The organism is Pseudoxanthomonas sp. JC1303, from assembly GCF_058448525.1.
In genome coordinates this window covers 3230325-3285248 of sequence record NZ_CP185958.1, presented here as the reverse complement: position 1 = coordinate 3285248, position 54924 = coordinate 3230325, and the positions used below count along the sequence as shown (strand labels likewise).

Annotated in this window: 60 protein-coding genes (2 of these 60 running past the window's edge); 39 read left to right on the top strand and 21 right to left on the bottom strand. The window is 68.5% G+C overall.

The annotated features are described in order from the left end of the window. On the top strand, nt 1-192 hold the end of the coding sequence (murU, locus tag ACORQU_RS14810) for an N-acetylmuramate alpha-1-phosphate uridylyltransferase MurU (RefSeq protein WP_491641861.1). 552 nt of this gene lie to the left of the window's left edge; only the last 192 of its 744 coding nucleotides appear in the window; its start codon lies beyond the left edge, outside the window; its stop codon occupies nt 190-192. 50 nt (nt 193-242) lie between these two features. Here murU and hda read toward each other — a convergent pair whose 3' ends face one another. The 3 genes from hda to ACORQU_RS14795 are packed head-to-tail and all read right to left on the bottom strand — an operon-like array spanning nt 243 to nt 3188. Then, on the bottom strand, nt 243-938 hold the full coding sequence (hda, locus tag ACORQU_RS14805) for a DnaA regulatory inactivator Hda (RefSeq protein WP_491641859.1): 696 nt from the start codon (nt 936-938) through the stop codon (nt 243-245). Beyond that, a complete protein-coding gene (locus ACORQU_RS14800; protein ID WP_271648721.1) occupies nt 935-2086 on the bottom strand; it encodes an AI-2E family transporter in 1152 nt (383 codons plus the stop codon). Before ACORQU_RS14800 ends, hda begins: the two co-directional genes overlap by 4 nt. A gap of 31 nt (nt 2087-2117) precedes the next feature. After that, on the bottom strand, nt 2118-3188 hold the full coding sequence (locus tag ACORQU_RS14795; RefSeq protein WP_271646428.1) for a DUF2066 domain-containing protein: 1071 nt from the start codon (nt 3186-3188) through the stop codon (nt 2118-2120). Nucleotides 3189-3330: 142 nt separating this feature from the next. Here ACORQU_RS14795 and purM point away from each other — a divergent pair, with 142 nt between their 5' ends. The 4 genes from purM to ACORQU_RS14775 are packed head-to-tail and all read left to right on the top strand — an operon-like array spanning nt 3331 to nt 6596. Next, nucleotides 3331-4398, top strand: coding sequence for a phosphoribosylformylglycinamidine cyclo-ligase (gene purM / locus ACORQU_RS14790; RefSeq protein WP_491641858.1), 1068 nt, complete (start codon nt 3331-3333; stop codon nt 4396-4398). A 34-nt stretch (nt 4399-4432) separates the two neighbouring features. Beyond that, a complete protein-coding gene (gene purN, locus ACORQU_RS14785; protein WP_491641857.1) occupies nt 4433-5125 on the top strand; it encodes a phosphoribosylglycinamide formyltransferase in 693 nt (230 codons plus the stop codon). Further along, entirely contained in the window at nt 5125-5904 is a 780-nt protein-coding gene (locus ACORQU_RS14780; RefSeq protein WP_491641855.1) for a DUF3108 domain-containing protein, read from the top strand. Before purN ends, ACORQU_RS14780 begins: the two co-directional genes overlap by 1 nt. Nucleotides 5905-5906: 2 nt before the next feature. Continuing rightward, nucleotides 5907-6596 carry a DUF3108 domain-containing protein gene (locus ACORQU_RS14775; protein WP_491641853.1) on the top strand — a complete coding sequence of 230 codons (690 nt, stop codon included), beginning with the start codon at nt 5907-5909 and terminating at the stop codon, nt 6594-6596. A gap of 50 nt (nt 6597-6646) precedes the next feature. Here ACORQU_RS14775 and ACORQU_RS14770 read toward each other — a convergent pair whose 3' ends face one another. From ACORQU_RS14770 to ACORQU_RS14755, 4 genes are all read right to left on the bottom strand, one after another. After that, nucleotides 6647-6973 carry a hypothetical protein gene (locus tag ACORQU_RS14770; RefSeq protein WP_271646433.1) on the bottom strand — a complete coding sequence of 109 codons (327 nt, stop codon included), beginning with the start codon at nt 6971-6973 and terminating at the stop codon, nt 6647-6649. A 151-nt stretch (nt 6974-7124) separates the two neighbouring features. Continuing rightward, nucleotides 7125-8546, bottom strand: a complete 1422-nt coding sequence (locus ACORQU_RS14765; protein WP_491641851.1) for a carbohydrate-binding protein — start codon at nt 8544-8546, stop codon at nt 7125-7127. A 205-nt stretch (nt 8547-8751) separates the two neighbouring features. Continuing rightward, a complete protein-coding gene (gene murA / locus ACORQU_RS14760; RefSeq protein ID WP_491641850.1) occupies nt 8752-10023 on the bottom strand; it encodes a UDP-N-acetylglucosamine 1-carboxyvinyltransferase in 1272 nt (423 codons plus the stop codon). A gap of 36 nt (nt 10024-10059) precedes the next feature. After that, complete coding sequence (locus ACORQU_RS14755) at nt 10060-10290, bottom strand: BolA family protein (RefSeq protein ID WP_271646436.1); 231 nt, start codon at nt 10288-10290, stop codon at nt 10060-10062. 53 nt (nt 10291-10343) lie between these two features. Between ACORQU_RS14755 and ACORQU_RS14750 the strand changes: the two genes are divergently transcribed. From ACORQU_RS14750 to ACORQU_RS14645, 22 genes are all read left to right on the top strand, one after another. Then, nucleotides 10344-11351 carry a KpsF/GutQ family sugar-phosphate isomerase gene (locus tag ACORQU_RS14750; RefSeq protein ID WP_491641849.1) on the top strand — a complete coding sequence of 336 codons (1008 nt, stop codon included), beginning with the start codon at nt 10344-10346 and terminating at the stop codon, nt 11349-11351. Nucleotides 11352-11400: 49 nt separating this feature from the next. Then, entirely contained in the window at nt 11401-11949 is a 549-nt protein-coding gene (locus ACORQU_RS14745) for a KdsC family phosphatase (RefSeq protein WP_491641848.1), read from the top strand. Beyond that, entirely contained in the window at nt 11946-12506 is a 561-nt protein-coding gene (gene lptC, locus ACORQU_RS14740; RefSeq protein ID WP_491641847.1) for an LPS export ABC transporter periplasmic protein LptC, read from the top strand. The genes ACORQU_RS14745 and lptC overlap by 4 nt, the downstream gene beginning before the upstream one ends. Before the next feature lie 13 nt (nt 12507-12519). Next, nucleotides 12520-13053 (top strand): lipopolysaccharide transport periplasmic protein LptA, encoded by a 534-nt coding sequence (gene lptA / locus ACORQU_RS14735; RefSeq protein ID WP_491645139.1) that lies wholly within the window; start codon nt 12520-12522, stop codon nt 13051-13053. Next, nucleotides 13053-13772: an LPS export ABC transporter ATP-binding protein gene (gene lptB, locus ACORQU_RS14730; protein ID WP_271646441.1), complete on the top strand. Its 720-nt coding sequence runs from the start codon at nt 13053-13055 to the stop codon at nt 13770-13772. The genes lptA and lptB overlap by 1 nt, the downstream gene beginning before the upstream one ends. 51 nt (nt 13773-13823) lie before the next feature. Then, the gene (locus tag ACORQU_RS14725) at nt 13824-15257 is read left to right on the top strand and encodes an RNA polymerase factor sigma-54 (protein ID WP_491641845.1); all 1434 of its coding nucleotides are present in this window, start codon (nt 13824-13826) and stop codon (nt 15255-15257) included. Between the two features lie 167 nt (nt 15258-15424). Continuing rightward, nucleotides 15425-15739 (top strand): ribosome hibernation-promoting factor, HPF/YfiA family, encoded by a 315-nt coding sequence (hpf, locus tag ACORQU_RS14720; RefSeq protein ID WP_271646443.1) that lies wholly within the window; start codon nt 15425-15427, stop codon nt 15737-15739. 138 nt (nt 15740-15877) lie between these two features. Beyond that, nucleotides 15878-16828, top strand: coding sequence for an HPr(Ser) kinase/phosphatase (hprK, locus tag ACORQU_RS14715; RefSeq protein ID WP_271646444.1), 951 nt, complete (start codon nt 15878-15880; stop codon nt 16826-16828). After that, complete coding sequence (gene rapZ, locus ACORQU_RS14710; RefSeq protein WP_491641842.1) at nt 16825-17736, top strand: RNase adapter RapZ; 912 nt, start codon at nt 16825-16827, stop codon at nt 17734-17736. The genes hprK and rapZ overlap by 4 nt, the downstream gene beginning before the upstream one ends. A gap of 180 nt (nt 17737-17916) precedes the next feature. Then, nucleotides 17917-18321, top strand: a complete 405-nt coding sequence (locus tag ACORQU_RS14705) for a hypothetical protein (RefSeq protein ID WP_491641841.1) — start codon at nt 17917-17919, stop codon at nt 18319-18321. A 10-nt stretch (nt 18322-18331) separates the two neighbouring features. Further along, entirely contained in the window at nt 18332-18724 is a 393-nt protein-coding gene (locus ACORQU_RS14700; protein WP_271646447.1) for a PTS sugar transporter subunit IIA, read from the top strand. Continuing rightward, entirely contained in the window at nt 18717-18986 is a 270-nt protein-coding gene (locus tag ACORQU_RS14695; protein WP_271646448.1) for an HPr family phosphocarrier protein, read from the top strand. The genes ACORQU_RS14700 and ACORQU_RS14695 overlap by 8 nt, the downstream gene beginning before the upstream one ends. Before the next feature lie 154 nt (nt 18987-19140). Beyond that, the gene (gene ptsP, locus ACORQU_RS14690) at nt 19141-20859 is read left to right on the top strand and encodes a phosphoenolpyruvate--protein phosphotransferase (protein WP_491641839.1); all 1719 of its coding nucleotides are present in this window, start codon (nt 19141-19143) and stop codon (nt 20857-20859) included. 172 nt (nt 20860-21031) lie between these two features. Next, nucleotides 21032-22393 carry a magnesium transporter gene (gene mgtE / locus ACORQU_RS14685; RefSeq protein WP_271646450.1) on the top strand — a complete coding sequence of 454 codons (1362 nt, stop codon included), beginning with the start codon at nt 21032-21034 and terminating at the stop codon, nt 22391-22393. A gap of 73 nt (nt 22394-22466) precedes the next feature. After that, entirely contained in the window at nt 22467-23255 is a 789-nt protein-coding gene (locus ACORQU_RS14680) for a carboxylesterase family protein (RefSeq protein WP_491641837.1), read from the top strand. An 82-nt stretch (nt 23256-23337) separates the two neighbouring features. Further along, nucleotides 23338-24072: a tetratricopeptide repeat protein gene (locus ACORQU_RS14675; protein WP_491641835.1), complete on the top strand. Its 735-nt coding sequence runs from the start codon at nt 23338-23340 to the stop codon at nt 24070-24072. A 75-nt stretch (nt 24073-24147) separates the two neighbouring features. Continuing rightward, a complete protein-coding gene (locus ACORQU_RS14670; protein WP_491641834.1) occupies nt 24148-24699 on the top strand; it encodes a peroxiredoxin in 552 nt (183 codons plus the stop codon). Nucleotides 24700-24747: 48 nt separating this feature from the next. Then, nucleotides 24748-25239, top strand: a complete 492-nt coding sequence (locus tag ACORQU_RS14665) for a M48 family metallopeptidase (RefSeq protein WP_271646454.1) — start codon at nt 24748-24750, stop codon at nt 25237-25239. A gap of 519 nt (nt 25240-25758) precedes the next feature. Next, entirely contained in the window at nt 25759-28779 is a 3021-nt protein-coding gene (locus tag ACORQU_RS14660; RefSeq protein WP_491641833.1) for a diguanylate cyclase domain-containing protein, read from the top strand. 67 nt (nt 28780-28846) lie between these two features. After that, complete coding sequence (locus tag ACORQU_RS14655; protein WP_491641832.1) at nt 28847-29326, top strand: low molecular weight protein-tyrosine-phosphatase; 480 nt, start codon at nt 28847-28849, stop codon at nt 29324-29326. Between the two features lie 3 nt (nt 29327-29329). Next, nucleotides 29330-30184, top strand: a complete 855-nt coding sequence (locus ACORQU_RS14650; protein WP_491641830.1) for a fructosamine kinase family protein — start codon at nt 29330-29332, stop codon at nt 30182-30184. Nucleotides 30185-30198: 14 nt separating this feature from the next. Continuing rightward, nucleotides 30199-30744, top strand: coding sequence for a hypothetical protein (locus ACORQU_RS14645; RefSeq protein ID WP_491641829.1), 546 nt, complete (start codon nt 30199-30201; stop codon nt 30742-30744). Nucleotides 30745-30763: 19 nt separating this feature from the next. Here the strand turns inward: ACORQU_RS14645 and ACORQU_RS14640 are convergent, their stop codons facing one another. After that, nucleotides 30764-31702, bottom strand: a complete 939-nt coding sequence (locus tag ACORQU_RS14640) for an NAD(P)/FAD-dependent oxidoreductase (protein ID WP_491641828.1) — start codon at nt 31700-31702, stop codon at nt 30764-30766. A 166-nt stretch (nt 31703-31868) separates the two neighbouring features. Then, entirely contained in the window at nt 31869-32333 is a 465-nt protein-coding gene (locus tag ACORQU_RS14635; RefSeq protein WP_271646460.1) for an Rrf2 family transcriptional regulator, read from the bottom strand. Between the two features lie 170 nt (nt 32334-32503). On the opposite strand from ACORQU_RS14635, the gene ACORQU_RS14630 reads away from it, so the two are divergent. The 5 genes from ACORQU_RS14630 (at nt 32504) to ACORQU_RS14610 (ending at nt 35989) form a co-directional block, all read left to right on the top strand. After that, the gene (locus ACORQU_RS14630) at nt 32504-32740 is read left to right on the top strand and encodes a hypothetical protein (protein WP_491641826.1); all 237 of its coding nucleotides are present in this window, start codon (nt 32504-32506) and stop codon (nt 32738-32740) included. 86 nt (nt 32741-32826) lie between these two features. Then, complete coding sequence (gene yghX, locus ACORQU_RS14625; protein ID WP_491641825.1) at nt 32827-33714, top strand: YghX family hydrolase; 888 nt, start codon at nt 32827-32829, stop codon at nt 33712-33714. A 123-nt stretch (nt 33715-33837) separates the two neighbouring features. After that, nucleotides 33838-34008: a hypothetical protein gene (locus ACORQU_RS14620; RefSeq protein WP_271646463.1), complete on the top strand. Its 171-nt coding sequence runs from the start codon at nt 33838-33840 to the stop codon at nt 34006-34008. Nucleotides 34009-34255: 247 nt separating this feature from the next. After that, nucleotides 34256-35185, top strand: a complete 930-nt coding sequence (locus ACORQU_RS14615) for a M14 family metallopeptidase (protein WP_491641824.1) — start codon at nt 34256-34258, stop codon at nt 35183-35185. Nucleotides 35186-35344: 159 nt separating this feature from the next. Beyond that, nucleotides 35345-35989: a hypothetical protein gene (locus ACORQU_RS14610; protein ID WP_491641823.1), complete on the top strand. Its 645-nt coding sequence runs from the start codon at nt 35345-35347 to the stop codon at nt 35987-35989. Nucleotides 35990-36055: 66 nt separating this feature from the next. Here ACORQU_RS14610 and ACORQU_RS14605 read toward each other — a convergent pair whose 3' ends face one another. From ACORQU_RS14605 to ACORQU_RS14590, 4 genes are all read right to left on the bottom strand, one after another. Continuing rightward, complete coding sequence (locus ACORQU_RS14605; RefSeq protein ID WP_491641822.1) at nt 36056-38071, bottom strand: M1 family metallopeptidase; 2016 nt, start codon at nt 38069-38071, stop codon at nt 36056-36058. A gap of 152 nt (nt 38072-38223) precedes the next feature. Further along, nucleotides 38224-39165 (bottom strand): aspartate carbamoyltransferase catalytic subunit, encoded by a 942-nt coding sequence (locus ACORQU_RS14600; RefSeq protein ID WP_271646467.1) that lies wholly within the window; start codon nt 39163-39165, stop codon nt 38224-38226. An 81-nt stretch (nt 39166-39246) separates the two neighbouring features. Continuing rightward, entirely contained in the window at nt 39247-39696 is a 450-nt protein-coding gene (gene ruvX, locus ACORQU_RS14595) for a Holliday junction resolvase RuvX (protein ID WP_271646468.1), read from the bottom strand. A gap of 91 nt (nt 39697-39787) precedes the next feature. Continuing rightward, nucleotides 39788-40354, bottom strand: a complete 567-nt coding sequence (locus tag ACORQU_RS14590; RefSeq protein ID WP_271646469.1) for a YqgE/AlgH family protein — start codon at nt 40352-40354, stop codon at nt 39788-39790. A gap of 135 nt (nt 40355-40489) precedes the next feature. Between ACORQU_RS14590 and ACORQU_RS14585 the strand changes: the two genes are divergently transcribed. Further along, complete coding sequence (locus tag ACORQU_RS14585) at nt 40490-41065, top strand: type 1 glutamine amidotransferase family protein (protein ID WP_491641821.1); 576 nt, start codon at nt 40490-40492, stop codon at nt 41063-41065. 13 nt (nt 41066-41078) lie between these two features. Here the strand turns inward: ACORQU_RS14585 and ACORQU_RS14580 are convergent, their stop codons facing one another. The 3 genes from ACORQU_RS14580 to ACORQU_RS14570 are packed head-to-tail and all read right to left on the bottom strand — an operon-like array spanning nt 41079 to nt 42561. Beyond that, the gene (locus ACORQU_RS14580; protein WP_491641820.1) at nt 41079-41594 is read right to left on the bottom strand and encodes a flavodoxin family protein; all 516 of its coding nucleotides are present in this window, start codon (nt 41592-41594) and stop codon (nt 41079-41081) included. Beyond that, nucleotides 41587-42258, bottom strand: coding sequence for a peptide-methionine (S)-S-oxide reductase MsrA (msrA, locus tag ACORQU_RS14575; RefSeq protein ID WP_491641819.1), 672 nt, complete (start codon nt 42256-42258; stop codon nt 41587-41589). Before msrA ends, ACORQU_RS14580 begins: the two co-directional genes overlap by 8 nt. Before the next feature lie 36 nt (nt 42259-42294). Then, nucleotides 42295-42561 (bottom strand): putative signal transducing protein, encoded by a 267-nt coding sequence (locus tag ACORQU_RS14570; protein ID WP_271646473.1) that lies wholly within the window; start codon nt 42559-42561, stop codon nt 42295-42297. A gap of 213 nt (nt 42562-42774) precedes the next feature. Here ACORQU_RS14570 and ACORQU_RS14565 point away from each other — a divergent pair, with 213 nt between their 5' ends. Genes ACORQU_RS14565 through rlmM form a run of 4 tightly spaced genes read left to right on the top strand, consistent with a single transcriptional unit; the run spans nt 42775 to nt 46578 of the window. After that, the gene (locus tag ACORQU_RS14565) at nt 42775-44520 is read left to right on the top strand and encodes a glutamine--tRNA ligase/YqeY domain fusion protein (protein WP_491641818.1); all 1746 of its coding nucleotides are present in this window, start codon (nt 42775-42777) and stop codon (nt 44518-44520) included. Next, the gene (locus tag ACORQU_RS14560) at nt 44520-44966 is read left to right on the top strand and encodes a hypothetical protein (RefSeq protein ID WP_491641816.1); all 447 of its coding nucleotides are present in this window, start codon (nt 44520-44522) and stop codon (nt 44964-44966) included. Before ACORQU_RS14565 ends, ACORQU_RS14560 begins: the two co-directional genes overlap by 1 nt. Then, on the top strand, nt 44966-45526 hold the full coding sequence (locus tag ACORQU_RS14555) for a nucleoside deaminase (protein ID WP_491641815.1): 561 nt from the start codon (nt 44966-44968) through the stop codon (nt 45524-45526). Before ACORQU_RS14560 ends, ACORQU_RS14555 begins: the two co-directional genes overlap by 1 nt. A 5-nt stretch (nt 45527-45531) precedes the next feature. Further along, nucleotides 45532-46578, top strand: coding sequence for a 23S rRNA (cytidine(2498)-2'-O)-methyltransferase RlmM (gene rlmM, locus ACORQU_RS14550; protein WP_491641814.1), 1047 nt, complete (start codon nt 45532-45534; stop codon nt 46576-46578). Nucleotides 46579-46927: 349 nt separating this feature from the next. On the opposite strand, the gene ACORQU_RS14545 is transcribed toward rlmM, so the two are convergent. Then, entirely contained in the window at nt 46928-48031 is a 1104-nt protein-coding gene (locus ACORQU_RS14545; protein WP_491641813.1) for a Gfo/Idh/MocA family protein, read from the bottom strand. 164 nt (nt 48032-48195) lie between these two features. Between ACORQU_RS14545 and ACORQU_RS14540 the strand changes: the two genes are divergently transcribed. Continuing rightward, nucleotides 48196-48915: a hypothetical protein gene (locus ACORQU_RS14540; RefSeq protein ID WP_491641812.1), complete on the top strand. Its 720-nt coding sequence runs from the start codon at nt 48196-48198 to the stop codon at nt 48913-48915. Between the two features lie 176 nt (nt 48916-49091). Here the strand turns inward: ACORQU_RS14540 and ACORQU_RS14535 are convergent, their stop codons facing one another. Beyond that, nucleotides 49092-49697 carry an HD domain-containing protein gene (locus ACORQU_RS14535; protein ID WP_491641811.1) on the bottom strand — a complete coding sequence of 202 codons (606 nt, stop codon included), beginning with the start codon at nt 49695-49697 and terminating at the stop codon, nt 49092-49094. 180 nt (nt 49698-49877) lie between these two features. Here ACORQU_RS14535 and ACORQU_RS14530 point away from each other — a divergent pair, with 180 nt between their 5' ends. Then, nucleotides 49878-50117 carry a hypothetical protein gene (locus tag ACORQU_RS14530; protein WP_491641810.1) on the top strand — a complete coding sequence of 80 codons (240 nt, stop codon included), beginning with the start codon at nt 49878-49880 and terminating at the stop codon, nt 50115-50117. Between the two features lie 94 nt (nt 50118-50211). Here ACORQU_RS14530 and thrC read toward each other — a convergent pair whose 3' ends face one another. From thrC to thrA, 3 genes are all read right to left on the bottom strand, one after another. After that, a complete protein-coding gene (gene thrC / locus ACORQU_RS14525) occupies nt 50212-51498 on the bottom strand; it encodes a threonine synthase (RefSeq protein WP_491641809.1) in 1287 nt (428 codons plus the stop codon). Between the two features lie 118 nt (nt 51499-51616). Next, nucleotides 51617-52537 carry a homoserine kinase gene (locus ACORQU_RS14520; RefSeq protein WP_491641808.1) on the bottom strand — a complete coding sequence of 307 codons (921 nt, stop codon included), beginning with the start codon at nt 52535-52537 and terminating at the stop codon, nt 51617-51619. Then, nucleotides 52534-54924, bottom strand: partial view of a bifunctional aspartate kinase/homoserine dehydrogenase I gene (gene thrA / locus ACORQU_RS14515; protein WP_491641807.1) — the 3' portion only. Its footprint extends 105 nt past the window's final position; 2391 of the gene's 2496 nt are visible here — the last part of the coding sequence; the start codon falls outside the window, past its right edge; it ends in the stop codon at nt 52534-52536. Before thrA ends, ACORQU_RS14520 begins: the two co-directional genes overlap by 4 nt.

Here is a 54924-nt window from a genome sequence, read left to right as displayed (position 1 = left end):
AGTCCAGGCCTGGACGGACAGCCGCCGCGCTTCCCCCTGGCCCCCCTGCTGCGCGCGGCCATGCAGCGCGGCGCGGTCAGCGGCCAGCATCACCGTGGACGCTGGACCGATGTCGGCACGCCACAGCGCCTGGCCGAACTCGACATGCAATTGGCTTCGGAGACCGGCGACAGGGTCACGCCGCCGGGCTGATCCTGACCGCTTCCCCGCCAGGACGACGAACACGCCGAGCCCTGAAGGGCTCAGCCCTCGGCGAGCACCTGGCGCAGGAACGGGACGGTGACCCGCCGCTGGGCGGCCAGCGAGGCACGATCCAGGCGTTGCACCAGGTCGACCAGCTGGGCGGCTTCGCGCGGGGTGCGGGTCAGCATCCAGTCGACTGCGGCGTCTTCCAGCACGAGCCCGCGACGCGATGCACGGTCGCGCAGGAGGGCCGCGCGGCCCGCATCGTCCAACGGGCGCAACACGATGCGCGCGCATTGGGACAGGCGCGAACGCAGGTCCGGCAGCAGCAGACCGATCGCATCGGGGAGGTCGGCAGCGGTGTAGAGCAGGCCGATCCCGGCACTCCGGGCACGATTGTGAAAATCGAACAGGGCGACCTCATCGGCGCGCTCACCGGCCACGGCTTCCAGGCCATCGAGCACCACCAGGGCGTTGCCTTCCAGTCCATCGAGCGCCTGTTGGAGACGACCGCGTGCCGCCTGCAGTGGCAGGTAGGCCGCCGCGCGCCCGACCTCGGCGGCTGCGGCGCAGGCCGCCAGCGCCAGATGGGTCTTGCCGGCACCGGCAGCCGCGGACAGATAGAGCCAGTCCGACTCCGGCGCCTGGGCCAGCGCCGCCACCTGCTCCAACGCGCCGGCCGGTGCGCCGATGAAACTGTCCAGGCGCTGGTCCGGCGGCGTGCGCAGGGCCAGGGGCAACTGTGGAACGGTCATGGCGTGTTCGCGTCGTCCACGGGTTCGGCCACGACCTGACCAGCATCGAGCAGGATCGTCGGCGTGCCGCCCGCGTAGAGCTGGCTGTGGGTATAGCGCTCGTGCGCATAGCGCAACAGCACGTTGACCACGGCGGCGATCGGCAGCGCCAGCAGCATGCCGAGGAAGCCGAACAGCTGCCCGCAGGCCAGCACCGCAAAGATCACGGCTACCGGATGCAGGCCAATGCGGTCGCCGACCAGCTTGGGCGTCAGCACATAGCTTTCGATTACCTGGCCAACGCCGAACACGATGGACACCAGCACCAGGTGCTTCCAGTCGCCGTACTGCATCAGCGCGGCGATCAGGCCCATGAGCACACCGCTGATCGGCCCCAGGTAGGGCACGAAGGTCAACAGGCCGGCGACGATGCCGATCAGGATGCCCAGATCCAGCCCCACCGCCCACAGGCCCGCGCCGTACAGCACGCCGAGGATGATCATCACCAGCAGCTGTCCGCGCAGGAAGCCGCTGAGCACCGCGCTGGACTCGGCCGCCAGCCGGCTGACCGTGCCGATGTGGTTACGCGGCACCATCGAGGCGACGCGGCCGACGATCAGGTCCCAGTCGCGCAGGAAGAAGAAGGCGATGACCGGGATCAGCACCAGGTTGGCCATCCAGCCAAACAGGGCGAAGCCCGAGCGCGAGACATAGCCCCACACCGTCTTGGCCACCCCGCCCGCGCGCTCCCAGTTGCTGCGCAGCAGCTCCCAGATGTGGCTGAAATCCAGGTAATCGGCGATGCGAACGCTGAACCTGTTCTCGATCCACGGCACGGCGGTGTCGTAGAACCACTGCTGGTAGCGCGGCAGCGAGCGGACCAGCGTTGCCACCTGGTCCTGGATGGTCGGCACCAGCAGCAGCATCACCACCACCACCGCCAGGGTCATCACGCAGAACACCACTACCACCGAGGTGTTGCGCGACCAGCCGCGTTCCTCGAGCCGGTCCACGAGCGGATCGCCCATCCAGCCCAGGATCGCCGCGCAGGCGAACGGGGTGAGCACCGGCGAGAGCAGCCACATCAGCCACACCACGGCCACGCCGAGCGCCACCCACTGCAGGCGGCGCAGGAACTGGGCGATTTCCTGCTGCGGGTCTTCGATGATCATCTGGGTACCGTCCTGGTCGCGCGAGGGCTTACTTGATGTAGAACACCGGTGGGTCGCCGTCGCCGCCGACCACCGGGCCGTCATCGCCCAGCATGCGCTTGAGCCCGTCGATGCCGCTCAGCAGGTCCAGGTCGACCTCCATCCGATCCCCATCCACGCGCACCGGCGCGATACGCCGCACCACCGGCGCCTGCTGCAGCGCAGCCGACAGCCGCAGGTAGTCCTCGGTGCTGCGGATGCCGGCGAACACCACCCGATAGGTACCCGCCTGTCCACCCACCGCCTGCTTGGCATAGCGCTTGACCAGCGCATCGGCGGCGCCGTCGGCACCGCTGGCCATCGCCTGCCGCGCATCGGCGTTGTCGGCCGACCAGGTCGCCAGGACCTTGCCGTTATCGACGAAATTCCAGTCGGCGACCCAGCCGGACTTGCCCCGGTAGAGCTTGCCGATCAGCTGCATCGGCGGCGCATAGCGCGCCGAGGCCCGCGCCACCGCCGCGGTATCCCCACGCCCGATGGCGCCGACCAGCGCCGTCTCGGCCGCCGTCCCCTGTGGCAGTCCCAGCCTGAAGCCACGATCCACGGCCCGATCCAGCAGCGAGCGCACCGCGGCCGACTCCTTGACCGTCACCAGGCGCGGGCCGCTGCCATCGTCGATGGACAGCCATACCACCGGCTTGGGCCGCGGCTGCGGCCACACCGACAGTCCCAGGACGCTGGCCAGCACATCGACCTTCTGCTGATCGAAGCGCACCACCAGGGTGGTCCGGAAGGTCGGCGCGCCGCTGGCCGAGGTGCCCTGGTCCTGGCGATAGTCGTAACTTTCGACGTAATCCTTCGCATCGCGCAGGCCGGCGGCCACGCCCGGGCGCGAGATGGCCCCGGCATCGCCACTGACCTTGGCCAGCACCTGGCCCAGGGCGCGGGAGAACCCGCCATTACGGTCCGCCTCGCCCTGGCTGGCGACCGTCGCCTCGGCCTCGTACAGGCCCTGGGCCTTGGCGACGTCGCCCTCGGTCCGCAGGCCGTCCTGCGCCGAGGCGGCAAACGCGCAGAAAAAGAGAAAAACGGCGGCGGCGAAAGCGGGGAGACGGCGCATCGAGCGTCCTGTAGTCGGCAAATCCGGGGGAATTGTTGCCCGAATGGCCCATCGCCGCCAGCACGGGACGTTCACGCGGGCAGCGAAGCGACCCACGCATCCCTTAAAATGCGCGCCCGACCTTCTTTCACCGGCCCGCCTCGTGACCCAGTCCAACCCGCCCGCCTCCACGCCCCTGACCTACCGCGACGCGGGAGTGGACATCGATGCCGGCAACGAAGTGGTCGAGCGCATCAAGCCCCTGGTCAAGCGCAGCTTCCGCCCGGAAGTGATGGGCGGCCTGGGCGGCTTCGGCGCGCTGTTCAACCTGTCGGGCAAGTACGCCGAGCCGGTGCTGGTCTCCGGCACCGACGGGGTGGGCACCAAGCTCAAGCTGGCCCAGCAGTTGGATCGCCACGACACGATCGGCATCGACCTGGTCGGCATGTGCGTGAACGACGTGCTGGTCCAGGGCGCCGAGCCACTGTTCTTCCTCGACTACTTCGCCACCGGCAAGCTGGACGTGGAGACCACCGTGGCCGTGGTCGGCGGCATCGCCAGAGGCTGCGAACTGTCCGGCTGCGCCCTGATCGGTGGCGAGACCGCCGAGATGCCCGACATGTACGCCCCGGGCGACTACGACCTGGCCGGCTTCACCGTGGGCGCGGTCGAAAAGGCCGACATGCTCGACGGCAGCGCGGTGAGCGAGGGAGACGTGCTGATCGGCCTGGCCTCTTCGGGCGCGCATTCCAACGGCTATTCGCTGATCCGCCGCATCTACGACCGCGCCGGCCGGCCGGGCACGCTGGACATCGGCGGGGTCAGCCTGGAAGACGCGCTGATGGCGCCCACCACCCTGTACGTCAAGCCGGTGCTGGAGTTGCTGCGCACGCACGGCGCCGGGACCGGCAAGCCGATCCACGCCATGGCCCACATCACCGGCGGCGGCCTGACCGAAAACATCATCCGCGTGGTCCCTGAAGGCCTGGGCCTGGACATCGATGCCTCTTCCTGGCCCCTGCCGCCGCTGTTCCAGTGGCTGCAGCGCGAAGGCGCGGTCGCCGATGCGGAAATGTGGCGCACCTTCAACTGTGGGATCGGCTTCGTCCTGATCGCCGATCCGTCGAGCGTGGCGGCGTTGGAGGCCAGCCTGCAGGCCGCCGGCATCGGGCACTGGCAGATCGGCAAGGTCGTCCAGGCCGGCACCGGCGAGCGCGTGCGGATCGGCTGAGTCGCTGCTTGCCTAACCGCTTCTTCCTCCAGGCATGGCAGGCCCTGCACACGTGAGCCATCCGCGCATCGCCGTGCTGGCCTCCGGCCGTGGCAGCAACCTGCAGGCGATCCTCGATGCGATCGCCTCCGGGGCGCTGCGGGCGCGACTGGCCGGGGTGTTTTCCGATCGCCCGCAGGCTGCGGCCCTGCACCGCGTGCCGGCGGCACTTCGCTGGAGCGCCAAGCCGGCCAGCTTCGAAAGCCGCGACGCTTACGAGCAGGCCCTCGGCGATGCCATCGCCGCCTCCGGCGCCGACTGGATCGTCTGCGCCGGCTACATGCGGATCCTGGGCGATGCCCTGATCCAGCGCTTCGCCGGACGCATGCTCAACATCCACCCTTCCCTTTTGCCGCGCCACCGGGGGCTGGGGACCCATGCCGCCGCGCTCGCCGCCGGCGATGACGAACACGGCTGCAGCGTGCATTTCGTCATCCCTGAACTGGATGCCGGTACGGTCATCGCGCAGGCGCGCCTGGCCATCGCGCCCGGGGAAACCCCCGAGCGCCTGGCGCAGCGTGTGCTGGCGCTGGAACATCTGCTGCTGCCGGCGACGCTGCAGCTGGCGGTTTCCGGACGCCTTGCTGAACGTGGCGGCACGGCCCTTGTCGATGGTCAGCCGATGTTTACGCCGCTGACACTAGATTCCACCAATGGGCTCGCGCCCCTTCCTCGACCGATTCCGTGATGACCAAGCTGTTGAGCGGCCTCGTGTTCCTTGCCTGCGCCGCACCCGCCTTTGCTCAGCAAGCCCCTGCCAGCCCTTCCCCGGCCACGCCTGTCGAGGTCGGGGCCACGCCATGGAAGCTGGAGCCGTTCACCGCGACCTATGAGGCCTGGTACAAGGGCAAGCGCGCCGGCGATGCAACGCTGCAGGTCGTCCATAAGGCCGGCAACCAGTGGCGCATGGACCTGGAGATTCATGGCGATCGTGGCGTGGCCAGTCTGCTGCGGCTCAACATCCAGCAAAGCACCGTCTTCGATGTCACCGAGCTGCCCACCACCACCGTGCTGCGCCCGCTCAGTCAGAGCACGGTGCGCAAGGCCATCTTCGGCGACAAGGAGATGACCGGTGCGTATGACTGGTGGAAGAATCAGGCGACCTGGACCGGCAAGATCGATCCGGACCGTCAGGCACCCGTACCGCTGCAGCAGGGCGACATGAGCTCGCTCCTGCTGGATCTGGCCATCATGCGTGACGCCCGCCCCGGCGCGGCGCTCGATTACCGCGTCGTCGACAATGGGCGCGCCAAGGAATACACCTACAAGGTCGCCGCAGACACCGAGATCGTGCCGGTGGGCGAACTGAGTTATGACGCTATGCGCGTCGAACGCACCAATGCCGGCGACCGCGAGCAGGTGTTCTGGGTTGCCAGCGGCGTGCCCACGCCGGTCCGCATGCTCCAACGCAATGATGGCGAGGATGCCATCGACCTTCGCCTCATCGACTACCAGGGAGTGCAATGACCATGAACCCCGCCATCTCGCGTCCACTCCAGGCCCTCGCCGCCACTACCGTGCTGGCGCTGACCGCCGTGCCCGCCTTTGCCATGGACGCCTTCACCGCGACCTACCAGGCCAGCGCCATGGGCATGCAGGGCAATGGACAGATGACCCTGGCGCCGCAGGGCGCCGGCAAGTGGAAGTACGACATGTCCGTGCGCAACCAGCTGGTCAACCTCAGCCAGTCCACCACGTTCGAGGAAAAGAATGGCCAGCTGCGCCCGCTGACGTCCAGCGATTCGTCGGTGGTCCTGGTCAAGAGCAAGTCGGTCAAGACCAACTACAACTGGGACAGCAAGCAGGCGACCTGGAGTGGCGACATCAAGGACAACCGCAAGGGACCGGTGCCGCTGCAACAGGGCGACATGGACGCCTTGCTGATCAACCTGGCCATCGTGCGCGATGTGCACGCGGGCAAGCCGCTGCGCTATCGCATGCTGGAGAACGGCAAGGCGCGCACGCTGAGCTACCAGATGGATGGCAAGGAAACCATCAACATCGCCGGCAAGCAGGTCACCGCCACCAAGGTCAGCCAGGCCGATGGCGACAAGCAGATGATCGTCTGGGTGGTGCCGGACATGCCCGTGCCGGCGCGTATCCTGCAACGCGAGGACGGTCGGGATTCCTACGAGCTGACCCTGACCTCGTTCAGATAGCGCGCGCGGCCGCCATTCAATGAAAAACGCCGGGCAATGCCCGGCGTTTTTCATTCCTTTTTTTCCGCCTCGGCCGGCTGCACCTCGGTCCGGCACTCGACCCGGATTTCCTTGCCGCTGCCGCGCCAACGGTAGGTGGTGCAGGTGCGGTTGCCGTCGACCTGCTTGTCGGCCACCACCGCGTAGTACGCCTGGGCAATCTCCATCCCGGTGACCTGGCCATCGCCATCCCAGTCCATATCCTTGGTCTGGATGCCGCTCAGGCCGGCCGCGCCGATCCAGCCCATCCACGTCACCGCCAGCAGCGCGATCACCAGCAGGACGATCAGCGCCCGCCGCCGGCGCGAGACATGCAGTCGCGAGCGCAGCGTGCTCATGCGCCTGCTCTGCGTGGTGACGATGGAATCGATGGGAAACGGACCAGTGACATGCGAAGCACTCCAGAAACAGAATCGGCCGGCGCCCAGGAAGCGCCGACCGATATTCTAGAGCCTGCGCCTTACCGCGCGCGGCAAGCGCCGCTGCGGCTCACAGCCGGGTGATGCGGATCCAGTTGAGATTCCAGCCGCCCTGGGCCGCGTAGACGCCCAGGCTGTAGGTGCCCGCGGCGACGTTGACCGTCTGCGAGATCGTGGTCCAGTTCTGCCAGCCTCCGGTGGCCGGTACCTGAGCCTGGCCCAGCAGGATGCCGCCGGCATTGAGATCCAGCGACACCGTGCCGCCGGATGGACTGGCCACGCGATACTCGACGAGATAGTTACCCGTGGCCGGGAAGGTCACATCCCCGTAGGCCATCCAGTCGCCCTGGTCGATCCAGCCCACATTCAGCCCGCCCTCACTGCAGGCTTCGGTCTGCACGCCCTGCTGGGCGGTGAAGTCCTCCGCCTCGATGCCCTTCGACCACGCCTGGGACACGGGCGCGACCACGAGGGAGGAGGCCTTGTCGTTGAACCCGTCGGCCACCAGACAGGCAGTGTCCGCCGTCTTGGTCAGGCTGGGGCCGCCGAAGTTGTCGTCCTGGTACAAGGTGACCTGGTAACCGGCATTGACCCGCAGCGAGGACAGGTCGTCATTGCGCACACCACGCGCCTGCAGCTGCGACAAGGAATAGCGACCTTCCGGCAGGGCGACGCCGCTGCCGGCGTAGTTGCAGTCGCGATAGACGGTGGCTACGCCAGCCGGCGCGTCGCCCGCCGAGTACACCCGCACGTAGTCCACCGACATGGTGGCCGGCAGCTTGCTCTCATCGACCTCGAAGCCCGGCCAGTTGCCGCCGATGGCGAAGTTCAGCAGCAGGAAGAACGGACGATGGAATTCGTCGGTGCCGTTGACCGAGTTCTGGATGTTGGCTTCGTGGTACTTGGTCCCATCCACGTACCAGCGGATCGCATTGGCGTCCCACTCCACCGCGTACACATGCCAGTCGCCCACCGTGGTGGCCAGATTGCCGCCGTACTGGGCGTAGGTGTTGTTGGCATCGCTCCAGTGGATCGTGCCGTAGACACGGTTCTCGTCGTTGACGTGCTCCATCACGTCGATCTCGCCCGAGGCGGGCCACCCCACCTGCGGCAGATTGGCACCCAGCATCCAGAACGCCGGCCAGGCACCCTTGAAGGCCGGGAGCTTCATCCTTGCCTCGATGCGTCCGTAGCGGAAGCTCGCCAGATCCTGGGTCTTCATCCGCGCCGAGGTGTAACGGAATCCCCCCACGTCCTCGCGACGCGCGGTGATCACCAACGCCCCGTTCTGCACGCTTGCGTTGGCGCGCTGGTAGTACTCCAGTTCGTTGTTGCCCCAGCCACCCGATCCATTGCCGGTCTCGAACGTCCAGTCCGGCCCGATCGTGCCGTTGAACTCGTCGTTCCACACCAGTTGCCAGTTCTGCGCGTGCGCATTGGCGGCCAACAGCGTGGCCGACGCCAGCAGAATCCTCCATCCCAGTGCCTTCATGGCATCTCTCCTTGTCCCGGGCCGGCAAGGCGACGTGTGCCACCTGGCCCTCCCCGGGAGCCAGGACATCCACGGATCACACGACGGCTCCGCGCAGGCGGCCCATTGCTGCATGCCGGAGCGCGCCGACCTTACCCGAGGTCATTGCACGGACTGTTGCGCGTCGCAGCATCGCCTGCAGCGCATGGCCGCAGGCGGCGTGGACTCAGGACACGCGCTTGATCTGGGCGCCAAGCGCGCCGAGCTTGGCTTCGATGTTCTCGTAGCCGCGATCCAGGTGGTAGATCCGGTCGATGGTGGTCTCGCCCTGCGCCACCAGACCGGCCAGGATCAGCGAGGCCGAAGCACGCAGGTCGGTGGCCATCACCGGCGCACCGCTGAGTTCAGCCGAACCGCGCACGATGGCGGTGTGGCCCTCGACGCGAATGTCCGCGCCCAGGCGCAGCAACTCGTTGACGTGCATGAAGCGGTTCTCGAAGATCGTCTCGTTGATCACGCCCACGCCCTCGGCCACGCAATTGAGCGCCATGAACTGCGCCTGCATGTCGGTCGGGAACGCCGGATACGGCGCGGTGGTCAGGTCCACCGCCTTGGGACGCCGGCCCTGCATGTCCACGGTGATGCTGTCCTCGGTGGTCTCGACCTGCGCGCCCGCTTCCCTGAGCTTGTCCAGCACGGCCTCGAGCGTGTCGGCGCGGGCGCGACGCGCGGTGACTCTGCCGCCGGTCATGGCCGCGGCGACCAGGAAGGTCCCGGTCTCGATGCGGTCAGGCACCACGGCATGGGTGCCGCCTTCCAGGCGCTCGACGCCGTGGATGACGATGCGCGAGGTCCCGGCGCCTTCGATCTTCGCGCCCAGTGCGTTGAGGCACTCGGCCAGATCGGTGACTTCCGGCTCCATGGCCGCGTTTTCCAGGACAGTGGTGCCCTCGGCCAGCACGGCGGCCGCCATGACGTTCTCGGTGCCGGTCACGGTCACCATGTCGAACACGAAGCGCGTGCCCTTCAGCCGCGCGGCGCGCGCCTTGATGTAGCCGTTTTCCACGGTGATGTGGGCACCGAGGGCCTGCAGCCCCTTGATGTGCTGGTCCACGGGGCGTGAGCCGATGGCGCAGCCTCCGGGCAGCGAGACCACCGCCGCGCCATGGCGGGCCACCAGAGGCCCAAGCACCAGGATCGAGGCGCGCATGACCTTGACCAGTTCGTAGGGCGCCACGAACCGGCTCACCGTGGTCGGATCGACCGTGACCACGCGGCCATCGGCGCCCTGGCCTTCCTCGACCTCCACGCCCGCCCCCAGTTCGCCCAGCAGCTTGGTGGTGGTGACCACGTCGTGCAGGTTGGGCACGTTGCGGATGCGCACCGGGCCGTCGGCCAGCAGGGTCGCGCACAGGATGGGGAGCACGGCGTTCTTGGCGCCGGAGATGGTGACGTCGCCCTTGAGCGAGGCGCCACCGGTGACGATGATCTTCTGCATGGAGCTTGGGGTTTCCCTTCGGGCAGGACGCAGCGCTTAAGCGGCTTCGTCGGGGGTGACGGTCTTGAGTTGGAGCGCGTGGATCGCCCCGCCCATCAGTTCGCCCAGCGTGGCGTAGACCATGCGATGGCGTGCCAGCGGCAGTTTGCCCTGGAAGACCTCGCTGACGACGGTGGCCTCGAAATGCACGCCGTCATCGCCCTGCACGCGCGCCTGGGCGCCAGGCAGGCCCTTCTCGATGAGTTCACGGATGGTTTCGGCGTCCAACGGCCTTTCCTCCTAAAATGGCCGACCATTCTACGCCCACGGCACCTGACCCGATGCCTTCCACCGCGCAGTCAAGCGTTCCAGTCGACGATGCCGCCCTGGCTGCCAGCGGCCGTCGCGCCGTGCAGATCGAGGCCGAGGCCCTGCACGCGCTGGCCCAGCGCATCGATGGTCCGTTCTCGGCGGCCTGTCGGCTGATCCTGGCCGGGACAGGCCGGGTGGTGGCGATGGGCATGGGCAAGTCGGGCCATATCGCGCGCAAGATCGCCGCAACCCTGGCTTCCACCGGCACCCCGGCCTTTTACGTGCACCCGGCCGAGGCCGGCCACGGCGACCTGGGCATGATCACCGACGCGGACATCGTGCTGGCGGTGTCCTATTCGGGCGAGTCCGACGAGATCCTGATGCTGCTGCCGGTGCTCAAGCGGCAGGGCAATGCGGTCGTGGCGATGACCGGACGCCCGGCGTCCACCCTGGCCCGCGAAGCGGATGTGCATCTGGACGTCAGCGTGCCGGCCGAGGCCTGTCCGCTGCACCTGGCCCCGACCTCCAGCACCACCGCCACCCTGGCCATGGGCGACGCGCTGGCCGTGGCCCTGCTGGAGGCGCGCGGCTTTACCTCGGAGGATTTCGCCCGTTCCCATCCCGCCGGCAGCCTCGGGCGCCAGTTGCTGCTGCACATCGGCGATGTGATGCACGTGGGCGAGGAGATCCCCTGCGTGCCGCAGGACGCCACCCTGGCCCAGGCGCTGGTGGAAATGAGCCGCAAGCGCCTGGGCATGACCGCCGTGGTCGATGCTGGCAACGTCCTGCGCGGGATCTTCACCGACGGTGACCTGCGCCGGGCGCTGGACACGGCCGGGCTGGATATCCATGCCACGCGCATCGATCAGGTCATGACCCGCAACCCGGTGACCATCGGCGCGCAGGCGCTGGCGACCGAAGCGGCGCGGCTGCTGGAGACGCGCAACATCGGCTCGGGCTTGATCGTCGTCGACGCACGGAATCATGTCATCGGCGCGCTTAACATTCACGACCTGTTGCGAGCCCGCGTGGTGTAAGACCGGTTGCGCCGCGTTCCATCCCCCTTTCTTTCGCAAGTCCCGCAGGATGCATCTGAGCCATCTCCACAACATCACCGACGAGCTGCTGGAACGAGCCGCACGCGTGCGCCTGGCCTGCTTCGATGTCGACGGCACGCTGACCGACGGCGGGCTGTTCCTCGACGCCGACGGCCGCGAAGCCAAGACCTTCCACGTGCAGGACGGACTCGGCCTGGTCCTGCTGCGCCGCCACGGGATCGAGGTGGCGCTGGTGACCGCCCGCAGCGGCCAGGTCGTCGAGCACCGGGCGCGCGAGCTGGGCATCGGCGTGCATCAGGGCGTCAAGGACAAGCTGACAAAACTGCAAGCCCTGTGCGCCGAACGTGGCCTCGGCCTGGACCAGGTGCTCTTCATGGGCGACGACCTGGCCGACCTGACCAGCCTGCGCAACGTCGGCCTGGCGGTGGCGCCGGCCAATGTCCATCCCTGGGTCGCGCCCGCCGCCCACTGGACTACCCGCGCCGCCGGTGGCCGCGGCGCTGCACGCGAAGTCTGTGACCTGGTGCTGGCGGCCCAGGGTCACGTGGACAAGCTGCTGCAGGATGGGGCCGCGTGAGCTGGCGCGCCGCCTTGGGCTGGTGCCTGCTTGCGGGCGTGCTGGTGTTTGGCTGGCTGGCCTGGAACAACCGGCACAAGCCCGAAGCGGTCGCGGTGGACCCCAACAAATACGACTACATCATGCACGACTTCACCATGGTCGCCCTGGACAAGGAGGGCCAGGAGTCGGTCACGCTGGAGGCGCCGGAGATGCGACGGCTGGCCAGTGACGAGACCTACACCATCACCGACCCGACCTTTCTGATGCCCGACAAGGAGGGCGCGCACTGGAAGATGGTCAGCAAGACCGGCTGGGTCGCGGCCAAGGGCGAGAAGCTGCGCATGGAAGGCGACGTGGTCGGCACCAGTCCACCCGGCACGGCCTCGTCCACGTTCAAGACCACGCTGCTGGATATCTATCCGGATCAGCACCTGGCCTCGACCGACCGCGAGGTGGTCCTGACCCAACCCGGCGCCACCATGAGCGGCACGGGTTTTGAAATCGATTCGCAGACCCAACAATACAAGTTCAAGTCCAAGGTGAGATCGCGCTATGTCCCCAAATCTGCGCAGTAATGCAGGCCCGCTGCTGCTGATGACCGGTCTGGCGATGGCCTTGCTGGCCGGTGGCGCGCTGGCCAAGACCTCCGATCGAAATCAGGAGATGAACCTGGATGCCGGTTACCAGGACGGCAACGTCACCCAGGATGGCGTGATCCACCTGGACCAGGGCGTGCACCTGACCCAGGGCACGCTGGACATCCAGGCCACCAAGGGCCAGATCGTGCGCAAGAACGGCGAGATCACCCAGGTCACCTTTACCGGAGGACCGGTGAAGCTGAAGCAGATCAACGACGACGGCACCCCGATGAACGCCCAGGCCGACCTGATCGTCTACGACCTGATGAAGGAAATCATCACCCTGACCGGCGATTACACCGTCACCTCGCCCAAGGGCTCCAACTCCGGCCAGAAGATGGTCTACAACACCAAGACCGGCAACATGCAGAGCGGCGGCGATGGCTCGCGCGTGCATACGGTGATCCAGCCCAAGAACAAGTCCCCCGGGGCCACGGTGGGCTCGCCCACCCAGGTGCCGCCGGCCAAGCCGGGGAACAAGTAATGCTGTCGGCACAGGGCCTGCGCAAGAGCTACAAGCAGCGCCAGGTGGTCGCCGATTTCGGCCTGACCCTGGAACCGGGCGAAGTGGTGGGCCTGCTCGGCCCCAACGGCGCCGGCAAGACCACCTGCTTCTACATGATCGTCGGTCTGGTGTCCTCCGACGCCGGCCAGATTACCCTCGACGGCAAGGACATCACGGGCGAGCCCATGTACCGCCGCGCCAAGCTCGGCGTGGGCTACCTGCCGCAGGAGCCCTCGGTGTTCCGCAAGCTCACCGTGGCCGACAACATCCGCCTGGTGCTGGAACTGCGTGAAGACCTGGACAGTGCATCGGCGGAGAAGGAACTGGCCTCGCTGCTGGATGAGCTGCAGATCACCCATGTGGCCGACCAGTTGGGCGCCAGCCTCTCCGGCGGCGAGCGCCGCCGGGTGGAAATCGCACGCGCCCTGGCCGCCAAGCCGCGCCTGATGCTGCTGGACGAGCCCTTCGCCGGCGTGGACCCGATCTCGGTCGGCGAGATCCAGCGCATCATCACCCACCTCAAGGATCGCGGGATCGGCGTGCTGATCACCGACCACAACGTGCGCGAAACCTTGGGAATCTGTGACCGGGCGTATATTCTCGCGGAAGGCAGCGTGCTGGCGCAGGGGGCACCAGACGCGCTACTGACCAATGCCGACGTCCGTCGCGTGTACCTGGGAGACACCTTCCGGCTCTGACGTGCAGCTGCGTGCGGGTGGCGGTCGCACCTGTCGTTCTCGGGCCCTCGGATGAAACCACGCCTCCAGACATCGTTGGGACAGCAACTGGTCATGACGCCCCAGTTGCGCCAGGCCATCCGGCTGCTGCAGATGTCCACCGCCGAACTGGAAGCCGAGATCGCCGAGGCGGTCGAGACCAACCCCCTGCTGGACTGGGAAGAGAACGCCCCTCCAGAAGCGCAGCCCGGCAGCGATGCGTCGGACCGGGCACCGGACGAACAGGCCGAGCGCAGTCCTGAGAGCGACGACTGGCAGCCGGATGAAGCGCCCTGGAGCAACGAGTCGGGAAGCGCATCCGGCGGATCGTTCGACGACGACGAACAGGGCAGCGCGGCCGAGCGCGTGGCCGAGTCCAACAGCCTGCAGGACCACCTGCTGTGGCAGCTGCATCTCTCCCATCTGTCCCCGCGCGACCGCCGCATCGGCGCGGCGGTGATCGATGCGATCGAGGACGATGGCTACCTGCGCACGCCGTTCTCGGAAATCGCACAGACCCTGCGCCCCGAGGTCACCGCCGGCGAGGACGAGATCCAGACCGTGCTGCGCCAGTTGCAGCGCTTCGACCCTGTGGGCGTGGGCGCGCGCTCGCTGGGCGAGTGCCTGTGCCTGCAGTTGGACGTGCTTTCGGAACAGACCGCCGGCCGCGACCTGGCCCTGCGTATCGCCGAAGGGCCGCTGCTGGAGAAGCTCCCGCGCAGCGGCGCGGCGGGCCTGGCCAGCGAGCTCAAGCGCAGCCTGGACGAAGTCGAGGAAGCCGTCGCCCTGCTGCGCTCGCTCGATCCCAAGCCCGGCGTGCAGATCGGCGAATTGACCCAGGACACCTATGTGGTCCCCGATTGCGTGGTCTGGCGCCAGAAGGGCGTCTGGCGCGCCGCGCTGGCCAGCCAGCACCTGCCGCGGGTGACCATCCACCGGGGGTACGAGTCGATGATCCGGCGCTGCAACGAGTCCGATGCCGGCTACCTGCGCGGGCACCTGCAGGAAGCCCGCTGGTTGCTCAAGAGCCTTGAGGCTCGCGGAGACACGCTGCTCAAGGTCACTCGCTGCCTGATCCACCAGCAGGCCGGCTTCCTGGAGTTTGGCGAGCAGGCCCTGCGCCCGCTGACCCTGCGCGAGGTCGCCGCCGAGGTGGGGCTGCACGAATCCACCGTCTCGCGCGCCATCGCCCGCAAGTACGTGCGCACGCCGCGCGGCACCCTGCCCCTGCGCGCGTTCTTCGCCTCGGGCGTCAGCACCGAGGGCGGCGGCGAGGCCTCCAGCACGGCCATCCAGTCGATGATCCGCAAGCTGATCGACGCGGAAAACCCGCGCAAGCCTCTGTCCGACGCCAAGCTCGCCGACCTGTTGAAATCGTCAGGCGTGCCAGTGGCGCGGCGTACGGTCGCCAAGTATCGTGAAGCCATGGACATCCTGTCCTCGCACGAACGCGTCAGGATGGGATGAACTGCCCGATTGGTGGTCGGTTCATCGTCCACCTGCCAGCTTGAAAGCCGGACCTTCCGGTGCGTTACTTGAACCCAACCCAGCCCATAGAGGAGTCGACGAGGAACCCCACGCAGCCCGGTTTGTCCGAACAACCGAAAGCAACAACAACTGCAGGAGACAACGCGATGCGAATTGAGACCTACGGCCAGTCGATGGAAGTCACCCCGGCACTGCGTGACTACGTCGAGACGAAACTCAAGCGCCTTGAACGACACTTCGACCAGCCGCTCGAATGCCGCACGCAACTGGGATTCTCCAAGCCCGACTACGTGGCCGAAGCCACGCTCAACCTCTCCGGTCGCACCCTGCACGCCGATGCCGGCGCCGAGACCATGTATGCGGCCATCGACATCCTGGCCGACAAGCTCGACCGCCTCGTGCTCAAGCACAAACGCAAGCAGATCGACCGGCAGCGTGGCCGCGGCGAGAACGCCGACTGACTCCTCGCCCGCCCAGGCAATCTCACTGCAACGGCGACCTGATCGGGTCGCCGTTCGCGCAAAGAGGCCGGGCATGACGGTTCGGCGATGGCGGCTCGCGTCGTATCATGCGGTGTCGACGCCGCCGATCAGGACGCCATGAACTCCAGCATCTCCGCCAGCGAGCTGTTCGACCAGATGAAGGACAAGCTCGGCCTGCGCTGGCTGGCCGGCCGCGCCGGCGCCAAGCGCCAGATCGATACCGCCGGCAAGGTGAAGCGCCGGCCGTCACTGGCGGGTTACCTCAACGCGATCTATCCCAACAAGGTGCAGATCCTGGGGACCGAGGAGTTGTCCTGGCTGGACGGCCTGGACTCGCGCCTGCGCTGGGAGACCATCGAGAAGATGGTCGCCGCGCGCCCGCTGGCCCTGGTCATCAGCAAGAACCAGTCCTGCCCGGAAGACCTGCGCGCGGCCGCGGAGGAGTCCGAAACCCCGCTGTGGTCCTCGCCCAGGCGTGGCCATGAACTGCTCAACTTCCTGTCCTACCATCTGGCCCGCACCCTGGCGCCGCGGGTCACCCTGCATGGCGTGTTCATGGAGATCTACTCCATCGGCGTGCTGATCACCGGCGAGGCGGGCTCGGGCAAGAGCGAGCTGGCCCTGGAACTGCTGACCCGCGGACACCGCCTGGTCGCCGACGATGCGCCCGAGTTCACCCAGATCGCCCCCGATGTCCTGGATGGCACCTGCCCGGAACTGTTGCAGGACCTGCTGGAAGTGCGCGGCCTGGGCGTGCTCAACGTGCGCGACATGTTCGGCGACACGGCGGTGAAGAAGAACAAGTACCTGCGCCTGATCGTGCACCTGACCCGGCCGATGACCGAGCCTGGGGTACATGGCTACGACCGGCTCACCGGCGACTCGGGCACGCGCCACGTGCTCGATCTCGATGTGCCCTTGATCACCCTGCCGGTCATGCCCGGACGCAACCTGGCGGTCCTCACCGAGGCGGCCACGCGCCTGCACATCCTGCGCACCAAGGGCATCGACCCGGCGGCGATGTTCATCGCCCGCCACAGCAACCTGCTGGAGCGCAGCACGCCATGAGCGAGGCGACGACCCCGGACGTGCCCGCGCCGGCTGCGGGCCCGCAGCCGCCCTTCGTGTTGATCGTCAGCGGCCTGTCCGGCTCGGGCAAGTCGGTGGCGCTCAAGACGCTGGAGGACCTGGACTACTACTGCGTGGACAACCTGCCCATCGAGCTGCTGCCGGAGTTCATCCGCAGCATGATGCGCGAGGATGTCCTGCGGCAGAAGGTGGCCGTCGGCATCGACGTGCGCAACCGGCACAGCGACCTGTCCAAGCTCGCACAGTGGCGTGCGGCGGTGGTGCGCCTGGGACTGACCGCCAAGCTGGTGTTCTTCGATTCGGACGACGAGGTGCTGCTGCGCCGCTATTCGGACACCCGCCGCCGCCACCCGCTCAGCTACCTGGGCCTGTCCCTGCCCGAGGCGATCGTCCAGGAACGGGCGATCACCCAGCCCCTGCGCGCCGAGGCCGATGTCCTGATCGATACCGGCCAGCTCAACGTGCACCAGTTGCGCAGGCGGATCGTCGGCGAGTTCGCCTTCGACAGCCGCGATGCGCCGTCGCTGCTGTTCGAATCCTTCGCCTACCGGCGTGGCGTGCCGGCCGATGCGGACTTCGTGTTCGACGCCCGCGTCCTGCCCAACCCACACTGGCAGCCGGAACTGCGCCCGCTGACCGGTCGCGACGGACCGGTGCGCGACTACCTGGACGCGCAGGACGACGTGGTGCGCTACGTCGAACAGGTCAGCTGGTTTCTGGACACCTGGCTGCCACGCCTGCGCGGCGAAACGCGCAGCTACGTCACCGTGGCCTTCGGCTGTACCGGCGGCAAGCATCGTTCGGTCTACCTGACCGAACGCCTGGCCGCGCACGCCCGCACACAAGGCTGGGACCAGGTGGCGACCTTCCATCGCGAACTGGACTGAGACCCGCTGCACATTGCCAGGGACCAGGCATGGCAGTACACGGATGACTGCACCCGCATCAGGCCACCACCTCCGCGGCACCGCACGCCCGCCGTCCCGCGCATCGATGCCGACCTGGCCAGCCGCTGGCAACCCCTGTTCAATGTGCTGATCGATGCGGCTGGGCATCTCGCGCACTACATGGCCTTCCTGTCGGGGTGCCGATCGAAAGCCCGCCATTGGCCTACCGCATCCAGCGCATGGGCCCTGATCGAACGCCATCTGACGAGCACGATCATCATGGGCATCTACGCCGCCTCCCGGGCGTCGCTGTCCCGGATGACGCTGGACAAGCCGATCACCGGCACCCCCGTGGTCGCCGAGCAGGGTGAGCGCCCGACGTTGGTCCAGATCAGCGTGCGTGCGCCATGCCATTTGATCCCGTTTAAGATTTTCTCGGTACTGTTCGGTGCACAGGAACGCGGATTCACGACGTCCCCTCGCAGACCCGGGTCATCTACCGCGACTGACCGGCAGGTAGCGCGCGGCGCGCGGGACAAAGAAACCCGCACGTTCTTCTCGATGCGTGCATGCCTGGCCTGTTAATGTTGCCGTCATGACCTGCGGCGTCCTGCTCATTACCCATCCCGGCATCGGTACGTCGCTCCTGACGGTGGCCCAGGGCCTGTTGCGCTCCTTGCCCCTGAAGGCCGAAGCCTTCGAAGTGCCGCTCGATGCGGACCTGCCTGCACTGCTGCCGCAGGCCTCTGCTGCGCTGCGGCGTGTGGACGACGGCGACGGCGTGCTTGTGTTGACCGATGTGTATGGCGCGTCTCCCAGCAATCTGGCCGCCCAGGTCGCGCGGCTCGGGACGCCCGTACGCCGGGTGTCGGCGCTGAGCCTGCCGATGTTGTTGCGGGTGATGAACTATCCGGAACAGGGACTGGACGAACTCCCGGCCACCGCGGCGGCCGGCACACGAAACGGAGCCATCCTCGACGATGCTTGAACGCGACCTCACCGTGACCAACAAACTGGGCCTGCATGCCCGCGCCACCGCCAAGCTGGTGCAAGTGGTCGCGCCCTTCCGCAGCAACGTGACCCTGGCCGCCAAGGGGCGTCAGGTGAACGCCAAGAGCATCATGGGCGTCATGCTGCTGGCCGCCGGCCAGGGCACGGCGGTGACGGTGCGGACCGAGGGCGAGGACGAGGGCGACTGCATGGAGGCGATCGTGGGCCTGTTCGAGCGCCGGTTCGACGAGGAAGGCTGACGCCTACTGCCCCGCCCAAACGCCAGGCGGCCACGGCCTGGCCCGGAGCAAGGAGCAAGCCGATGCACACCCGCGCCACCACCATGACACGGCCATCGATCCGCCAACGCCAAGCCGGGCGCGCGGCGCGCACGCCCATGGCAGGGTCGCGCTGATGCGCAAGCTGCTGCCAGGACATGGCGCCTCGCGCGGCAGCGCCCTGGGCCGTGCCCGCGTGCGCCTGCCCCATGCGCTGGACGTGGCCGAGCAGCGCATCCGCGCACGCGAGGTCGACGACGAACTCGCGCGCCTGCACCAGGCCGTGGACGCGGCCCGCGCCGAGATGCATGACCTGCGCGCGCGCCTGCACGGCGCACTCGCGCGCGAAGTCGGTGAATTCATCGACCTGCATGCCCTGCTGCTGGACGATCCGGAACTCCTGCAGGGCCTGGACGACCTGATCCGCAAGGGGCGCTACGGCGCCGACTATGCGCTGCGCCTGCAGCGCGACCGGCTTGCGGCAGTGTTCAAGGACATGGACGACGCCTACCTCAAGAGCCGCATGGACGATCTGGACCATGTGATCGGGCGCATCCATGCGCACCTGCACAGCCGCCCCAGCGACGCCGAGGGCTTGGCCGGCGAGATTCTTGTGAGCGACACGGTAGCCCCGTCCGAGCTGGCCCAACTGCAGGCCCAGGGCGTGGTCGCGGTGGTGACCGCGACCGGCAGCACGCTGTCGCACAGCGCGATCCTCGCCCGCAGCCTGCACATGCCGCTGGTGGTCGGCGCCAGCCAGGTGCTGGCCAAGGTCAACGACGGCGATGCCCTGATCGTCGACGGCGACAGCGGCGAGGTAATCGTCGATCCGTCGGCTGCGGACCTGCGCGCCTTCCGCCAGCGGCTCAAGGACGCCGCGCGCGAACAGCGCGAACTGGGCCGCCTGCGCACCAAGCCCACGCGGACGCGCGATGGTGTGGACGTGGCGCTGCATGCCAATGCCGAATCCCGCGAGGACGTGGCGCGCGCCCACGCCCTGGGCGCGGCAGGCATAGGCCTGTACCGCACCGAGTTCCTGTTCCTGCAGCGCCAGGAGCTACCGGACGAGGAAGAGCAGTTCCGTGCCTATCGCGATGTGGTGCTGGGCATGAGCGGACGACCGGTCACCATCCGCACCCTCGATCTGGGTGCCGACAAGGCCGACCGCACCGGCCTTGCGTTGCGTGGCGAGGACAATCCCGCGCTGGGGCTGCGCGGCGTGCGTTTGTCGCTGGCCAACGGCGCGGTGTTCGACACCCAGCTGCGCGCCATCCTGCGGGCCTCCGGATATGGCCCGGTGCGGGTCCTGGTGCCCATGGTCAGCGTGCGCGAGGAACTGGTCCTGGTCCGCCGCCGGCTCGCACGCCTGAAGGCGCAGCTGCGCAAGGCCGGTCACGAAATCGCCGCCGAGGTCCCCCTGGGCGCGATGATCGAGGTCCCGTCGGCGGCGATCTGCGTGGAGCACTTCATCGACCTGGTGGATTTCGTGTCGGTGGGAACCAATGATCTTGTGCAGTACCTGCTGGCGGCGGACCGCAACAACGATGCGCTGGGCGAACTCTATTCGCCGCTTCGGCCTTCGCTCTTGCGGCTGCTGGACCTGGTGCTGCGCACCGGGCGCGCACATGGCAAACAGGTGACCGTCTGCGGCGAGATCGCGGGCGATCCGGCCATGGCGCCGATCCTGCTGGCCCTCGGGCTGGCGCATTTCAGCCTGCATCCATCCAACATGCTCGAACTGCGGCGCGCGATCCGCGCCTACGACCAGGCCGAACTGCAGGCGGCCGCGGGAAAACTGCTTGGCGCACGCGACCGCGCCGGCATCGAACGCTGGCTCGCACGCGTCGCGCATTGACGTGTTCCCGGCGCAATGCCGCCGACTGGCGCCACGCCATGTGTTCCTGGGTGATGCATGAGGGTGTCCTTTCCCTGGATGCAGGGGGATAATGCGCGGATGAACATCTGACCTGCAGCGCATCGTCCAGTGGCGAAGCGGTGCGACCACCGACCGCACAGGGGCCAAGCGCATGGCTGAAGCCGTCCGCCACGACAAGACCGCGCGTCAGCTCCGGCTGCTGTCCGATGCACTGGACAGCGGGCGCCTCGGCCCGGTCCGCAGGCTGGTCAACACCCTCTCCCCGGCCGAGATCGGCAACCTGCTCGAGTCGCTGCCACCGGGCAAGCGCGAGGTGGTGTGGGGCCTGGTCGATCCGGAAGACGATGGCGAGGTGCTGGTCCACGTCGGCGACGAGGTGCGCGAAAGCCTGCTGGCCGAGATGGACCCCGACGAGATCATCGCGGCGGTCGAAGACCTGGATATCGACGACCTGGCCGACCTGGTCGAGGACCTGCCCGACACGGTCATCGACGAGGTCCTCAAGTCGATGGACCGCGAGAACCGCGAGCGTCTGGAGCAGGTGCTGTCCTATCCGGAGGACTCGGCCGGCCGCCTGATGAACCCGGACGTGGTCACGGTGCGGGCCGACGTCAACATCGAGGTCGTGCTGCGCTACCTGCGCCTGCGCGGCGAGTTGCCCGACCACACCGATTACCTGTTCGTGGTCAGCAAGAAACACCAGTACCTGGGCCGCGTGCCGTTGGCCGCGCTGGTCACCCATGAGCCGTCCACGCCGATCAACCGCCTGATCGACGACGAGCAGCCGGCCATCGACGTGGACGAGCACTCGGAGGGCGTCGCGCGCAAGTTCTCCGACCACGACTGGGTCTCGGCCCCGGTGGTGGACGACAACAACATCCTGCTCGGCCGCATCACCATCGACGACGTGGTGGACATCATCCGCGAACAGGCCGAACACCAAGCCTTGAGCGCCGCCGGCCTGGACGAGGACGAGGACCTATTCTCGCCGATCCGGCGTGCCTTCCGCCGGCGCATGCTGTGGCTGGGCATCAACCTGGGCACGGCCTTCATCGCCTCCAGCGTGGTCCAGCAGTTTGAAGGCACCATCGCCAAGCTGGTCGCACTGGCCGCGCTGATGCCCATCGTGGCCGGCATGGGCGGCAACGCTGGCACCCAGGTGCTGGCGCTGATGATCCGTGGCCTGGCCCTAGGCCAGATCGGCGGCTCCAACGTCTATGTCCTGCTGCGCAAGGAGCTGGGCGTGGCCCTGATCAACGGGCTGGGGCTGGGCACGCTGCTGGGCTTGATCGTGCTGGTCTGGTTCCGCCAGCCAGGGCTGTCGCTGGTGATCGGGATCGCGCTGACCCTCAACCTGCTGACCGCGGCGGCCGGCGGCGTGGGCGTGCCGCTGCTGCTCAAGCGCATGGGGTTCGACCCCGCCCTGGCCGGCAGCGTCATCCTGACCACACTGACTGACGTGATGGGCTTCATGAGTTTCCTCGGCCTGGCCACGCTGGTGCTGCTGCACTGATCGCTGCGCTGCGGCGTGTGCCAGCGGCCGCGGCGCACCATACTGGCGACCTAGCCTGTAAACGATTCCATCCATGTCCCCTCGCCTGTTGCTGCTCCTGCTCAGCGCCCTGATGCTCACGGCCTGCGCCCATGTCCGCCACGCCAGTGGCGGGCATTTCGTCGCGCGCCAGGTCCAGGTCGAAGGCACCTGGCATCGCTATCAGGTCTTCGTTCCGGCACGGTCGGCCTACCCCGGCAAGCCCGCGCTGGTGCTGTTCCTGCACGGCTCGGGCGAGCGCGGCAACGACAACGCCTCACAGCTCAAGGCCGGCCTTGGGCCTTACCTGAAACAGCACACAGCCGACTTCCCCGCCGTGGTGGTGATGCCGCAGGTGCCCGATGGCGAAGAATGGACCAGCACCAACGCGCGCGTGGCCCTGGCTGCGCAGGCCGCCGCCCTCGATGAGTTCGGCGCAGACCCGGACCGGGTCTACCTGACCGGCATGTCGATGGGGGGCTACGGGACGTGGGAGGTCGCGCTGATGGCCTCGGACCGCTTCGCCGCACTGGCGCCGGTCTGCGGCGCGGTGCATCCCAACCGTCCCGATCGCCCCAGCCTGCGTGTCACCGAGGTGGACGGCGTGGCCGACCCGTATGCGGACATCGCCCGGCGACTGGGCGGCAAACCGATCTGGATCTTCCACGGCGCGTTGGACGACGTGGTCCCGCTGGAAGACGACCACCGCCTGGTCGCCGCGTTCAAGGCCCAGGGCACGCCGGTGCGCTACACCGAACTGCCACAGGCCAACCACAACGCCTGGGATCCGACCTATGCCGACCCGGCCATGTGGTCCTGGCTGCTGGCCCAGCACCGCCACTGAGCAGCACGGAACGCCGCGGTGCCGCTTGCCATGGACCTGGTGATCGGCGACATTCGCCGCACATCGGCTGGGACGTCGAATCATGCACGCGTCGCGGAAGACCTGGCTGCTTGCGTTGTCCTGTGCATCGCCCGCCATCGCGCAAGCGCAGGTGGAGATGGTCGAGAGCCGCCTCTATTACCAAGCCGAACCCGCGACCGGGTTTGCCTACCGCGATGACGTCGGCAAGGCCACCAAAGCCATGCTCGCCGGCGACATGGCGACCGCCGCCCCGCTGCTCGAGCGAGCCATCAAGTACTGCGATGCCCAGCGCAACCAGCCAGGCCGCAAGAGCGTGAGCTTCTCCAGTCGCCGCGAATACGAGCAGTACATGGAGGGGCCCGGTAAGGGCCAGCCGACCGAATGGCTGGACATCGCCTGTGCCTCGGCCTACCAGCAGGCCGGTTATGCGCTGGCGGGCGCGCGCCGGCCAGCCGAGGCGCTGACCTATCTGGAAATCGCCACGCAGGTCGGACCGTACTATCCGGTCGCCTGGACCGAGAAAGGCTTCGTCCTCAACCAGTTGGGACAGCCTGCACAGGCGCTGGAGGCCTATACCACCGCCCTTGAAGTCGCCCGCGCGCATCCGGAGGCGGCCTACATCAGCGCCGTCGCCTGGCGCGGGATCGGCTACTCCAAGGTGGAGCTGAAGGACCTGGAAGGTGGACGCGAAGCCTACCAGCAGTCGCTGCAGCTCGAGCCGGGCAACGCCACCGCCGTGCGCGAACTGGACTACATCGCACAACAGCAAGCGACCAGGAACCCACCTGCGCCTTGAGACGGCCGACGCCGCGTACGGTGCGCAGGCAAACAGGCGTATAACGGTCGCCGTTCTCGTCTGGAGCCTATTGCCATGAAAACCCGCTTCAAGTTTGCCGCCGGCCTGATCGGCACGCTGGCCCTGGCCTGCACGGCGTCGGCCGCGCTGAAGGAAGGCGCCAAGGCCCCGGAATTCAGCCTGCCGGCCTATCTGGCGGGCAAGCCGTTCACCTTCGACCTGGATGGCGCGCTGAAGAAGGGCCCGGTGGTGGTGTACTTCTTTCCGGCCGCCAACACCTCTGGCTGCAACCTGGAGGCGCATCTGTTCTCTGAGGCGGTCGACAAGTTCAAGGCACACGGTGCGACGGTGATCGGCGTGACCGCGGGCAACACCGACCAGTTGGCCGAGTTCTCGAAGAACACCGAGACCTGCGGCGGCAAGTTCCCGGTCGCCGCCGATGACGGGGCGAAGATCGCCAAGGAATACGACGCCGTGCTGCCGATGAAGCCCGGCTGGTCCAACCGCACCTCGTATGTGATCGGCCAGAACGGCAACGTCGTCCATGTCTATTCGGACCTCAACCCGAAGCAGCACGTGACCGAAACCCTCAGCGCGGTCGAGTCGCTCGAGCACGCCGGGCATTGAACCGGCGCGCGCGATGGTCCCGCACGGAGGCGGGTGCGATCTGACGGCATGTCCTCGCTGAAATACCTCGCCGGCTATCCCACGCATCTGCAGGACCAGGTGCGTGCCCTGCTCGATGCCGGCAAGCTCGGCGACGTAATCGCCCGGCGCTACGGGCAAGCGCATGCCGTGCGCAACGACCGCCAGCTCTACGACTACACCCAGGCGCTCAAGGAGCGCCACCTGCGCTCGGCCCAGCCGCTGCACAAGGTGGTCTACGACGGCAAGCTGCAGGTCATCAAGCACGCCCTGGGCACGCACACCACGCTGTCGCGCGTGCAGGGCGCCCGTCTCAAGGCCAGCCGCGAGATCCGCATCGCCAGCGTCTTCCGCGATGCGCCGGCCGCCTTTCTGGAGATGATCGTGGTCCACGAGCTGGCCCACATGCGCGAGGCGGAGCACAACAAGGCCTTCTACCAGTTGTGCACGCACATGACCCCGGACTACCACCAGCGCGAGTTCGACCTGCGCCTGTATCTAACCGAGCTGGAGCATCGCTGAACCGGCTTGCCACGCGAGGCGTGGCAAGCAGCGACGGCGTTGTTCCGCCCTCGCTGCGACCATCCCGATCCGCCCTGGGCCGCCGCGTCCAGGTTTGATGGACGCGTCGCCTTGGCAGCGCCGGCCGGCTCCTGACGTCCACAGCGCCGGGACCGGCATTACCGCGACAGCGGCGGGAGGCACGGTACTGCGCGTGACAGGACAGAAGTGCTCCTGCTCGGCGCCCGATAGCGATCCCGATCACGCGACCTGGACGGACCAGTGCAAGGCCGTCGCCCATTTCCGGATCGACCTGACCCACGCAAGCCAGACACCGCGCCTCACGCGCAACGCCGGCGTCGCCTCGGCTCGAATGGAAACCGCCAAGCGGGCCGACCGTGCCGTGCCGCACTCAGCATGAAGGCCGTATCGGCGCGCCAGTCCACCTTCCTGAAAATGGGGGCCAGGCCTGAGCCCTCGCCTGGGCGATGCGGGCCGCTCGGGTTCCTGCATAATCGGTCCTTAGGGGAACCACACCAGATGAATCGACTCGGCGCAGTGCTTGTGGGCCTGCTGTGCTGTGCCATGGCCACCGCCCAGGCGGGGACCGGCACGGGCACCCCGGCCCGTGCGCTGGATCTGGCCGACCTGGAATCGCCAGCGTTCACCAATTTCACCACCACCGACGGGCTGCCCGACGCCGGCATGCTGTCCATCGCCGTGGACCGCGAAGGCTTTGTCTGGGGCGCCTCCGGCGCAGGCATCTACCGCTACGACGGGCGTCGCTGGTCCGCCAGCCCCGATCCTGCCGTCGCGCATCCGGCGACCAGCGTCTTCGTCGACCGAACCGGAAGGCTCTGGGCGGCCTTCCGCAACACCGGGCTGGCGTTCTACGACGGCCAGCAGTGGCATGCCAAGACCACGGCCAACGGCCTGCCGTCCAATCAGATCCACCGGTTCGCCGAGACCGTCGATGCGTCCGGTACGGTGACCCTGTGGGCGCTGACCTGGGACCGCGGCCTGATGCGTCTGGCCGGCGAGCATTGGGAACTGGACCCCGGCAACGCCTCGCTACCGGCCGATCCGCTGCGCTCCCTGGCCCAGACCCGGCAACTGGGCGCGGCCGGCCGACAGTGGCTGGGCACCAACGCGCGCGGGCTGTGGTACCGCGATTCCGGCCAAACCGATTGGCGACCGTGGGAAGGCCGCCAGCTGGATGCCAACCAGGTGGAGGACCTCCTACCGGTCATGCAAGACGGCCACGAAGCGCTGTGGATTTCCACCTACACCGGTGGCCTGTGGCGCATGCGTGCCGACGACATGCGCCACTGGAGCGTGAAGACCGGCGATTTCCCCAGCAAGATCGTCTACACGATCGCCAGCACGGCCATGTCCGACGGCAGCCGGGCGATCTGGGTGTCCAGCCGGGCCGGCCTGCTGCGCGTCCACGGGGACACCTTCCAGCTGTTCGATCGGCGCGACGGTCTGCGTTCCAACCTGGTCCGCGATGTCGTGGCCTGGCACACCCCCGACGGCCTGGACGTGCTGTGGATGGCGACCGATGACGGCGTGGCCCGCACCGTCCTGGGCGCAAACCCCTGGGCCGTGGCCTCGCGGATGGGCGCCGACGCGCTGGGCGTGTTCGGGTTTCTGGTCGAGCCGGACGGCCAGGGCGGCGAACGTCTGTGGGTGAGCTCGTCCGGCGAGGGCCTGGCCCTCTATCAGGACCAGCGCTGGCACCGCTTCACCAGCGAAGAGGGCGTGCCGCCGGACGCGAACATCGGCTCGGTCATGCGCACCGTCGATGCCGAGGGACGCAGCACCCACTGGGTCAGCCTGCGCGGCGGTGCACTGCTACGACGGGGCCCCGGGGATCCGCGCTTCGAGCCGATAACCACGCCCTGGCGCCAGACCACCGGCGAGATGGTGTACGACACGCTGGTGCGCCCGTTCGAGGGATCGCGTGAACAGTGGTTCGCCACGCGCGAGACCGGCCTGTACCGCCTGCGGGAGGGTCGCTGGACGCACTACCCCTCACCGGATCCGCGCGTGCCGTGGCGGGCCATGCGTATCCGCGAGGTCATCGATGCGCACGGACGGTCCTGGCTATGGGCGGCTACCAGCCAGGGGCTTGCCCGGTTCGACGGCAACCGCTGGACCATCATGTCCCACGATATCGGCATGCCGGAGACCAACACGATCGGGATGACCCTGATCCCCGACCGGCATGGACGCCAGATTCTCTGGGTCGGCACCAGCAGTGCCGGCGTCACCCGCGTGGATGTCAGCGTGCCGTTGGCACCGCGCGTCTTGCCCAACGACCTGCCGCCGCCGCCGGATCCGAGCATCTACAACCCGGCCCCGGACAGCGCCGGCCGCGTCTACCTGTGCACCAACAATGGCGTGCAACTGCTCACGCCCGATGGCGACAGCTACACGAGCCGCGTGTTCACCCGGCACGACGGCCTGCTCCACCAGGAATGCAACTACGTCCACACGGTCGATGCGCACGACCGCTTCTGGGCCGGCACCCTCGGCGGTCTTGAGGTCTACGACCCGCGGCGCGAACTGCACGACACCCAGCCCAAGCGCCTGAAACTGACCGGACTGGCGGTCGACGGCACCCCGGCCGAAGGACGTCCGCTGCGCGTCCCCGCCCAGGCCCGGGAGATCCGCGTGGACTTCGCGCTGCTGTCCTGGTTCCGCGAGGCGGACTCGCGCTTCAGGACCCAACTGCTGGGCTACGAGTCCGCGCCCACGACCTGGAGCGAACAGAATTTCCGCACGTTCAATGCGCTGCCGCCCGGCCGCTACCGCCTGCGGATCGAGGCCCACGATCATGCGGACAACCCCAGCGTGCCGGTGGAACTGCCCATCGTCATCGCCGCGGCCTGGTGGCAAACCCAATGGACGCTGGCCGCGGCGGCACTGCTCCTGGCGGCGCTGATCTACGCGCTGGTGCGGTGGCGCACCTATCACCTGCGCGCGCGCCAGTCGGTGCTGGAACAGCATGTGGCCGAACGCACCGCCGAACTGCATGCCGCCAACGCGCGCCTGCACGCCCTGTCCTATCGCGACGAACTGACCGGCCTGGATAACCGCCGACGTCTGCTCGAGGTGCTTGCACCGCCCGCCGAAGGCAGTCAGCCCAGCAGCCTGATCCTCTTGGACGTCGACCACTTCAAGGCCTTCAACGACCGCCACGGCCACCCCGCCGGCGACGAGGCCCTGCGCCGGGTCGCCGAGGCATTGCGCGCCTGCATTCCGAGCGACGCCCATGTGGCCCGCCACGGCGGCGAAGAATTTGCCTGCGTGCTCCCCGAGGCCAACCTGGCGCGCGCGCTCCAGGTGGCCGAGTGCATCCGCGTCGCCGTGGCCGCTTGCCCGATCCCGGTGTCAGGCCACAGCGCACCGCGCCACATCACCATTAGCGCAGGCGTGGCCGTCTCACAGATCGCGTCGCGCGAGGACATGCTGCGCCTGTTCAACGATGCCGACCTGGCGCTCTACCAGGCCAAGGCGCAGGGACGCGATCGCGTCCAGGCCTACGTGATGCCCTGAGCGCCATCCGCGGAACGCTCACCATCTGGCTGCTAGGCTCAAAGCTCTCCCCCAATCACCCACGCATATGCCCAGCCACATGCCGTCGGTGCTGTTCGTCTGCACCGGCAACATCTGCCGCTCCCCGACCGCCCAGGCGCTGCTGCAGCACAAGGCCGCCGCCCTTGGCCTGCAGGTCACCACCGACAGTGCGGCGGTCACCACCGAAGAAGTGGGCAATCCCCCAGATCGCCGCGCCCTGGCCGAACTGCGCCGGCGCGGCGTTCCGATGCCCGACCATCGCGCACGCCAGGTGCGCGACGAGGACTTCACTGCCTTCGACCTGGTGCTCGGCATGACCGCGAACCACGTGCATGCGCTTGAGCGCATGGCACCGGCGCACGCCACCGCGCGCATCGGGCTTTTGATGGATCACGCCGACGGACCACGGGCGCGCGATGTGCCCGATCCCTGGTACGGCGGCCAGCAGGAGTTCGTGGAGGCCTTCGACATGATCGAAGCCGGGGTCGAGGGCCTGCTGCACCAACACAAGGCGCGCGGTCGCTGAGCCGTGCACGACGCCGACCGCATCGAGGCGCTGCTCGGGCGGCGTCCCGACCGGCTGACGCCCTTGTCGGGCGGCGACATCGCACGCAGCCTGTGCGCGGAGCTGGACGACGGCACGCGGGTGATGGCCAAGTTCCCCCGTGCCGGCCAGCCCTCGCTGACCCTCGAAGCGCGCATGCTGGCCGATCTGCGCAAGGCGGGCCTGCCGGTCCCCGACACCCTGGCCGTCGCCGATGACCTGATGCTCCTGGCGTGGATCGATCCTGGCCCGCGCGGCTGGGATGCGCACGCCGAGCACGCCGCAGGCCGTGCCATCGCCACCCTGCACATGCAGCCGGCCGGGGCGTCCTTCGGCCATGACTACGACACCGTGATCGCCAGCCTGGCCCAGGACAATCCGTCGGTCGCGGACTGGAGCGTTTTCTATGGCGAGCAGCGCCTGCTGGCCAGGGCCCGCAGCGCGCATGCCATCGGGCGACTACCGTCGGCGCTGCTGACACGCATCGAGACACTCAGCGACCAACTGGCACGCTGGGTGCCTGCGCGTATCCGACCCAGCCTGCTGCATGGCGATCTGTGGGGCGGCAACATGCTGCCAACGGCCGGCGGTGAGGCCTGCTTCATCGACCCGGCGATCTATCACGGCCATGGCGAGGTCGACCTGGCCATGGCGCTGCTGTTCAACAGTGTGGGCGAGGCCTTCTTCGAGGGTTATCGCACGGTCGCTCCGGTGGATCCGGAGTTCTTCCGACATCGCTGCACGCTCTATCAGCTCTACCCCCTGCTGGTGCACGTGGAACTGTTCGGCGCGTCATACCTGGACGCGGTGGCACGCGCGCTGGACCGCCTTGAGGTGTAGCACGCAGATGCGCGATGCAGTGCAGCATCCACGGCCGCAAGATGCGGCCTTTCAACAACAAAGCTGAATCACCATGTCGCGGCATGCACGGCCGGCGCTGGATCTGCCCGGACTTTCATGAATCCGACCCCGCGCGTACACCACCCTTGAACACATCGCACTCGATCATGCGCGCCCGCTCGGCACCCCGGCAGAACCGCACCATGAACGACCCGATCCTGATGTCCCGCACCACCACCATCGCCATCGACCGCAATGCCCAGATCGAAGACAGGATCTTCCGGCGTGGCGTCAGCGACCAGGATGTCAGGACCGCAGTGGAACTGATCCGCGAATACGTCTCCAACCGGCTGGACAGCGAAGCCGATGAGCACGCGTGGTGGATGGCGTTCGGCGAGATTTTCGAGGACCTCTCGCGCAACTTCACGCCGGCCCAGCTGGCGGCCTTCGAGATCGCGACCGATACCATCCTGGTGGGTTACGGCTGCCCATCGTGGACACGCTCACGCGCAGGCCTGTCCACGCGCGTGAGCGACGCACCCGGCTGCGAAGCCGCCTGAAGCATCGCGCGCACGGTCGCTAAGCGGCGGCCGAGGCTGGCAGGCGCATCGCCATCAATGCGCGGTGTGCCGAGGCAGCGGCGAGCGTGCCACCCGCGACTGCCAGCGCTGCGCTCTGCATCGGATTGGCCATGTCGCCGGCGGCGAACAGGCCCGGGACGCAGGTCGCGCCCACCGGATCGACGACGACACGCGGCCCCAGCGGCCCTTCGACGATCTCGCATCCCAGGTTGCGCGCCAGGTCGCTGGCGAAGGCCTGCCTTGGCGCGGTGAACAGCGCGGCCAGAGCGACGCGGCGCCCGTCGGCCAGCCGGACCGACGACAGGGAACCGCCCTCGCCTTCCAGTGCCACGACCGGCTGGCGCTCGATCGAGACATCCAGCGCCTGCAGTCGCTGCAGCGCTTCGGTGGTGGGCTCGAAGGCCCCCTGGGTGAAATACGTCGTGGGTCCCCACTCGGGAATCATCTCGCCTTGATGCGGACTCATGGGGCCGGTGGCGAGCACGCCAAGGGCCTGCCCGGCGAACTCGTACCCGTGGCAATAGGGACAGTGCAGCACACTCTGCCCCCAGCGTTCGGCCAGGCCAGGAAGCGGTGGCAATACATCGCGCATGCCGGTGGCCAGCACCAGGGTGCGGCCCTCCACCGGCGCGCCCTCGTCCAGGTGCAGACGAAAGCCATCGTCCACCCGACTTCCTTCGCGCGCGAAGGCGATGCGCAATTCTACGTTCGGATAGGCCATGAGCTGGTCGATGGCTTCGCCCAGCAGGACCGCCGGAGGCTTGCCGTCGTGGCCAATCAGGTTGTGCGCGTGGTTGGCAAAGCGGTTGCGCGGCTGGGCGTTGTCGACCAGCAGCACACGCTTGCGTGCACGGGCCAGCATCAACGCGGCAGACAAGCCGGCAAAACTCCCGCCGACGATCAGTGCGTCGTAGCGGTTCGATGGAGAAAAGGTCATGGATGAGCGCTCCGTTTCTGGTCGCCGTCGGCGTGCCTGTACACAGCGGCATGCCCTTCGGCCTGGGGCACCATCTTAAGATACTTTTATTGTTACTTTAAAAGGCGTCGGACAACACTGTGTTGACGGACGCGCGCGGCGCGACCCCGGATCCTGGATTGGAGGGCTACGGCAAGTGGGCGCGGGCCGTCCTGCGCTTCCAGCCGCCGGATTCGCACAACGCGTCGAAGTCCGCTGCCAGGTCGGCGAGTGAAACCTCGCCCAGGCGGGCCAGCAGCAGCGCCTCGGCCTGCTGCAGGGCATCGTCGATGGCGGCGTTGACCACCCGTTCGACACCGCAGTCCGGGTTGTCGTGCTCGTGGCCGAGGGCGAACAGCCGGTTGCCGCCGACTGCCCGATGGACGTCCAACAGGCTGACCTGGTCCAGGTCGCAGGCAATCTCCCATCCGCCGCCATGCCCCCGGGTTGCGCTCACATAGCCGGCATCGCGCAATCCGGCCATCGTGCGCCGGACAACCACGGCGTTGGTGCGCAGCATCGCGGCGATCTGCTCGGAGGTCATAGGCGATGCGTGGCGTGCCATGTGCAACAGCACATGCAGCATGCGGGAGAGACGGCTGTCGGTTCTCATCGTCGGGCAGCGCAGCAGCGGGACACCGGTCCATGCCCGGCGCGGCGCAGGCTAACACGGCACCCCGACGCCCCTTGAGCAGCACGCATCCAAAAGCGGTCGGCTGACCTATGCTTGCGTCCTGTCCGCGAAAGCATGCGGACTTCGCCCGCTCACAAGGAGGTTGTGCCATGCGTCCATCCCACCCCGCCCTCGCGTTCGTGCATGTCGTGCTCGGATTGATGCTGCTCGCGCGCGGGCTCAGGCATCTGTCCGAGGCGCATCCGGCGCTGTCCACCACCCTGGCCTCGCCTTCCGCCTTTGGCTATGCCTGCGGACAGGCGCTGGCGAGCACCCTCATGCTGGCCGCGGGCATCGCCCTGCTCTGGCTGGGCGCGCGGCGCCGCCCGCTCAAACCCGCTGGATGACCTGTGCGTCAGGTCCAATTGGACCTGACACCACGCTGGGAGGCGGCTTGCTATGTTGCGCGCTCCGCCTGCCGCAGGAGCCCGCCATGCCCCGTCTGACCGCAAAGGATTTCGCGCCGGAACTGCTTGAGCTCTACGACGGCTACGTCCATGGACGCCTGAGCCGGCGGCAGTTCCTGGATGGTGCCGCGGCGTTCGCCGTGGCGGGCCTGTCGGCCTCGGCCATCCTGGCCTCGCTCAGTCCCGACTACGCCCTGGCCACCCAGGTCGAATTCACCGATCCGGACATCGTGGCCGAGTACATCACCTATCCCGCGCCCAAGGGGCATGGCCAGGTGCGCGGCTACCTGGTGCGTCCGGCCAAGGCCACGGGGCTGGTGCCAGGGGTGGTGGTCGTGCACGAGAACCGCGGCCTGAACCCCTACATCGAAGATGTCGCCCGGCGCGTGGCCAAGGCCGGCTACCTGGCCCTGGCGCCGGATGGCCTGAGCTCGGTGGGCGGCTACCCCGGCAACGACGACAAGGGCCGTGCGCTGCAGGCCGGCATCGATCCGGAGAAGCTGATGAACGACTTCTTCGCCGCGGTGGAATATCTGCTGAGCCCTGCGCGCACCACCGGCAAGGTGGGCATCACCGGCTTCTGCTACGGCGGCGGGGTCGCCAATGCCGCGGCGGTGGCGTATCCGGAGCTTGCCGCGGCCGTGCCGTTCTACGGCCGCCAACCCCGTGCCGAGGAAGTCCCGGCGATCAAGGCGCCGCTGCTGCTGCACTACGCCGAGAAGGACGAACGCATCGACGCCGGCTGGCCGGCCTACGAGGCCGCGCTGAAGGCCAACCACAAGGTCTACGAGGCCCATCTCTATCCCGGCACCCAGCACGGCTTCCACAACGATTCCACGCCGCGCTACGACGAGGCCGCCGCCAAACTGGCCTGGACGCGCACGCTGGACTGGTTCGGCAAATACCTGGCCTGAACCCACCGACGCGCGGTGTGCTGCGGCAGGCCGCGTCCAGAACGCGGTCCTCGCCTGCGTGGGTTTCACGACAAGCCGACGCGGTGGCTGTCAAACATGGACGTGCACCCGCAAGAGACGCCCATGACGACACTGCGCAGCACCAAGGCCATGCCGCCTGATTCGCTTTTTTCCCGCCCGCGCGAAGACAAGCGCGCCGCCCAGCAGACCCTGCAGGACCAGTTGGACGCCTTCGAGCGGTCCGGTGGCCGCATCGAGCGACTCGGCACCACGCCGCTGCGAAAGCCTGGATAGCCTCGCTCGCACCCTTCCGACCATCCTCCACACAAGCCTCGCCCGGCGTCCTGCAACGAGGACGCGCGTGGAGGAAGAGACCTCTGCATGGCGACCTGCGGCTGCGGAGCGGGATCGACGACCTGCACACAGCATTAGCTGCCGGCTCGGCAATGCCCTGCCACACGGTTTCATGAGGCGGCACCTGTCAGTCCTTTGTTAGAGTGCCGGCCGCTTTTCAAAGACGCCACCGCGCACGAGGACTGCCATGCACCCCACCACCGACCCGACCACCATCGGCACACCCGGCCAGCCCTGGGGCCCGGCCGAGAAGGCGCAGTGGCGCGCCCTGCAGACCCGGCGCCGCAGCTATGAGGACGAGGTGGCCAGCAAGATCCGGGCGCTGGGGGATCGCTTCGACATCGCCGCCTATGGCGAGCTGGACTACGCGCCGGACGGGCGCTACCCGCTGCTGGCCGTCCGCAGCCGCGACTGGGACGAGCGCCTGCCCTGCGCGGTGGTCACCGGTGGCGTGCACGGTTATGAGACCAGCGGCGTGCACGGCGCGCTGCAGTTCGCCGAGCGCCATGCCGCCACCTATGTGGGCAAGATCAACCTGCTGATAGCCCCTTGTGTGAGTCCATGGGGATACGAGCGCATCCATCGCTGGAACCCCGATGCCCTGGATCCCAACCGCTCCTTCCGCGCGGGCAGCCCCGCCGGCGAATCAGCCGCGCTGTTGGACCTGGTCGCGCCACTGCGCGGCAAGGTGCTGGTCCACATCGACCTGCACGAGACCACCGACAGCGACGAAACCGAGTTCCGTCCAGCGCTGGCTGCGCGCGACGGCAAGCCCTACGAACCTGGCGAAATCCCGGACGGCTTCTACCTGGTCGACGACAGCGAACACCCGCAGCGCGGCTTCCAGGCCGCGATCATCGAGGCGGTCTCCAAGGTCACCCACATCGCGCCGGCCGACGCGCGCGGCGAGATCATCGGCTCGCCCGTGGTCTCGCCCGGCGTCATCGAATACGCCGTGGGACCGTTGGGCCTCTGCGCGGGCATCACCGGCGCGCGCTACGTCACCACCACCGAGGTCTATCCCGACAGTCCGCGTGCCACGCCGCAGCAGTGCAACGACGCCCAGGCTGCCGCGGTGTGCGCCGGGATCGACTACGCCCTGGCCCACGAGGCCTGAACCACCATCCAGGTCCGGTGCCCGCACCTTGCAGGCATTCCGGCATCGCCCGGCGCGTGCCATGCATTAACACGTGATCCGAACGGCACATGCCTAGAATGGCGCGCTCGCGCTGCGCCGCCGGCCGGCGCTCGCCCTGCCTTCGTTTCAAGAGTTTTCATGAACCACCTTGCCCAGTGCGTCTTCCACTACGCGCAATGCCTGTGGGAGACCCAGGCGCTGCTCGCTCCCGCGGTGGACGAACCCGCCGCCACTGCGCCCAGCATCGTGCTGGCCGACCGCTACCTGGCCAGCCTGTCCACTTCACTCATGCGGCTTCCCCATGCCGAGCGCGTCGCCGTGGCCCGCGCCGCACGCCACGGCTGGCAGCTGCGCGTCAGCGGCGCGCCCTCGCCAGATCCGGTGCGCGAGGCCTTGATCCAGGGGCATGGACTGCATGTGGTCCGTGCGCTGCCGCGTGGCCTGCGTCCCTGGGAAGACCCCTCCCTGGCGGCGCTGACCCTGCGCAGCCTGCGCTACGCCCTGGATCTCAGCCAGGCCCTGCCCGATCCCGATGCGCCCCTAGCTTCCTCCGGCCCGGCCACGGCCTTGCATGCCACCCTGTGGCGCACCGCCCACGCGATCGACGAGCAACAGGCAAGGCTCTGGGATGCCGTCGAATCCATCACCCGCGCCGAAGCCGATGCCCTGGCCGAGGTCGCGCGCGCGCAGGTCCCCGACGCGCCTTCGGGCACCCAGCACGCCGACCTGCTGGCCTACTTCGCCAGCGGCATCTTCGTCGAACGGCTGAAGGCGCGCGGCTAACCCGCCGCGGCACCTCCACCGGCGCGGCCAGGCCGTGCCTGCCCGGGCATGCACGACCCCAAAGCCTCAGCTGTCCAGGCTGGACGTGTTATTGGCGCGATCGGCGTCGGGCAGCGCGTGGTCCGGGTCCAGCTCCAGACGCGCAATCGGCTTGGTGGTCGGGAAGGTCAGCTCGGGCGCGCTGCGCTGGATCCAGGTTTCCACCGGGATGCGGCGATCCTCGTGGGTGCCGTCGGTGTAGTCGATGCGCAGGGTCACCGGCATCACCAGCTTCTGTTCGCTCTGCAGGGTCACCGCCACGCCCTTGGCCACGTCACCGTCGACGTAGTGCGCCGCCTGGATGCCCATGTCCAGCTGCCAGTTGTTGAAGTACCAGCCGCGCCACCACCACGACAGGTCCTCGCCCGACTCGCTCTCCATGAAGCGGAAGAAGTCCGACGGGGTGGGATGCTTGTAGGCCCAAGTGGCGATGTACTTGCGGAACGCCGGGTCGAAGCGCGCCGGCCCCAGGATCTGCTCGCGCAGCAGCACCAGGCCCAGCGCACCCTTGAAGTAGGTCACCGGGTGGCGGTACTTCTCGCTGGTCGCATCGGCCAGATCCATCAGCGTCGGCGCGTCCTGGTCGGCCAGCACCGGCAGGATCTCGTCGACCGGGTTGCCGCCCTTGGGCGCGTACTCGCCATCGCGCTTGGGACCGTATTCGCCGTGGTTGAATTCGTCCGAGGCGTAGACGTCGATGAAGGTGTTGAAGCCTTCGTCCATGAACGCGTGGCGGCGCTCGTTGGAGCCGACGATCATCGGGAACCAGCCGTGGCCCAACTCGTGCGCGGTGATCCAGAACAGTTTATCGTCCTTGTCGTCATAGCCATCGAACACGATGCCCGGGTATTCCATGCCCGCGCCATGCCCGCCCAGGTTGACCGCGACCGGCCACGGGTAGCTGTACCACTTGTTCGAGAAGTGCTCGATCGCGCCCTTGACGTATTCGGTCGAACGCACCCAGTTGCTCGCGCCCTCCACCGGATACACCGACATGGCCAGCGCGTGCTTGCCCTGCGGCAGGTCGATGCGCGCGGCATCCCACACGAAGGCCGGCGAGGCGGCGAACGCCACGTCGCGGGTGTGGTCCATGTGGAAGCGCCAGGTCTGCGTGCCGCTGGTCTTCGGCCGACTGGCCGGATCGGTGACTTCGGCCGGGGTCCGGATCATCACCGTCTTGTCGCTGCCATCGGCCTGCTTCAGGCGCGCGCGCTGGGTGGCGGTGAGCACTTCATCGCCATTGGTCAGCGCACCGGAACCGGCCACGATGTAGTCCCACGGCACCGTCACGGCGTAGTCGAAATCGCCGTATTCCAGGTAGAACTCCGAACCCAGGTAGGGTTGAGTGTCCCAGCCGCGCACATCGTCGTAGACGGCCATGCGCGGGTACCACTGGGCGATCTCGTAGATGTCGCCGTTCTTGGTCGGGGTCACCGCGGTGCGGCCGCCCCAGGTGCCAGGCACGGTGTAGCGATAGTTGATGTGCAGCTTGACCGTGCCGTCTTTGGCGGCCAGTGCGGTCGGCAGGTCCACACGCATGCGGGTGTCGTCGACCAGGTAGTCGGCCTTGGTGCGCTTGCCGCCCTGCTCCAGCTCGATGCTGGCGATCTCGAAGCCCTGGGTGGACGGGGTCGGCGTGACCGGCTGGCCCGGCCGCCGCCATGGCGCGCGCACGAACTTGGCCCTGGCATCGTCGCGGTAGATGTTCTGGTCCAGTTGCACCCACAGCACGTCCAGCGCGTCTGGACTGTGGTTGGTGTAGGTGATGGTTTCCTGCCCGGTCAGGGTGTGGCTGGCCGGGTCGATGGTGGCGTGCAGGTCGTAATCGGCGCGGTTCTGCCAGAACAGGGCGCCCGGCTTGCCACCGCCATCGCGGATGGCATTGGCCGGCGCCGGCAGTTGCAGCGGCGCGAACAATTCCAGGGGGTTGAAGCCTGCATCCTGCGGCTTGGCGGTTTCGGCCGCCTGGGCCGTGGCGGCACAGGCGATGGAGGACAGCAGCAGGACCGGGACGCGCAGGCCCCGGTAATGGCGCAGGTTCATGGGCGCAAGGGTTCCACGATGACGAGGGGGACCTTGATCCTACCGCGCACGCTCCCACGCGCATGGGCCGTTTGGCATGGTCGGGCGCCCCGGACTGACGGGACTTCGGCCAGGCCCGCGACCTCCCGTCGCGCTGGAACGCGGCGCGGCGCTCAGCCCAGCAAGGTCTCCAGCACCGCCATGCGGATGGCCACGCCGTTACCGACCTGACGCAAGACCAGCGATTGCGGGCCATCGGCGACCTCGTCGGTGATCTCCACGCCACGATTGATCGGGCCGGGATGCAGCACCACCGCGTCGGGTGCGGCGCGGGCCAGGCGCGCGGCATCGAGGCCGTAGTCGCGGTGATAGTCCTCCAGCGAGGTCACCAGCCCTTCCTCCATGCGCTCGCGCTGCAGGCGCAGCATCATCAGCACGTCGGCCCCTTCAAGCGCGGCGTCGAAATCGCCGGTGGTCTTGCAGCCGACGCTGATGGCCGCCTCGGGCATCAGGCTCTCCGGCGCGCACAGGGTGATGTCGGTCGCGCCCAGCGTGCGCAGGGCCTGCAGGTCCGAGCGGGCCACGCGCGAATGCTTGATGTCGCCCACCATCACCACCTTGAGCCGGCCGAAGTCCGGCCCCTTGGCCTGGCGGATGGACAGCATGTCCAGCAGGCCCTGGGTGGGGTGCGAGGCGCGGCCGTCGCCGGCGTTGATCACCGTGGTGCCCTCGTGCGCGTGGCGGGCCAGCATCTCGGCCGCGCCATCGTCGGGGTGGCGCACCACGAAACCGCGCACGCCCATGGCCTCCAGGTTGCGCATGGTGTCCAGCGCGGTCTCGCCCTTGCGCGCCGACGAGGTGGACGCGTCGAAGTTCACCACGTCCGCGCCCAGGCGCTGGGCGGCGATCTGGAACGAGCTGCGGGTGCGCGTGGAGGGCTCGAAAAACAGCGTGCAGACCGTGCGCCCGAGCAGCGTGTCGCGCTTCTGGGTGCGCCCCAGCGCGGTGTCGCGGATCATGCCCGCGCGATCCAGGAGGCGACACAGCGTCTCCTTCGGCAGGCCCTCCAGGGTCAGCAGGTGCAGCAGGCGTCCGTCGGAATCCAGTTGGCTCATGGTGTGCTCGTGATGGTGCAGGAAACGACGACCGCGACGCGATCGCCCGGGGAAGGAATCAGGCAATGGCAGGCCAACGCCCTACTCGACATGCGTGGCGTCCTGCGGCGCAGCCAGCCAGCGCTCGACGATGACCGCCGCGGCCACGGCGTCCAGCGCGGCGGCATCGCGTTTGCGCTTGCGCCCCTGTGCGCGGTCGACCGCGAAACGCTGCGCGGCCTCGACCGAACTGGAACGCTCGTCGACCAGGACCACCGGCAGCTTGTAGCGCATGCGCAGCTCGCGCGCGAAAGCATGGGCCCGCTTGCGGATCGGCTGGTCGCCGCCGTCCAGGGTCAACGGGTCGCCGACGACCAGGCCATCGGGCGACCATTCACTGCGCAGCCGGTCAATGGCGGCCCAGTCCGGCCCGGCCGGATGCACGTCCACCACGGCCAGCGCACGCGCGCCGGTCCCGAAGGCGCTGCCCACCGCCACGCCGATCCGGCGCGCGCCCACGTCGAACCCCAACACGGTCCCGTCCAGCTTCATGGCCGACTCCGATCGAGGAAACAAGCGAGGAACGGCAGGACCAGCCCGGGCAGGCGCCGCCGCAGGGCGCACGGAGGCGGGGTCCAGGAACTCATGCGTGGCCGCTGTAGTCCGTCATGCGGGTCATGTCCACGCCGATGCGCCCGCCGGCCGCTTGCCAGCGCTGCTCCAGCGGCAGGTCGAACAGCAGCTCGCCATCGGCCGGCGCGGTCAGCCAGCTGTTCTCGCCCAGCTCGAACTCCAGCTGCCCGGCACCCCAGCCGGCGCACCCCAGTGCCACCACCGCATGGGCCGGGCCGTGGCCGCCGGCCATGGCCTCCAGGATGTCGCGCGAGGTCGTCAGGTACAGGCCCTCGGCGATCTCCAGGGTCGAGTCCCACTCACCGCTGCCGTCATGCAGGACGAACCCGCGCTCGGGATGCACCGGTCCGCCATAGAGCACCACGCGGTTGCGCAGCGCCTCGTCGTCGGTTTCCAGCTGCATCTGGCGCAGGACTTCGCCCAGGGTGTACTCGGAAGCGCGGTTGACCACCACGCCCATGGCGCCGTCGTCGTCGTGCTGGCAGATCAGGGCCACGCTCCGGGCGAAATGGGGATCGTCCAGGGCAGGCAGTGCGATCAGCAGCTGGTTGGCCAGGTTGTCGGACAGCGCGGGCATGGCCCCATTCTAGCCCGAGCCCTGCCGTCAGCCGCGCGCTGCGTTCACGCCACGGTCTTGGCGACATGGCAATCACCCCGTTTTTCAGGCGTTTGCCGACAATCGTGTCCATCTTCTGGAACAGGGATCCGGCCAATGAGCACGATCGCAGTGGTGATGATCGACGGCGTCGCAGACTGGGAAATCGGCGTGATCCTTCCCGCCGCACGCGAATGGTTCGGCGATACGGTGGAGATCGCCAGCATCGATGGACAGCCGGTGAACTCCATCGGCGGCCTGCGAATCGTGCCGCCCAGCGCGCTGTCCGACCTGGATCCGCTGGCGGCCGACCTGTGGATCCTGCCGGGTTCGGAGCGATGGCAGGCCGGCGAGATCCCAGGGCTGAGCGGGCTGTTGCAGGCGCGCATCGAGGCGGGGCGCCCGGTCGCCGCCATCTGCGGCGCGACCCTGGCCCTGGCCTATGCCGGCTTGCTGGACGCGCGCCCGCACACCAGCAACTCGCTGGAGTTCCTGCAGGACCGGGTGGGTGCGGTCTATGCCGGGCAGGCGTCGTATCGCGAACAACCGGTGGTCAGCGACGGCCTGGTGGTGACCGCGCCGGGGACCAGCCCGGTGGGATTCGCCCAGGCCTGCCTGCGCCTGCTGCACCCGGAGCGCGAGGACGACATCGCCCGGACCGGCGCGATGTTCGCCGCCGAATTCGCCGCCTGACGTCCTTGCGCGCTCAGTACACGCCCAAGGCCAAGGCGGCCGCCAGCGTGGCCCCGAGCTCGGCGCAGCGTGCCCGGTCGTCCTCACCCAGCGTCTTGGGCGCCAGGATGGCCTCGGGCTTCTGCGCACCGGTGCGCACCAGCACCGGCTCGGCCACCTCGACCAGACGCCAACCTGCCACCACACGGCGCAGCTGCGCGATCGCAGCCTGCCCGTCGTTGCCCGCGCAGACCATGAGGGCACAGGGCTTGCCCGCACAGCGCTCCAGCAGCGGGTAGTAGCAGCGATCCAGGAAATCCTTCAGCCGCCCGCTGACCGCCGCCAAGTACTCCGGCGTGGCCAGGACCAGCAGGTCGGCCTCCAGCACATCCGCTGGTCCGGCCTGGTCGGCATGCAGGCTGCGCACGTGGACGTCCGTGCCTGCCTGCGCCCGCGCCGCGCCCGCCGCGGCCTCGACCATGGCCGCCGTACCCCCGGTCTGGCTATGCCAGACGAACAGCAGCGTCTTGGCTTGCGCCGGCTCAGGCATCCAGGCCGATGGCGCAGCTCACCCCGGTGCCCCCCAGCCCGCAATAGCCATTGGGGTTCTTCGCCAGATACTGCTGGTGGTAGTCCTCGGCGAAGTAGAACGGCGGCGCGGGATAGACGATCTCGGTGGTGATCTCGCCGTAGCCAGCCTCGCTCAGGCGGCGCTGGTAGGCATCGCGACTGGCGATGGCCGCATCGTACTGGGCCTGGGTTTGGCAATAGATCGCCGACCGGTACTCGGTCCCGCGATCGTTGCCCTGGCGCATGCCCTGGGTGGGATCGTGGTTTTCCCAGAAGGCGCGCAGGATGTCCTCGCGCGAGACCTGCGCCGGGTCGAATACCACCTGCACCACTTCGGCATGGCCGGTCAGGCCGGTGCAGCTTTCCTCATAGGTCGGATTCGGCGTCATGCCGCCCTGGTAACCCACCGCGGTGGTGTAGATGCCCGGCAGCTGCCAGAACTTGCGCTCGGCGCCCCAGAAGCAGCCCATGCCCACGCCAATGACCTCCATGCCCGGGAATTCCCCCTTGAGCGGATGGCCGTTGACGAAATGCACGTTGTGCAGCGGCAGGGGCTCGGCGCGCCCAGGCAGGGCTTCCTCGGCGCGCGGCAGGCGCTGCTTGAAAGCGCCAATGCCCAGGCGGCTGGTCAGGGTGTCGAACATGGGGAACCTCCTTCTTGAGAAGTGGCCCCGCCGCAATCAGGCGGGCAGCAGCCCCGGATCGGGCAGCTCCTCGGAAATGGGGGCGGGCGGCTCGTCCAGCAAGCCCGAGGCCTGCAGCGCGTCGCGGGCCTGCGGCAAAGCCACGTCCGGCACACAGACCCGCAGCACGCCGAACAGCGGCAGTTCGCCACCGGCGCCCAACAAGGACTCGCCGAACACGAAGGCCGGGATGCCGGCATCTTCCAGCGCGTGTCTGGCCAGATGGGCATCGAACAGGTTGTCGGCGCGATAGGCGACTTGCATGGGCGTCCTTTTCGGCGTGTGGGGCTGGCCGCGAGCATACGCCCGGCCGCGACGCTGCATTGTCGACACGGCAAGCCGTGGGAGCCGCTACAGCGGCGATGGGGCTTTCGCGGCCCGGCGATCGCCGCCATGGCGGCTCTCACAAGAAAGCGCGGTCGGGGAAGTTGAGCCATCGGCTAAACTTGTCGTTCATTCGACGTCCCCGATGCCCTCATGTCCGATACGCCTGCCCTGCCCGCCGATTCCGCACCGGAAAAACGGGATTTCATCCGCCAGATCGTCCGCGAGGATCTGGCCCAGGGCCGGCACCAGGGCATCCGCACCCGCTTCCCGCCCGAGCCCAACGGCTACCTGCACATCGGCCATGCCAAGGCGATCTGCCTGGATTTCGGCGTGGCGGCCGAATTCGGAGGGGTCTGCAACCTGCGTCTGGACGACACCAACCCGGCCAAGGAAGACCCCGAGTTCGTCGCCGCCATCCAGGACGATGTGCGCTGGCTGGGCTTTGACTGGGCCAACCTGCGCCATGCCTCGGACTACTTCGAGGTGCTGTACCTGGCCGCCGAAAAGCTGGTCCAGCAGGGCGATGCCTTTGTCTGCGACCTGTCGGCCGAGGACGTGCGCGAATACCGCGGCACCCTGACCGAGCCGGGCCGCAACTCGCCCTACCGCGACCGCAGCGTGGAGGAAAACCTGGACCTGCTGCGTCGCATGCGCGCCGGCGAGTTCCCCGATGGCGCCCGCACCCTGCGCGCCAAGATCGACATGGCCAGCGGCAACATCAACCTGCGCGACCCGGCCCTGTACCGGATCAAGCACGTCGAGCACCAGAACACCGGCAACGAATGGCCGATCTACCCGATGTACGACTTCGCCCATAGCTTGAGCGATTCGGTCGAGGGCATCACCCACTCGCTGTGCACGCTCGAGTTCGAGGACCACCGCCCCCTGTACGACTGGTGCGTGGACAAGGTCGACCTGGTCGGCCATCCCGAGCTGCTGCAACCGCTGCTGGACAAGGGCCTGCCCAAGGAAGCGGCCAAGCCGCGTCAGATCGAGTTCTCGCGGTTGAACATCAACTTCACCGTGATGAGCAAGCGCAAGCTGACCCAACTGGTGACCGAAGGCCTGGTGGAAGGCTGGGACGACCCGCGCATGTACACGCTGCAGGGCCTGCGCCGCCGCGGCTATACGCCAGCATCCTTGCGCCTGCTGGTGGACCGCGTGGGCATCTCCAAGCAGAACTCGGTGATCGACTTCTCCGTGCTGGAAGGCTGCCTGCGCGACGACCTGGACGCCAGCGCGCCGCGGCGCATGGCCGTGGTCAACCCGCTCAAGCTGGTGCTGACCAACGTGGCCGAAGACCACGTCGAGTCGCTGACCTTCTCCAACCATCCCAAGGACGAGACCCAGGGCACGCGCCAGGTGCCGTTCTCGCGCGAGCTGTGGATCGACCGTGAGGATTTCGCCGAGGTGCCGCCCAAGGGCTGGAAGCGCCTGATCCCCGGTGGCGAAGTGCGCCTGCGCGGCGCCGGCATCATCAAGTGCGATGAAGTCATCAAGGACGCCGACGGCCAGATCGTCGCCCTGCATGGCACGCTGGACCCGGAATCGCGCCCGGGCATGGAAGGCGCCAACCGCAAGATCAAGGGCACGATCCACTGGGTCGACGCCAAGGCGGGCGTGGAGGCGGAGATCCGCCTGTTCGACCGCCTGTTCTCGGTGGCCAAGCCGGACGACGAAAGCGAGGGCAAGACCTATCGCGACTACCTCAACCCGGAGTCCAAGCGCGTGGTGACCGGTTATGTCGAACCGGCCGCCGCGCAGGCGACGCCGGAAACCTCGTTCCAGTTCGAGCGCACCGGCTACTTTGTCGCCGACCGCCGCGATCACAGCGCCGACAAGCCGGTGTTCAATCGCAGCGTGACCCTGCGCGATACCTGGGCGGCCCAGGCCTGATGCGTCTGCGGCGCGCCCTGCTCGCCCCGTTGCTGGCCGTCGCCGTGCTGCTGGTCGGCTGCGCCGCACCGGCTCAGACGCAGAGCGCGCCTGCGGATACGCCCCCGCCCGCGCCGGCCACCGGCGTGCGCGAGCCGCCGCCCATGTCGACGCCGTTGCCAGCACGCAAGACACCGGTCAAGGTCGACATGCATTGCACACGCGATGCGCAGTGCGTGGTCAAGAACGTCGGCAGCTGCTGCGGGCGCAAGCCCGCCTGCGTGAACGTCGACAGCCCCACCGATCCGGCCGCCGTCCAGGCCCAGTGCCAGGCCAGCGGTCGCATGGGCATCTGCGGCTTCCGCCAGATCACCGCCTGCCAGTGCCAAGCCGGCACCTGCATGCCCGCCGACGATGGTCCCGGCGTTTCCAATGGATCGATCCCCGCACCGGAGCCGATCCGTTGATGCTGTACGCGCAAGTCCACCTCACCCTGCCCGCCTGGGTCCACGACGCGGTGGACATGGCCCGCACCTACGACAGCGACGCCGACAAGGTCGCGCTGGCGATCGAACTGGCGCGCCTGAACGTCGAGCACGCCAGCGGCGGCCCGTTCGGCGCGGCCGTATTCGATGCACAGCACCGCATCGTCGCAGTCGGCGTCAACCGCGTGGTGCCGCAGAACACCTCGCTGGCACATGCCGAGAACATGGCCTACATGCTGGCCCAGCAGCGCGTGCAGTCCTTCCGCCTCAACGCGGTGTTGCCCGGCCCGGTGACCCTGGCGACCTCGGCCCAGCCGTGCTGCCAGTGCTTCGGCGCCACGGTGTGGGCCGGCGTGGACCGGCTGCTGATCGGCGCGCGGGCCGAGGATGTGGAAGCGCTGACCGACTTCGACGAAGGCCCGCTGCCGGCCGACTGGATCGGCGAACTCAACAAGCGCGACATCGAGGTCGTGCGCGACCTGCACCGGGATGACGCGCGCGCGGTCCTGGCCCATTACGGCCAGCACGGCCCGCAGTACTGAACGCGGTGACCGGCCTGCTGTGCACCTGCCGCCAGGGCTTCGAGCCGGAACTGGCCGGCGAGCTGACCCAGCGCGCGGCCGAGGCGGGTTGTGCCGGCTACGCGCGCACCCAGCGCAACGACGGCTACGTCGTGTTCGCCTGCGACGACATCGGCCTGGCCGCCGCCCTGCCCTGGCGCGGGCTGGTCTTCGCCCGACAGAAGCTGGCCCTGGTCGCCGAACTGCGCGACCTGGACCCGGCCGATCGGATCGCCCCGATGCTGGCCGCGCTGGCCGGTGCGCCGCGCTTGGGCGATGTGTGGGTGGAGCATCCGGACACCGATGCGGCCAAGCCCCTGGCTGGGCTGGCACGCAGCTTCGGCAACGCGCTGCGTCCGGCGCTGCGCAAAGCCGGCTTGCTGACGCCCAAGGAAGACGCGCGCCTGCCGCGCCTGCACGTGCTGTTCGTCGAAGGCACCCACGCCCTGCTCGGCATCGCCCAGCCGGCCGATGCGGCGCCCTGGCCGCTGGGCATCCCGCGCCTACGCCTGCTGCCCGACGCCCCGTCGCGCTCGGCCCTGAAGTTGGAAGAAGCCTTTCTGGCCCTGCTCGCCCCCAGCGAGCGCGAGACCCTGCTGCGCCCCGGCATGACCGTAGCCGACCTGGGCGCCGCGCCGGGCGGCTGGACCTGGGTGCTGACCCGGCAGCAGTTACACGTGACCAGCATCGACAACGGCCCGCTGCGCCAGCACGTGCTCGATACCGGCCTGGTGACCCACCTGCGCGCCGATGGCTTCCGCTGGCAACCCGCCCAGCCGCTGGACTGGATGGTCTGCGACATGGTCGAACAGCCGCGCCGCGTGGCCGAGCGCATGGCCACCTGGCTGCGCGAAGGCTGGTGCCGGCACACCGTGTTCAACCTCAAGCTGCCGATGAAGAAGCGCTGGGACGAGACCGTGCTGTGCCTGGAGATCCTGCGCGAACAGGCCGGCGGCCTGCGCACGCTGCGCGCCAAGCAGCTCTACCACGATCGCGAGGAGATCACGGTCTTCGCGACCAAGGGCCCGCGCTGAGCGCAGGCGTGGGAGCCGCCATGGCGGCGATGTGCATTGGCGGCAGAACCCCATTGCTGCTGTAGCAGCTCCCACACAGATCGCCGCAATCCCTCGTCGAGCAGGCAACCATCGCCGCGCCGATCGCGCACGCATCTATCGCTGCGGAATGGCGCCAGCGTGTACCAGCCATCAACGCAGTCGGCGCGCTTCGCCACCAAGGGGATCCGCTGAGGCTTGTCGAAGCAACGGCCTCAAATCCGGTCAACGCCGTCCCGTAGAGCGGAGCTTGCTCCGCTGCCCTTCGACCGGTTCGTGGGGGAAAGCCCCGGCGGAGCAAGCTCCGCTCCACGAGCCGCTCCCCCATCATTTACAGGGTGATCCGCCGCCCATTCTCCTTGGCCGAGCGGAAGATCGCGTCCATCACCTGCAGGTCGCGCAGGCCTTCCTCGCCGGGCACGAGCAGCGGCCGGCCCTGCAGGATCGCCAGTGCGTCGTCATCCATCTGCAGCGCCTGCTGGTGGCGCACCGACGCGTCGAGCAGGCGGCCATCGCTGCGTCGACCGCGCACCCCGCTGTAGCTCTGGAAGGGCTCCAGCGCGTACCAGCCATCCGCGCAATCGGCGCGCAGAGTGTTCATGCTGCGCCCGAAGCTGGTGGCGCACTCGGCCACCACGCCATCGGGGAACTCCAGTGTGAAGTCCATGTGCTCCTCGACCTGGTCGAACACCTCAGGCCGGTCCACGCGGCTACGTGCGCTGACCGCTAGCGGTTCGGTGCCGGTGGTGTAGCGCGCGGCGTTGAGCGGATAGGTGCCCATGTCGTACATCGGCCCGCCCCCAAACGCGCGCGCCAGCCGCCAGTTGCGCGGGTGCAAGTCACCGGTGTCGTAGCCGCGATAGCCGGCTTGCGCCGTGACGCGCTGGATGCGGCCGAACGGGCGCGACGCCGCGTAGCCCATCAGCGTGCGCGTATTGGGTTCGTGCTGCATCCGGTAGCCGATGGCCAGGGTGACCTTGTTGCGGCGGCAGGCGGCGATCATCTGCTCGCATTCGGCCGCGTTCATCGCCATCGGCTTTTCGCACCACACATGCTTGCCGGCATTGGCCGCGCGCACGGCCAATGCAGCGTGCAGGTGTGGCGGGGTGATGATGTAGACCACGTCGATGTCGGGGTTGTCGGCGATCCGGTCGAAGCTCTCGTAGCTGTAGACATTGCGGTCAGGCAGCCGATGACGTGCCTGCCATACCGGGATCTTGGCCGGCGTACCGGTCACGATGCCGGCCAGGCGGCAGTGCCGGGTCAGCGCCAGGCCCGGGGCGATGCGTCCCTGCGCGTAGCCGCCCAGCCCGGCGATGGCCACGCCCAGCCTCCGGTCGGATGTGGCGGCCAGCGCGCTCGGCAGCGCCATCGACACAGCGGCCGCGCCCAATCCGGCCAGTACGCGCCGGCGTCCAAATGACATGCTGGTCATCGCGTCTCCACACAGGATTCCGCAGGAATCTCGACTCTAGCGCCGCCATGCGAAGGCCAGGTCAAGCTGGCGGGCCCGCCCTGCGGAACTGTGGTCGACATCGCGCTGGGTCTCAGGCCGCGTGACAGGCCCATGGCATTCTGATCGTCAACGGAGGGAATGCCATGTCACCGATCCAACTCAAGGACCCGGCCGGGTTCGCCGAGCAGTTCCTGCAGCTGTCGCTGATGCAGGGCTTCGGCTCGCTCAACAAACGCGACCTGGAGCTGCTGATGTTCGTGCTGCTGGAGCGAGACGGCGCCGTCTCGCGTGCTGCCTCCAATGCGGCCGCCGCCCTGCAGTTGCGGATCACGCCGGCGCGGGTCAAAAGCCTGCGTCGCGATGGTTATGCGCGCTGGCGGGCGCTGGTTCCGGAAGAATCCGACGCGGCCCTGCAACGCATCGTGGCCACCGTGCTGACCGAGGACAACCTGCGTTCGGGCGCCAAGCACGTCAGCGAACGGGCCAAGAAGGACGGCTTCCTCGCCATCCGCGTCGAGCATCCCGACGATGCGCAGCAGTTCGAGCAGGCCATCCTGGAGGTCGGCGCCCTGCCCGTTTACGAGCGCAACCGCGAGGTCGTCGCCGTGCGCTTCGACACCTTGCTCAGGATCGCCGAGAAGTGGGGCTACCTGCAGCCAGACCCAGCCGCGATCACCCGCGAACTGAAGAAACTGCAGCCGACCGCCAGCGAGGTCGCCGACCTGCTTCAGAAGGACCTCACCAAGCTGCGCTGGGAGGACGCCCGCAACGCCCTCAACAGCCTGGGCGCCAAGGCCATCGCCTCCACGGCCGAGGGCGGACTCAAGGGACTGCTGAAGGTGGTGTTCCCGTTCCTGCCCTGACCGGCACGGCGAGTTGGCAGGCGCCGCATCAACATGAGGCACCTTCTCTGGCCGGGATCGATGGCGAGCGTGCTCGATTCAGCGCGGCAGATGACGAACCCATTCGCTGGGTCAAGCGTCGCCTGATCTGCACGGATCTCACCCTCCAGCTTCGTGGGTGGTCAAGAGCACGCCGCTCACGTCGTCGCCCGGCGCAGGTTGGCGCGTGCCACTGCATCCAGCCGCGCGTGGAAGAAATCGCTCAGGTAGATCCGCTCGCGCGCCAGCACGCCGGCCAGGAACTGGCGGCGCTTGCGTCGGAACAGCCAGCCCGGCACTACGCGCCGATATTCCTCGGCAATGGCCCGGTCGTAGGCGTCGAAGGCCGCCGGTTCGGCCCCCAGGATGGCCATGTCGCAGTCCAGGAACAGCGCAGCCTCGGCATCGACATCACCCGGCGACAGGCTGCCGTGTCGCGCGGTGAGCTGGATCAGCGTGGCGACGCGATCGACATCCAGTCCTGCATCGGGCAGCCAGCGGGCGATGTGGGCGCGCGCCAGGTCGGCCGAGCGCGCCTCGTTGTCGGCGCGGCCGGCCTCGTAGATGGCGTCGTGGTAAAGCGCGGCCAACCGCACTTCCCGCGGATGCTGCCATCCGGGGCCGGCGGCGACCTCATCGACGTGATGCAGGACCTCGCACACGTGACCGAAGTGGTGATAGGCGCGCGGCGGCTGCCCGTAGGCGGCTTCCAGCGCGACTTGCTGGTCCGGCGGAAGCTGCAGCGGCAAGATGGGATCGACCATACCGGCAAGGCTACACCGCATCGCCCCGCGCCCGGCCTCGCCGGAAAACGGACCAGGCGAGCATGCCATTAGCGCTTGACGTCACAGTTTTGAAACGCCAACCCTGTCCGGCGCCAGATTCCCCTCAAGAATCGCCTGGCCCGGCCGATGCGCGGTTATCTCCCAGCTGGACACGTCCCCATGAAGCTCGATCCCTGCGTTCCCTATCTGGGCTCCCTGCTGGTCCTGGTGCTGAGCGCTGCCACGGCCCTTGGGGCGCTGGTACTGGGCAAGTTCAGTCTGCTGATGGGCTCGCCGACCTTCCTGCTGGGCAACGCGACCGCGCTGCTGGTGCTGCTGGGTTCCTACCACGCGCTGGGTGCTCCGCTGGAGCCGGAACCCAAGCGCCTGCCGCTGGGCGTGCGCACGCACAATCACTGAGCAAAGCGGCGCGAAAAACGCGCCAGCACCACCGACCCAAACAACGCCGCCCCGTGACTGACGGGGCGGCGTTGTGGTGTCCGACCGTGGCGCCTCAGCCCGCGATCCGGGCCACCAGCGCGTCGTAGTGCGGGTCGATCAGGTCGGCATGGGCCGGGCGCTGCAGCAGGTCATTCAAGGCTGGCGGCACCGCGACCGCACCGACCAACGGCTCGACCACGCTCTCGAACTTGGCCGGATGCGCGGTCGCCGCCACCGCCCAGTCACCATCCGCGCCCTGGTTGCGCAGGTCCTCCAGCACCTTGATCGCCGTGGCGGTGTGCGGACAAAAGACCTCGCCGAAGTGGCGAAAGCGCCGGGCGATGACCAGGCGGATCGCCTCGTCATCCACGCTGGCCGAGGCGAAGGCCGCACGCAGCGCCGCGTCGTCGCCCTGGTAGAGCCAGCGCAGGCGCTCGAAGTTGCTTGGCGCGCCCACATCCATCGCGTTGGCGATGGTCGCCACGCTGGCCTGCGGCGCGTACTCACCGCCCTCGAAGTAGTCGGGCAGTACGCGGTTGGCATTGGTGGCCAGCACGATGCGGCCGATCGGCACGCCCAAGGCGCGCGCCAGGATGGCGGCCATCGCGTTGCCCAGGTTGCCGGTGGGGATGACGAAGTTCAGCGCGTTGCCAGTCTGCGCGTGGTGGCGCAACGCCGCGTGCGCGTAATAGCTCATCTGCGGCAGCAGCCTTCCCAAGCTGATGCTGTTGGCCGAGCTCAGTGGCGCGCGCGCCTGCAGCGCCTCGTCGCCCAACGCGCGCTTGACCAGCGCCTGGCAGTCGTCGAACCAGCCGGCCACGCGCAGCGCGGTGATGTTGTCGCCGAAGCAGCCCAACTGGTGCGCCTGGCGCGGCGACACGCGCCCGTCCGGATACAGCACCACCACGCGCAGGCCCGGCTGCTGGTGGAACGCGGCGGCCACCGCCGCGCCGGTGTCGCCCGAGGTGGCGACCAGGATGGTGAGCGACTTGGCCTGCGCGCCACGCAGGCGGGTCAGGCACTGCGCCAGGAAGCGCGCGCCGAAATCCTTGAACGCCGCCGTCGGCCCATGGAACAGCTCCAGCACATGGTCACCGGGCGTAGCCAGCGGCAGCAACGGCGCGGGGAAGTCGAAAGCGGCCTCGCAGATCGCAGCCAGCTCGCCTTCCAGGCCGTCACCGGCGAGGAATGGCTGCAGCAGCGTGGTCGCGGTCTGCGCCAGGGTGTCGCCAGCGACCAGCGTGCGCGCGGCCGGCATGACCTGCGGGACGTACAGGCCTCCGTCGGGCGCCAGGCCGGCGGCGATGGCCGCGCTCAAGGAGGCTGCGGGGGAGGCGTTGCGGGTGGAAACGAAGTTCATGGATGGATTCCAGAATGAAGCGGTGATCTTGATGGGGCGGTGGTGGGAGCCGCCATGGCGGCGAGGGCTTCACCGGAAAGCCTCATCGTCGCCGTGGCGACTCCCACAACAACCGATCTCACAGCACATGCGCGCCGGGCGCGGCGATGCGCGACACCCAGGCCTGCGAGGTGAAACCAGCCTGGTCGAAGGCCGCCTGCACCGCTGGCGCGGCGGCCTGCGCCTCGGCCCGGGTCTCGAACCAGCCGAAGAGGCTGGGCCCGGCGCCGGAAATGCTGGCGCCCATCGCCCCGCCCGCCAGCATCGCTGCCTTGGCCGCGTCGAAGCCGACGATCAGCGGTGAGCGACGCGGCTCGACCAGCACGTCCTTGAGGCCGGCTCGCACCAGCGCTGCATCGCCGGCATGGCAGCCGGCCAGGACCAGGGCCAGATTGGCGCTTTGGTGGACGAAGTCCTTGAGCTCATACGCGCCCTGCAAGGCGGCGCGGGCGCGACGGGTTTCCAGGATCGCATCCGGGTGTACCAGCAGGCTGTGCCAGCCTTGCGGCACCGGCACGCTGGCCAAGTGTTCAGCCGTGGCCAGGACCAGGCCGCCCAGCAGCATCGGCCCCAGGTTGTCGCCATGCTTGCCGCCACTGGCGACCGCCTCGCCTTCCAGTGCGAACGGATACAGCGCCTGCGGCGTCAGCGGCGCATCGAGCAGCGCGTTGGCCGCCACCAGCGCCGCGACGCACGAGGCGGCCGACCCGCCCATGCCCGAGCCCAGCGGAATGCCCTTGTCGATCTCCATCTCGAAGCCGAACGACAGCCCCAGCGCCTCGCGCATGGCGATCAGCGCCGCGCCGGCGGTGTTGGACGGCGCGTCCAGCGGCAGGTCGACGGTGGTGCCGCGGATGGCGGCGATGCGCACCGTCGCCGCATCGATGCGGCGCACGGTGACCGTGTCGCCCGGGCCCTCGATGACGTGACCGAGGATGTCGAACCCAACCCCGACATTGCCGACCGAAGCCGGAGAGAAGGCGCGCGCTTCCCGCCTCACAGACGCGCCCCCTGCCCGGCCGCCACGCGCAGCAGGTCGGCGAACACACCGGCGGCGGTGACTTCCGGGCCGGCGCCCGGGCCCTGCACGATCAACGGGTTGTCGCAGTAGCGGCGGGTGGTGAACTGCACGATGTTGTCGGTCAGACGCAGGTTGGCGAAGGCATGGTCGGCCGGTAGCTCGACCAGGCCGACACTGGCGCCGGCGTCATCCAGGCGCGCCACGTAACGCAGCACCTTGCCGGCGGCCTTGGCATCGGCCAGGCGCTGGGAGAAGGCGGCGTCCACCTCGTGCAGACGCGCCATGAAGTCCTCGACGCTGGCCTGGCGCAGCGCCTCAGGCACCAGGCTTTCCACTTGCACGTCCTCCAGCGACAGCACCCGGCCGGCTTCGCGCGCCAGGATCACCAGCTTGCGGCCGACATCGGTACCGGACAGGTCGTCGCGCGGATCCGGCTCGGTATAGCCCATCGCGCGCGCCTGGATGACCAGGTCGGAGAACGGCACCGATCCATCGAACTTGTTGAACAGCCAGGCCAGCGTACCCGAGAAGATGCCCTCGATGCTGGTGACCGTGTCGCCGGTGTCGACCAGGTCGCGCAGCGTGGTGATCACCGGCAGGCCCGCACCGACCGTGGCCTCGTAGCGGAAGCGCGCCCCGCTGCTGGCGGCGGCTTCCTCGATGGCCTCGTAGCGCTGCAGCGAGCCGGCGCCGGCCTGCTTGTTGGGCGTGACCACGTGGATGCCGGCGGCCAGCCAGGCCGCGTAACGGTCGGCAACTTCCGGGCTGGCCGAACAGTCCACGATCACCGTATGCGGCAGGTGCGAGGCCAGCAGGTGTTCGGTGAAGCGGTCCAGGTCCAGCGGCTCGCGCGCCTGCTGCAGCTGCGCCTGCCAGTCGCCTTCGATGCTGCGCCCGGACAGCAGCATGCGCCGCGAGGAGGCGATGGCGCGCAGGCGCAGGTCCACATCGGCCTTACCCAGCAGCTGCGGCTGGGCGGCCTGCAGCTGCTGCAGGAAGGCGCGGCCCACGTTGCCGGGGCCGATCACGCCCACCGCGAAGGTCTGCGCCGAGAGCCAGAAGCCGGCATGCGCCGCGCGCAGGGCCTTGGTTGCATCGCTGCTGGCGATGGCCACCGAGATGTTGCGCTCGGACGAGCCCTGGGCGATGGCCAGGATGTTCACCCGCGCCCGGCCCAGCGATTCGAACAGGCGCGCGGCCACGCCGGGCATGCCGGCCATGCCGTCGCCCACGGCGGCCAGCACGCTGACCCCATCGGTGAGCTGCACGCGCTGGATCTGGCCGATGCCCAACTCGTGGGCGAAGGCGCTCAACAGCGCAGTGCGCGCCCGCACCGCGTCGGCGGACTTCACCACGCAGCAGATCGAATGCTCCGAGGAGCCCTGCGAGATCATTACCACCGACACCCGCGCGGCGCGCAGCGCGGAGAATACGCGCTCGGCCGTGCCCGGCACGCCGATCAGGCCAGTGCCCTCCAGGTTGACCACCGCCAGCTCGGGCGAGAGCGTCAGGCCCTTCACCGGCCCGTTGGCGTCCTTGCGCGCGGTGATGCGCGTGCCCGGGTGCTCGGGCTGGAAGGTATTGCGGATGATGATCGGCAGGCCGCGCTCGATCGCCGGCGACATGGTCTGCGGATGCACGACCTTGGCGCCGAAGTAGGCCAACTCGCAGGCCTCGTCGTAGCTCAGGGTTTCCAGCTGCACCGCTTCGGGCACCACGCGCGGATCGGCCGAGAGCACGCCATCGACGTCGGTCCAGATGTGCAGCTCGTCGGCGTTGAACAACGCGGCGAAGATCGCGCCGGAATAGTCGCTGCCGTTGCGGCCCAGGGTGGTGATGCGGTTGCCGCGGTCGCGCGCGACGAAGCCGGTCACCACCACGCGCCGCGCCGGATGCGCCTGCCGCCACTGGGCCAGGCGCTCGGCGCTGGTGTCCCAGTCCACGTCCACGCCCAGCTCGCCCCGGTCCACCACCAGCACCTCGCGCGCATCGAGCACGTCGGCATCCTCACCGCGGCTGCGCAGGTGGTCGCCCAGCAGGCGCGCCGAATACACCTCGCCCAGCCCCTGCACACGCTCGACGACCTCGACCGGCAGCCCGCCGATCACCGACAGCGCCTGCAGGACCTCGGCCAGGCGATCGAACTGCGCATCCAGCCAGTCCACCGTCGGGCCCGAGTCCTCGCCCAGCAGGGCCACGGCCGCGCCACGATGGCGCGCGCGCAGTTCATGCCAGTGATCGCGCCAGTCGGCCTGGTCGTCCGCCGCGCGCGCGGCCAGGTCGATCAGGGCATCGGTCACCCCCTTCATCGCCGACACCACGGTGATCTGCTCGTCCTCCTCGCGCGCCAGCAGCAGATCGGCCAC

Bases quoted from the DNA above. Each gene is read 5' to 3' on its own strand.
- hda (WP_491641859.1), bottom strand. From the start codon at position 938: ATGACCGTTCCACAGTTGCCCCTGGCCCTGCGCACGCCGCCGGACCAG.
- ACORQU_RS14795 (WP_271646428.1), bottom strand. From the start codon at position 3,188: ATGCGCCGTCTCCCCGCTTTCGCCGCCGCCGTTTTTCTCTTTTTCTGC.
- purN (WP_491641857.1), top strand. From the start codon at position 4,433: ATGGCAGGCCCTGCACACGTGAGCCATCCGCGCATCGCCGTGCTGGCC.
- ACORQU_RS14780 (WP_491641855.1), top strand. From the start codon at position 5,125: ATGACCAAGCTGTTGAGCGGCCTCGTGTTCCTTGCCTGCGCCGCACCC.
- ACORQU_RS14775 (WP_491641853.1), top strand. From the start codon at position 5,907: ATGAACCCCGCCATCTCGCGTCCACTCCAGGCCCTCGCCGCCACTACC.
- ACORQU_RS14770 (WP_271646433.1), bottom strand. From the start codon at position 6,973: ATGAGCACGCTGCGCTCGCGACTGCATGTCTCGCGCCGGCGGCGGGCG.
- ACORQU_RS14765 (WP_491641851.1), bottom strand. From the start codon at position 8,546: ATGAAGGCACTGGGATGGAGGATTCTGCTGGCGTCGGCCACGCTGTTG.
- murA (WP_491641850.1), bottom strand. From the start codon at position 10,023: ATGCAGAAGATCATCGTCACCGGTGGCGCCTCGCTCAAGGGCGACGTC.
- ACORQU_RS14750 (WP_491641849.1), top strand. From the start codon at position 10,344: ATGCCTTCCACCGCGCAGTCAAGCGTTCCAGTCGACGATGCCGCCCTG.
- ACORQU_RS14745 (WP_491641848.1), top strand. From the start codon at position 11,401: ATGCATCTGAGCCATCTCCACAACATCACCGACGAGCTGCTGGAACGA.
- lptB (WP_271646441.1), top strand. From the start codon at position 13,053: ATGCTGTCGGCACAGGGCCTGCGCAAGAGCTACAAGCAGCGCCAGGTG.
- ACORQU_RS14725 (WP_491641845.1), top strand. From the start codon at position 13,824: ATGAAACCACGCCTCCAGACATCGTTGGGACAGCAACTGGTCATGACG.
- hpf (WP_271646443.1), top strand. From the start codon at position 15,425: ATGCGAATTGAGACCTACGGCCAGTCGATGGAAGTCACCCCGGCACTG.
- hprK (WP_271646444.1), top strand. From the start codon at position 15,878: ATGAACTCCAGCATCTCCGCCAGCGAGCTGTTCGACCAGATGAAGGAC.
- rapZ (WP_491641842.1), top strand. From the start codon at position 16,825: ATGAGCGAGGCGACGACCCCGGACGTGCCCGCGCCGGCTGCGGGCCCG.
- ACORQU_RS14705 (WP_491641841.1), top strand. From the start codon at position 17,917: ATGGCCTTCCTGTCGGGGTGCCGATCGAAAGCCCGCCATTGGCCTACC.
- ACORQU_RS14700 (WP_271646447.1), top strand. From the start codon at position 18,332: ATGACCTGCGGCGTCCTGCTCATTACCCATCCCGGCATCGGTACGTCG.
- ACORQU_RS14695 (WP_271646448.1), top strand. From the start codon at position 18,717: ATGCTTGAACGCGACCTCACCGTGACCAACAAACTGGGCCTGCATGCC.
- ptsP (WP_491641839.1), top strand. From the start codon at position 19,141: ATGCGCAAGCTGCTGCCAGGACATGGCGCCTCGCGCGGCAGCGCCCTG.
- mgtE (WP_271646450.1), top strand. From the start codon at position 21,032: ATGGCTGAAGCCGTCCGCCACGACAAGACCGCGCGTCAGCTCCGGCTG.
- ACORQU_RS14680 (WP_491641837.1), top strand. From the start codon at position 22,467: ATGTCCCCTCGCCTGTTGCTGCTCCTGCTCAGCGCCCTGATGCTCACG.
- ACORQU_RS14675 (WP_491641835.1), top strand. From the start codon at position 23,338: ATGCACGCGTCGCGGAAGACCTGGCTGCTTGCGTTGTCCTGTGCATCG.
- ACORQU_RS14670 (WP_491641834.1), top strand. From the start codon at position 24,148: ATGAAAACCCGCTTCAAGTTTGCCGCCGGCCTGATCGGCACGCTGGCC.
- ACORQU_RS14665 (WP_271646454.1), top strand. From the start codon at position 24,748: ATGTCCTCGCTGAAATACCTCGCCGGCTATCCCACGCATCTGCAGGAC.
- ACORQU_RS14660 (WP_491641833.1), top strand. From the start codon at position 25,759: ATGAATCGACTCGGCGCAGTGCTTGTGGGCCTGCTGTGCTGTGCCATG.
- ACORQU_RS14655 (WP_491641832.1), top strand. From the start codon at position 28,847: ATGCCCAGCCACATGCCGTCGGTGCTGTTCGTCTGCACCGGCAACATC.
- ACORQU_RS14645 (WP_491641829.1), top strand. From the start codon at position 30,199: ATGCAGTGCAGCATCCACGGCCGCAAGATGCGGCCTTTCAACAACAAA.
- ACORQU_RS14640 (WP_491641828.1), bottom strand. From the start codon at position 31,702: ATGACCTTTTCTCCATCGAACCGCTACGACGCACTGATCGTCGGCGGG.
- ACORQU_RS14635 (WP_271646460.1), bottom strand. From the start codon at position 32,333: ATGAGAACCGACAGCCGTCTCTCCCGCATGCTGCATGTGCTGTTGCAC.
- ACORQU_RS14630 (WP_491641826.1), top strand. From the start codon at position 32,504: ATGCGTCCATCCCACCCCGCCCTCGCGTTCGTGCATGTCGTGCTCGGA.
- yghX (WP_491641825.1), top strand. From the start codon at position 32,827: ATGCCCCGTCTGACCGCAAAGGATTTCGCGCCGGAACTGCTTGAGCTC.
- ACORQU_RS14620 (WP_271646463.1), top strand. From the start codon at position 33,838: ATGACGACACTGCGCAGCACCAAGGCCATGCCGCCTGATTCGCTTTTT.
- ACORQU_RS14615 (WP_491641824.1), top strand. From the start codon at position 34,256: ATGCACCCCACCACCGACCCGACCACCATCGGCACACCCGGCCAGCCC.
- ACORQU_RS14610 (WP_491641823.1), top strand. From the start codon at position 35,345: ATGAACCACCTTGCCCAGTGCGTCTTCCACTACGCGCAATGCCTGTGG.
- ACORQU_RS14605 (WP_491641822.1), bottom strand. From the start codon at position 38,071: ATGAACCTGCGCCATTACCGGGGCCTGCGCGTCCCGGTCCTGCTGCTG.
- ACORQU_RS14600 (WP_271646467.1), bottom strand. From the start codon at position 39,165: ATGAGCCAACTGGATTCCGACGGACGCCTGCTGCACCTGCTGACCCTG.
- ruvX (WP_271646468.1), bottom strand. From the start codon at position 39,696: ATGAAGCTGGACGGGACCGTGTTGGGGTTCGACGTGGGCGCGCGCCGG.
- ACORQU_RS14590 (WP_271646469.1), bottom strand. From the start codon at position 40,354: ATGCCCGCGCTGTCCGACAACCTGGCCAACCAGCTGCTGATCGCACTG.
- ACORQU_RS14585 (WP_491641821.1), top strand. From the start codon at position 40,490: ATGAGCACGATCGCAGTGGTGATGATCGACGGCGTCGCAGACTGGGAA.
- ACORQU_RS14580 (WP_491641820.1), bottom strand. From the start codon at position 41,594: ATGCCTGAGCCGGCGCAAGCCAAGACGCTGCTGTTCGTCTGGCATAGC.
- msrA (WP_491641819.1), bottom strand. From the start codon at position 42,258: ATGTTCGACACCCTGACCAGCCGCCTGGGCATTGGCGCTTTCAAGCAG.
- ACORQU_RS14570 (WP_271646473.1), bottom strand. From the start codon at position 42,561: ATGCAAGTCGCCTATCGCGCCGACAACCTGTTCGATGCCCATCTGGCC.
- ACORQU_RS14565 (WP_491641818.1), top strand. From the start codon at position 42,775: ATGTCCGATACGCCTGCCCTGCCCGCCGATTCCGCACCGGAAAAACGG.
- ACORQU_RS14560 (WP_491641816.1), top strand. From the start codon at position 44,520: ATGCGTCTGCGGCGCGCCCTGCTCGCCCCGTTGCTGGCCGTCGCCGTG.
- ACORQU_RS14555 (WP_491641815.1), top strand. From the start codon at position 44,966: ATGCTGTACGCGCAAGTCCACCTCACCCTGCCCGCCTGGGTCCACGAC.
- ACORQU_RS14545 (WP_491641813.1), bottom strand. From the start codon at position 48,031: ATGACCAGCATGTCATTTGGACGCCGGCGCGTACTGGCCGGATTGGGC.
- ACORQU_RS14540 (WP_491641812.1), top strand. From the start codon at position 48,196: ATGTCACCGATCCAACTCAAGGACCCGGCCGGGTTCGCCGAGCAGTTC.
- ACORQU_RS14535 (WP_491641811.1), bottom strand. From the start codon at position 49,697: ATGGTCGATCCCATCTTGCCGCTGCAGCTTCCGCCGGACCAGCAAGTC.
- ACORQU_RS14530 (WP_491641810.1), top strand. From the start codon at position 49,878: ATGAAGCTCGATCCCTGCGTTCCCTATCTGGGCTCCCTGCTGGTCCTG.
- thrC (WP_491641809.1), bottom strand. From the start codon at position 51,498: ATGAACTTCGTTTCCACCCGCAACGCCTCCCCCGCAGCCTCCTTGAGC.